The sequence below is a fragment of the Pajaroellobacter abortibovis genome (assembly GCF_001931505.1).
Taxonomy (GTDB): Bacteria; Myxococcota_A; Polyangia; order Polyangiales; family Polyangiaceae; genus Pajaroellobacter; species Pajaroellobacter abortibovis.
Genome location: NZ_CP016908.1, coordinates 1,165,328 through 1,212,124 on the forward strand (window position 1 = coordinate 1,165,328; position 46,797 = coordinate 1,212,124).

Below are 46,797 nucleotides of genomic sequence, written 5' to 3' on the forward strand. Positions count from 1 at the left end.
AAGAATTGATTGAGAAGTGGAATGAGTTAGACTTTTTTTTGAACAATACATTCAAATTAATAAAGAACCTCTAGAGAGTAAACGATACCAACAACTGTTTAACCTTCTAGTAAAAGCAAGCAATGCTCTGAATACACTCCTTGGGGAATGATCAACTCGCTGTCTCATCCCAACCAAAAATACGAGGGTTGGAAGGTCATTGATCTTCATAATCAGGAAACACCACATGCTATGTATGACCATATAAAAACAATTGTTGATCAACAGCTCGAAGCGACTAGGAAACTGATACAGGCTGATCCTTTCTTGGATTAACTCCGTACCAAAACATGGATTGTTCCATATCGTTATTTGCTCTCCCGCAGTTCCTCTTGCATCGATGGCAACTACTTGGAGGAACAATCTCAGAGTAGCACAATCATGAGTGACACAAGCGGTGAACTCAAGACTTTCATAGATTCTTTGACTGAGATCTTCAATCAACTCCCAAAGAGCAACAACAAAGAATTCTACATCTGTACAAGAGAACAACTAAGCAATCGTCTCAAAAGCGCTCAACAACTACTAGATTTTCCAATTCCTATTCTGCCGAGAGACCCTGATTTTAAGACAATGCCTTTCCGTTCGACATATTCGGAACTCCGAGAGATAATTTCTGCACGTCAGCTGCTGACCAACCTTTTCTACCAGGATAGCTATCAACCTTCTCAAGGCAAAGAGAAATTCTTTAAGACAGCAACGAACAGTTTTGTAGGTAGAGATAAAAAAGCGAAAAACAAAAAGTAAAAGAACAATTCTGTAAGCTTCTCAGCATTGATCCCAACAGCACTGATCAAGAGATTCAACATGCGGCATAAGAGCTCAGAGTTGCACCCCGATAAGCAACAAGCAGACCAGAAACAAAAAGCAGCAAATGAAGAGAAAATGAAACAGCTAATCGCTTTAACGCTTATGAAAATCTATAAAAAAACATGTTTAATGATTCCTCATAAGTATCCACGGCGCCTGGCCCAGGGTTTAAAGAACTACTTTCACACAAAAATTATCGCTTTCTTTATCCAACGATAACTCTTTCTTTCTTAAGGTGCTCTCCCAAATCGATTCACAAGGATACCCAGGGAAGAAATAGCACAAAGACAGCAGCTGCAGTATAGAACTGCATATTGAAGCTGAATCAAAAAAAGCAAATACTCTTGTCTTGCAGCAGACTCGGCGTGGAGTTCTTAATTCTTAATACTTTAGATATGTTTCTCCTCGACATGGTGGAAAGCAATTTTGCATACGAATCAATGAACAAATCATTTCATGCTCCACACCAATTTATCGAAATTTGCATTTCTTTTGTTGCTGCTGAGTCCGGCCGTCATCAATGCTTCAGAAGAAGTTATCCCTAGCGTTGCCTCATCAAGCAAAAAAAACTGTGTCTACAACTGCCAAAGAAGTGGAGGATTCGAGTTTGGTTTTCGAATAGGATACAAAATGCTGACCGGAGAAGGATTGAGAGGGACTCAACTAAACGACTTTATGAAATTCTCCATCCCTTTCATGTTCGATGTTGGATACCGAATCAGCAACCACTTCTATTTTGGAATCCTCATCTATTATGACGCCACTTCAGTATCCATTATCATATTCTACCGCACGCATGGATCGATCCATGGATCAGAGCTGGAACCGGATTCGGCGTCTATGCGGCAAGCATTTACGACTACAGCGTAGCCCCCAGAAGGGCAAGAACCATCATTGGATACGATCTAATCAATTCTCAGGTAGGAACCGATTTGCGGCTCTCGTCCAATATAGGAACAGGATCGTTCTTTGCCCTTTCAGGGATACGAACCAAGGCTTCTCAAACTGACTCAAACTTCAGCTCCATTGGCTCTATTCTGATCCCGCCCTCCGACATAATCTTCATGTTCCCAGACGATTTCATCAAAATCATCATGGGCAGCTGAAAAATAGCTGTTCGATTCGCTCAACACTGCCTTGGCATCCCATCGAGGGAAATGTAGAGCAATTACCGAGATAAAGACAGCTATGCCGCAAAGAAACTAAACCCATCGCTTATAAGAAACAGGGAATAAAACAATCCCCACCCCTAAAGAAAGAAACGCATTGATAAAAAGTATATTACGCTCTCCAAAAACATTCAGCACAATAACCCCTGTGATCAGCAATCCGAGTACGCGATCCCAGTGTGTTGATCGCACAGAGCCGTCCTACTTTATCCCCCACTTGGACTTTGCTCCTTTCAATCTCTTTCAATAGAAGAGGAAAAGTCCATCCCATACATAGACTTGCTGGCAGGATCAGACAAAAGCAGGTAAAGAATCAAATTCAACCAATCCTAATGACTTGACACGAGCTGATCGAAGAAAAAAATAGAGGGATTTGATCCCACAAAGAAGGGGGAGCAGGATACTCACTCCTACCAACTATGGAGAGAGCGCCATTGCCCATTAAGGGGATGGGAATTTACGAAAACATACGTGCACGAGCAACCCTGCAGTCGCCATCCCCAATAGAACTGTAAACAGCATAATGGCATAGGCGTACACGGACATCCTGATACTCAGAGACAAAAGATGACACCAGGTGATCCAATTAGAGAAAAAAAGAAAACCACTTAAGAAAGAGACAGCAACCATCAAGAAGGACACCAGCGCTTTGTCTGGGGGAGTCTGTGCAGAAGAGAGTGAATAAGGGTGGAGATGCTCAGAGGAGGGTTCATTGTCCATCTTCGCTTGTTTTAACCTGCTACCTGAGAAACATCTGCCTGCCATCTCCAAAAGAAAGGTAAGGAGAAAGACAATCCCTTCAAGGACAAAAATAAGGTGCAAACACCCATCCATATGGAAGTAGGGAAAAAGAAAATAGTCCGTAGCAAGTACCCCTACCGCTCCACCTATCACATTGAGAGTATAAAATAGATTCAGTTGATAAGGAAAAGAACATAAACTCCTGCTACAAGCCCGATCCACCATACCAAAGAGGGTGCCATTTATTTTGCTTAGATGCCAGCCATCCATCTAAAACGCTTCCTATAGCCAAGCCAAGTATAAACGTAACGGTGATCGCAGCCGTGGCATAGCCATTCACCCCGAGAAGAAGACGAAAGCACTTGTTGAGAACAGATTGATAAAGAAGCGCAGCCTTCCCGAAAGAAAACTTAGGCTTACGCCTATCCAATGGAAAAGCCAAATCCAACTAATGCTGGTCATCTTGAATATATTCCCAGCTCTTCATAGCAGCCTTCAGATCAATCCCTTTGCTCTCCTGCCTAGATTATTAAAATCCTTAAGGGGAAGAAATTGACCGTCCCGCATCGTAAATAAATCAGGATCTACCATCAAACGAACAACGGCGCCTTTCTGAGGAACGAAAGGCTCATGCAGATTACTCATTAAGTTAACCAGACCGCTGCGAAGAAGATCCATCTCACCATGGATTGTCCTCTGAACATAACCAGCTTGCATAAATACGCAACCATCCGACTGTATTCTTAATTTAATGGTTCCCACAGAGGGAAATCCAAAGAAACCAGGGATAAACAGATACAATGTTTTAATCCACTGTTTTTCATCAAGCTGGATCGACATCCAATTTTCTCCTATCTCCTCAAATGGATTATCCGAACCGAGAAAGATCGTACAAGCCTCTCCCTCTGAAAGTATGTTCAATTAAACCCTCCAATACGATCTGAGTAGAGAACGCTTTGTAAGCTCTTCTCGCAGTATCTGTATGAGCTATGGATCGGGATATCCTCCGTCAAGCGATCTGAAGATACCTTCTGACCAAGGTCGTACATACTTCATCATGGAAGAGCACCTGTGGGCCCCAACCCGCATTACATCTCGTCGTTGATGAACAGCTACTAGAATAGAGATTGATTTAGTCACTTTAGAAAAAACAGAGGATCCTGCACAGGTAGTTCGATCAATAGCAGGGTTACACTCTTGAACCATCGTATAGACCCAATCGATCAAAGATGTTTCTACTTGATAGGCTTTCACAGCTTTGCGATGTAGCCGCATACCAACAGGAATACACAATGCAACAGGGTTCAGTCGACCATTCGCGTTGATCAGAGAGGGATGGAACATTCCCCAATCAGATTTGGATGAGCCAATGTTTCAAAATCAACCCTCTGATTGGTAAAAAATGAAATATCGCTTTTTTGGACAATAGGTGAGGAAAAGAAGCTGTCTGCAACCGAGCCAATGTATGAAAGAGATTTGGCCACCTCGAGGACATTAGAAGTATTCTAAGGAAATTGTTGAACAAACGGCACACAATTGAAGGAAAAAGGTGGATGGGGAGGATGGGGAGCAACAAGGATATGAGTCGTATCAAACCAAAGGAAAAAGAACGCACCAGTATCTGGATGGCGCTGCATCCAATCTTTCACCCTGATGACTGAAATCTTAGGAGAATGCTTGTTGTTCTCGGTCCTTCCCTGTTCAGATATCACATAGAGGGAAAGAAATCCGGAAGGCTGCAGGAGTGTGTGGATCATAAGAGCACCGCTCGTGTACCCAACCACATCGTAGCCCGCACTCAAGAAGGAAAGGAGGAGACCCATAGGCATATTGGGATCGGGCAAACCAATCGAACGGCTATTCCCAAGTATAAAGCGCATACGGTTTAGAACCACCGCGGCATCGAACGTGTTATTTCCGTGTGAATAGACTTGAGTGGAAAAATAGCCCCAGGATGCGAGAAAAATTGGAGGATGCTAGGGACACAGCTTTGCCTAGCCTCGAACCAATCTGCCCCTATTAAATCGGTCTCAAGAGGAATCAATCGATTATCTTTCGAAGGAACAAGTGGGACAGAGCAAATAAGTTGCTTTCCATTTGTTAAAACCATACTGGACCCTTCTAGATACACATCGTTGCCCGCAGTTAGTTTAACAAACGAGTTTATTTGACGAGCGTACAGGAGCTACTTAAGAGGACGCAATTCAATTGATATCCTTCCCCACGCAAAAGGAACGATAAGAAGAATTCACGAACTAATTAGCCAAAAGATTCAAGAGGGAGGCATTATGTTTACGTAAGATATTTTACACTTGTTCAGGCATCTGTTTACGGGTCACTAGATGGGCACCCTTCCGATAGATCACTTTATCTGTGAGGGGATGTACTTCATAATGATTCTCTTCCACGATCCATGAGCAGTGTTTGGCATATTCAACCAGCATTTCGTATTTAGGTTTCAATTCCACATGGTCATTTCGCCCTCGAAGCATTAAAAACTCAAGAAGCTCTGGATAATGAACGCGCTCTTGAGGGATATTTAGGAGTCTCTGCAAGGCAGAGGTCTGTTTGCAAATAAATAATACTGGGATCCAACGAAACCGAAAGTTGATGAGGGACTCGATTTAAAGAGAAACGATGTTTCCCTGCTCCAAAAACGATCCAAGGAGCAGCAATCCCTTCGATTTTCCCAAGCTGATCCCCATGTCCCATAATGTCAAGATGATCGTAAAGAGATTCTCCACGATCACCTGTTACAACGACCATGGGCTGCTCAAGGGAGTAATTTGTCTGAAGAGTTTTTACGATCTGAGCAAATGTCTGATCGGATGCAAGCAGACTCGATTAATAGAGCAGACAAACCCGCTCACGGTCATGATCGTTAGCAGAAAAGGTAATAGGAATTTTTAAGGTATTTGTAGGGTCCCTCACAGGAGGGGAAGTGTAGATAGAAAGGAGAGGTTTGGATATAGGAGAAATGCGATTGATCCGCGAATACGAAAGCAAACACGGGCTCATCTCCGCACTATTTGAGAGCCCTCGCAAATCTAGTCATCAGAGCGTGAGCATCTGAAAAAGAAGGAAGCCCTGCAATTGCATTGGACATCTCACGGTAAGCAAGGAGGTGAATAGGGTACCAACTCAAACTCGCAAGTGTAAAAGGGGCACGCACCAAAACCATCTGTAAGACCACCTCTCGAAAACGAATCATTGGAACATCCACCTTATTAAATCTATAGTCGATTTTAAGCATAAATTCTGCAGGATACTCACCCACAGCCACTGTATAGAAGTCAGCTTGCGCGTATAGAGAAGGAATGGAAAAATTTTGATGATAGGAAGAAGGCCCATTGAACATGGTCTTCACCACATTTTCCTCAGGCAATTTGGCAGTCAGCAGGCTTATCACAATCACAGCTGGTGCTGTGCGAGAGAGGGTAAGACGAATGGGATTACAGTCGCCTCAATCTCTTTTTGAAGAGAGAAAAGAGACGGAAGGCCACTCGAGCTCATTCTATCGGAGCGGAGGGAATTCACTACCAGAAACAATACACTGCCGGCAGGAAGCTTCTCAATATGGGATGGAAGTATCTGTACTTGTTGAAGAACTCCACCGACAACGAGCGAGTAACCCATATCAACGCCGGCTTGGAGTGACCCCACTATCCACCCATATCGGAGGAACACAAAAAGCACCCACAGAACTACCCCTACGATTTTAGGAACGGAACAGACCTAAGACATCATTTGAGACGTAATGGTACGTCCATCCTTGTAATAGATTTCAGCAAATAAAGTCGGAATCCCAATCGCCGCTACACTAAGCAAGCAAGTGCGGATGAATCCATGCCAACAAGAACAACGTACCCAACAATTGATCCAAGAGATAAAAGGTAACGTAAGGCAATCGAGAACGATGACTTCAGTTCCACAAATTCATTTAAGAAAGGAAGAATATCTTCAGAATACCCATTTCACGCTTGATCAACAAGATTGGTATCGGAGACACCTAGATAACAAGAAGATTCTGTTAGAAAGGAGGCGAGCAGGTGCTACCGCTTGAAAAAGCGCGAGCGAGACAGAAAAAAAAGACGATCTATTTTGTTACTGATTTAAAAAAAGAGGCGAGTTGAGCCACTCTAGCCTTCTTCCTTTTATGTTAGCTCTAACAAATGCATCCGTGAGAACTCATTCAACGAAAGCACACTCGAAATACCCAAACAAGACAGGCTTAATGGCTGAAGAACACACGGAAAATGGAATTCAGATCATGGAATAGCAGAACAAATTCTCCGAGATGACGAGAAAGCAGCAGCGAATAGAGAGTTATCTGCAACCAAACCCTCAATGAATTCGTTGGACCCCCATATGAAGTCTTGTTGATTTTTCCACTTGCGTGTCTCTGTCTAACGATTTTCTGCTGTTTCTTTTCTCAAGATATCCTCAAACGCATCAGCCATAGTAAATCCAAAAAGAGCCTCTTCTAGATAGTCGCCCTTTTCATGAGAAGAACATGTCACCGGCTTGTAAATCCAGAAGGGAGGACTGCAGAAGAAGAAACCGGAGAGTATTGAGGAACATTTTTCAGAAGAAGCAAGCATAGCTGATTCCCTTCGTCAGATAGACATTATCAATGAACAAATAATTTATTTAAGGCTTATTTTTAAAATGTAGCTTCCCTTCCAAAAATCGCCGCTTAAAAAACATTTTTTTAAACAGACATGCTCGTCCTTAACTAACTGTAACCAGCAAAAATGAGGAGGTTAATCATCAATATCCCCTTCTTTTTCATCAGAAACCAAACTTAAAAAAGAAAGATGCAGCCCAGCAAGATACATGCTAAAAGCAATACGTGCATGGAATTAGCCACATTGTTGCAACTTTCTTTCCTGCCTACATACCTTCAGTTTCTCTTTCATTGGTTGGCCTCTCGCAATCATGACTGCAAGTGTATTCATAAGCTTACCAGAAACAACACGCGTTGCGCTATTTTGTCACCTAGCTTGTGCAAGCACGTTCTTTAAAGCAAGGTTAGAATGACTGCTGAATCCGCACAGACACCCGTCTCCCCTCCTATCGAACAAGTCTCCCCTCCTATCGAACAAACCGATACGCTCATTGGAACAACCCTCAACGGAAAGTATACCATCCTAAGTCCCATCGCTTCAGGAGGGATGGGAAGAATCTACCGGGCTGAACAGATTCCGTTAGGACGACTAGTTGCTCTGAAGGTTTTGCATACACAGTTTTCTTCTCGACCTGATCACGCTGGCTTTCAGAAGCGTTTTTTACGAGAGGCTAACATCCTCGCTAAGCTTCAGCATCCGAACATTGTCACCGTGTTTGACTACGGGAAAATAGAGAAACCTCATCAAGAAGAAGAGCGTTTCTTTATGGCCATGGAGTTTTTGAAAGGCGAAACGCTTCAAAAGAAACTCCTCACGCGAGGATATCTGTCTGTAGAAGAAACGCTTAATATCGCCCAGGAAATTGGGCGAGGACTGTGCGAAGCGCACTCGCTTGAAGTTGTGCACCGAGATCTCAAGCCATCTAACATCATGCTCTGCCCTGAACGAGATGGTAGAGAACTCATTAAAATTCTCGATTTCGGCATTGGAAAAATGCTCAATGAGGATCCTTTGGAAGCAGATTTAACGCAAGAAGGATTCTTTTTAGGCTCTCCTCACTACATGGCACCCGAACAGATAGGGAATGGGACAATCGACGCCCGAACAGATATTTATTCCTTAGGAATGATCCTCTATCAATGCTTGAGTGGAAAACGCCCCTTCCAAGGGGAAACGTCGGTGCAAATGATTATGTCTCATCTCCATCAACCACCGATCCCTTTGCGGGAGAGAGCCCCCGATCTCAACATTCCCGAATGGCTTGAACTACTGGTGATGCGGTGTCTTGAGAAAGATCCGAACAAGCGATTCGCAAACGCCGAGCGCCTACTCCAAGTGATCGACGAGCAATCGCCAGCGATATCTTCGCTTCGGTTCCCTGCCTTGCATGCCCATTCTAGTGGACACACCACACAAACAGCAACGTCTATCCCGACATTCACCTTTCGTAAACCTGTGCTCACGACTTTTTTTGTAGTAGGAGGGATAAGCCTTTTAGGAGGGGGCATTTTCCTCTTTCTCTTTCGCGCTTTTTTCTTTCGCCCAGCCACTCCTATTGCTGTTTCCGAGCACCATCACCCTCCTCCTCCCCCTCCCATCCCACCTTCACGCTCCTCTTTTTCCTTCGGCGTAGAATCCACCCCCACAGGTGCAGAAGTGATTGAAAATGACAAAGTAATAGGGACCACACCTCTTCAGATCATCTTGGACAATCAAACCATACGCTCGATGCCCATCCGTTTCATTGTCCGCAAGCAGGGTTATGAACCGTATGTGATTGTTCAAGGCCCTTCTGAAGAAAACGTGAGGATTATCGCTCCATTAACCCCCATTTCTGAAAACATTGCACCACCCCCCAAATCGACCTCAAATCCCGTCAACCGAATACCAGTAAAAACAAATTATCCTCTTCAGCAGCCTAATACAAACCATACTCCCCACAACCACCCTTCCAATCCCCCTTCTAATTTAGACATTCGATTAGAACGATAACTCCAGATACTGTTATGGAACACTCATCTCCTGCCTCCTCCTCCCCCAAAAGCATTTCAAAAACAACTTTTCAACGAGGGATATTCCGTAAGTGTGAAAGCTGTTACACGACTCTTCCCAGTGAAACCTTCGAGAAAAACTTTGAAGTGTGCCCCCAATGCAAACACCACCATCCGCTTTCTGCAAAAAGATGGAGAGAACTGCTGCTGGACAAAGGGGCACTAGAAGAATGGGATGCTGATCTAGTTCCACTCGATCCACTCCAATTTCGAGATAGCAAATCGTATCCAGAACGAATTGCTGCAGCTCAGAAAAGTGCGCAGACAAAAGAAGCAATTGAAACAGGACGTAGTACAATTGAAGGAATTCCAATCGCTTATGGCGCTTTTTTATTCTCTTTTATGGGAGGCTCTATGGGCTCAGTCGTAGGGGAGAAGATCGCGCGATTGTTTGAGCGAGCGACTGAAGTCCACCTCCCTGTTGTTCTTTTACAAGCTTCTGGGGGGGCACGGATGCAGGAAGGGATCTTAAGTCTTATGCAGATGGCAAAAACCGTCTCTGCACTTGGGCTACTGCGAGAAGCTAAGCTCCCATTCGTCAGCACTCTTCTCCATCCGACAACAGGTGGAGTAGCTGCCAGTTTTTCCTTTTTAGGAGATATTGTTCTCGCAGAACCAAACGCTCTGATCGGGTTTGCAGGACCTCGTGTCATTGAAAACATTATCCGTCAGAAGCTGCCCCCTAATTTTCAGCGCAGTGAATTCCTTCTCAAGCATGGTATGATCGATCAAGTGGTCAGTCGTCTCCATATGCGGTCCACATTAGCAGGTCTACTCCAAATTCTCATGCAGGCACACTCATCCTCTACATGCCCTCTTTAGAAGCTGTTCTCGATAATCTCTACGCACGCACTTCCCGGAACATCACATTAGGATTAGAGAGGATGGAGCAAGCGTGTACTGAGCTCCTTCACCCTGAACATCAATTTCCTGTCATCCATGTCGCTGGGACCAACGGGAAGGGTTCTGTGTGCGCAATGGTTGAGTCGATTGCACGCATCAAAGGACTCACGACCGGGCTCTACACCTCACCGCACCTCTGTCATTTTAATGAACGCATTCGCATTCAGGGAGAGCCTATTGACTCTCTGGATTTAGCAGATGTTCTCGACATCGCTCTCTCCTTAAAAATACCCCTTTCCTTTTTTGAGTGTGCCACTTTGGCAGCTTTTTTAGCTTTTCAACGCGCTTCTGTAGATATCGCCATTCTCGAGGTCGGATTGGGGGGGAGACTGGATGCAACAAACGTTATTCCACCTCCACTAGCGTGCGCGATCACCCGCATTGCCTATGATCACACGGCGTTACTCGGTTCCACACTCTCCCAAATCGCTCGAGAGAAAGCTGGAATCGCCAAAAAAGGCTCACCGCTTGTATTGGGATCTCTCGTTTCAGAAGCCAAAGATTCCATTGAGCAATACGCTCATGCAGTAGGAGCGACGGTAATGCATGCCGAAGAAGATGAAAAAGCTGCGCGCTTCATCGAGAGCCATCCATCCACCGGACTCCCCGGCAGGTATCAACTCGAGAATGCAAAAATAGCTTATGTATTGGGGAGCATCATCGGGGCTACCCCTCAAGAGAGAGCAAAGGGGATCGCTTCTGCGCAATGGCCCGCAAGATTAGAAACCGTACAAATAAGTGGTCACTCCTATCTGTTTGACGCAGCTCATAATCCTGATGGCGCACGTGTACTAGCAGAAGAACTGCAACACCTCTCCCCTTCTTTCCCTACTATGATTCTGCTTTTTGGAGCGCTTGCTGATAAAAACTGGCGTGAGATGCTGGATACCCTTGCTCCTCTCTTTCAGCACCGAATTTATGTTGAGCCTCCTCTGCGGACTAAAGAAGGGGAATTTCACCGAGCGCCTGCCCCCGCTGAAATCCTCTCAAGAGCGTATCCGGGGCAATGTGCCAATTCCATACCAAAGGCGCTTGAACTGATTCTCACGTTCTCCTCCTCTTCTCAACATACGCCTTTAATTGTAGTATGTGGGTCTATTTATTTAGTCGGTTATGTTCGCGCGCTTCTTTTGAATCTCGATTGCGATCCTCTCATACCACTTTAATTCATCGGAAAGATAACCATGCCCAGCTTTGACACTGTTTCCAAAATCCAATGGAATGAAGTCGACAATACTCTACAGCAAGCACAAAAGGAAATTGCTCAGCGGTTTGATTTCAAGAATACAGAGACTTCATTGGAAAAAAAAGAAGAGTTGATCGTGCTTTCCTCCGCAACAGAAGAGCGATGTCGCGCTGTCTTTCAAGTGCTTCAAGAGAAACTAACCAAAAGAAAAGTGAGTCTTAAATTCCTCTATCCTCAAAAACCAGAACCTGCAGGAAAATGTGGCACTCGGATGAGCATCAAAATCAAAGAAAGGATCGATGGGAAGAAAGGAAAAACATTGGTTCACACTATCAAGGAAAGCAGACGGGAAGTGCAAGCCTACATTCAAAAAAGTCAAGTGTGTGTAACAGGCAAGAACAAAGATGACCTGCAAACGATCATTTAGCTCGCACGCGATCTTGGCCTTAGCATTGAGTTGCAGTTCACCAATTTTCGAGATTGATAGCGCTTATTGTTAAAAGGGAAGATTTCTTGAAAAAACACATGGCAGGCCAGTGCGAGTGGTTTGGTACAGACGGCATGCGTGGAGTAGCGAATGAATATCCCATCACTCCAGAGGCCGCTTTAAAGCTTGGGCGCGCTATCACTTGGATTGCAGGACGCAGGAAGCCCCACACCCCCCGTATCTTGATTGGAAAAGATACCCGTTTAAGTGGATACATGTTGGAGACGGCCATCGCATCAGGGGTCTGCTCGATGGGAGGGCGTGTTATTCTCTGTGGTCCTCTCCCTACTCCCGCCATTGCTCATCTAACAGTAAGCATGCGGGCCGATACAGGGGTCGTGATCAGCGCAAGTCATAACCCTTACTCAGACAACGGCATCAAATTATTTGGAGAAGATGGATTTAAACTCCCCAAAGCAACCGAATTAGAAATCGAGCATCTCCTCAACAGTGATCAACTGCGAAGTAACCCGAAAACAGGGCCTGGGATTGGCCGCGCTGAAAAATTAGAGGACGCAAGAGGTCGCTATGTTGTATTTGTTAAAACCACTTTTCCTCGCGAACTTTCCCTAGAGAATATCCGGATTGCTATCGATTGCGCTCATGGAAGTGCCTATAAAGCAGCTCCTCTTGTGTTCCAAGAGCTTGGCGCCACGGTAACTACGCTGGGGGCGAGACCCAATGGAGTCAACATTAATAAAGATTGCGGAGCCCTTCATCCCACCCATATACGAGCAGAGGTCGTTAAGAAAAAAGCTGATCTAGGGATTGCACTCGACGGAGATGCCGATCGCGTTCTCCTGATTGATGAAAATGGCCAACTCGTAGATGGCGACAGGGTGATGGCCATGTGTGCTGATCGCATGTGGATGGAAGGGAAACTACAAAAAAATACAGTTGTTGCCACAGTCATGAGTAATCTTGGACTCGAACGAGCTCTCGCTCGACGTCAGACGAAATTAATTCGAACTCCTGTTGGAGATCGCAACGTCGTCGAAGCGATGCGCAAAAAAGGATGCAACCTCGGTGGAGAACAGTCAGGTCATTTAATTTTTTCTGATTATATTTCTACAGGGGATGGAATTATCGCTGCTTTGCAAGTTCTCGCCATTATGGTCCGTACAGGCAAGCCTCTCTCCTTGCTAGCTCAATCGGCTATGGATCGAGTTCCTCAAGTTCTCGAAAGCATCCTTTTCTCATGCAAAAAACCGCTATCCAAAATGATCCATCTTCAGACAGAAGTAGCCAAAGTCAGTAAAGCTCTAGGCAAAGAAGGGCGCGTGTTAATCCGTTGGAGCGGGACTGAACCTAAACTCCGAATCATGGTAGAGGGTCCTCAGGAGGACACCCTCCACGAATGGGTGAAGGAATTGATAGCCGCTGCCCATCAAGACATCCTTCAACCGATTTAGAAACTCAATCTGTTCTCTCTCTACCTCTTTCTACTTTTTCTGTCCACTGCTAGTGTACGATTTGCATGATTCATCACCAGGATCACGGACCACGTCCTGTTGATATGATCCTTCTGGATTCTAGGCTAGAGCAAAGTGTATTTACCACAGAGACACAAGTCGATATCGGAGATACTGTGAGGTATAGCCAGAAGCGGTGGTGGAGTAGCTTAAAAGGGAAGAGGAGCTTATGGCCCCTTACGCATACGTCCAAATTGAATCTCCGGAACTGCACCACTCCGCCGCAACCTAACTGCAAGCCAACCTTGTGCCTTGTGCTGACCCTGCGCAATACACAAAGGAAGAAGTGGTTTCTGCACTTGTTGTAGAAGTGCAGACCCACCGAGATCGAGCAAAGCAGAGGAGTTGGCTGCTTTACCTTACCATGCTGGCCCATCTTTTCAGTGTTCCACACGCTCGATTCTCGTCACTCTCACCACGTCTCCGCTCCGCTGGGGGATACGCACTGTTACCTCTTCGCTCAAGCGATGGAGGAGGATGTGCGTGGAGTAGTACTAGAAGCTCCACCTTTTGAGATAGAGGTGTGACAGCGGTAGCACGAGTGGAGTGATTGGTGTTGCAGGCGATCTGCACATTACGATAAGGAACAAGGGTTGAGGGATGTGCTGCAAGCGTTGTGAAGAGGGAGATGGAGCGGTTGGCACCAATGAGGGATTGTCATGGTATATCAAAGTGTTATGCTTGATGTTGCAGCCCGTTAGAGAAAAGAACTTGAGGAGCACATGGCAAAAGTATCATGGAGTTCAATGGTGACTACGAACTCTGCAAAGAAGCCGATTGCCCAAGATAAAGCGGAAGAAAGAGTAGAAGGCAAAGCGGAGGGAGAAACCAAGGGGGAAGTGCGTGTGCTATTCAAGGTATTGGAGGCGCATGGGCTTAAAGTTCCACAAGTAGTGCGGCGGAAGGTGCTTGAGTGTCATGACTTCCAACAACTCGATCGATGGGTAGCTCGTACCGCTACTGTCACCGACATCACTACCTTGTTTGGTGAACGATAATTTTCTCTTACCCCACTCATTTGCCAGAACACTCAACTTCTCATGCTTAAGTTTATTTAGTAACGATAATGTTCTGGTTTAAAAGGCCCCTCGGGAGAGATTCCCAAATAAGCAGCCTGCTCCGGAGTAAGACGAGTTAGCTCTACCCCTAATTTATGCAGGTGGAGTTGAGCTACTTTCTCATCTAACTTTTTAGGCAAAACGTAAACCTTCCCTTTTTCATAAGCTTTTCCATTTCGCCAGAGCTCAATTTGGGCCAATGTCTGATTGGAAAAAGAAGAAGACATCACAAAAGAGGGGTGACCGTTGGCGCATCCCAAGTTCACCAATCGTCCGCGAGCTAGCAGCACAATACGCTTGCCCCCTTTGAAAATAAACTGATCCACTTGAGGCTTGATGGATACTTTTCGCACCCCTTCTTCCCGCTCCAAAGCAGCAACGTCAATTTCACAGTCAAAATGGCCGATATTGCAAATGACCGCCTGATCTTTCATAACACGCATATGTTCAATGCGAATGACATGAAGACATCCGGTAGCGGTAATAAAAATGTCTCCCACAGGGGCTGCGCACTCCATCGTAGTCACCTGATATCCCTCCATGGCGGCTTGAAGCGCATTGATTGGATCGATCTCTGTAATCAAAACACGCGCGCCAAGACCTCGAAGGGCCTGAGCACATCCTTTACCGACATCTCCAAAGCCAGCCACAACAGCTACCTTGCCAGCAAACATAACACCTGTTGCTCGCTTGAGACCATCCCCTAAGGATTCTCGACACCCATAGAGATTGTCGAATTTGGATTTCGTAACAGAATCATTGACGTTGATCGCAGGAACACGCAGCTCCCCTTTCTTACCCATTTCATAAAGCCGGTGAACTCCCGTTGTCGTCTCTTCGGAAAGACCCCGAACGGGATCAGCTCCTTCAAAAAGATAGCTGTGCTTCTGATGAACCATCGCAGTCAGATCCCCTCCATCATCAAGAAGCAAATTAGGCCCTTTTCCCCCTTCAAATGCAGTCAACTGGCGTTCAATGCAAGCGGTGTATTCCTCATCTGTCTCCCCTTTCCAAGCAAAAACAGGGACACCGGCTTTCGCAATTGCCGCCGCAGCATGATCTTGAGTAGAGTAAATATTACAGCTAGTCCAGGTTACTTCCGCACCTAATTCAACCAGCGTCTCGATAAGCACGGCAGTTTGTATCGTCATATGGAGACATCCAGCGATGCGCGCTCCCTTAAGAGGCTGACTCATTTTAAATTCAGCCCTGATAGCCATCAATCCAGGCATTTCACTTTCTGCAAGTTGAATTTCCCTCCTCCCCCACTCTGCCAGAGAAAGATCTGCAACTTGATAGCGAGTCTCCTTCGCCGCTGCCTTGAGAGGAAATGGTTCATTTAAAGCTGACTGAGGTAGATTCATAGACTCCCATCCATTCTTACAAAATCAATTTTAGTTATATGAAGAACCAATGATATCACAGGAACATTGAAAAATGCACACAGAAGAAACAAGGAGAAATAACATGCGCGGATTTCTAAAACCACTCATCAAACCGACGCAACGCGAAACGCAACAAATCTTTGCTTCTCTTTCATGACATCAACGCACTCAACTGGCCAGGGCAGCTGGGCTTACCCTATGTAAAGCAGATTAGTGATGAAAAGAATAAGCTATCTACACAGAAAAGAAATCTGTTTTGAAGTTTGAAGGCCAGCGCGCAAACATGGATACAGCAAAACAAGCAACGGCCAGAAGTCTACTTGACAAAATGATAACAACAAAAATTAAAAAAGGCCCCGCTGGATAGCGGGGCCTTCCTTATATCAGACAACAACACGTTTATTTTTTAGACTGTTAGCCTCGTCCTCGACGACGGCGAACTGCCATCCAACCTGCAACCCCTCCAAACAAAGACATCAATCCAGCCAACGAATTTACCCCTACCCCCGCTGATGAACATTTACATCCACCGCTATCTCCTCCACTTGCACTCGTCGTTGTGGACGCATCACCTCCATCCTGTCCCTGTCCTGAGGAAGGATCAACACCACCTCCATCTGCAGGAGGAGGGGGAGGAGGAGTATAGCTTGCACTCTTGCACTGACCCGTATCCACTACACAGGTCGCATCGTTATCACCTAACCACTCCTGGCAATCCTTATCACTCTTACACCCACCACAGCTCCCGCTGGCCAGCTGCTTCTTATCGTCACATTCCGAACCGTCAAAATCAGGAGCTCCAGTGCATGAATTCCCAGCCCCATCCCCACCTGCCGCTGCACCTCGAGCATCTTTATCCGCAACACCACTAGCTCCTCCTTTCGTCTCAGGAGCAGTCACTGGTGCTTGCGAAGAGTGGAGACACACATACCCAGCCCCGCCACCACCTCCAGGACCATGGCTCTTGCCTGTGTTTGCTCCTTTTCCTCCTGTAGCCATCACACCCCCATAGGCCACATTCCCTAAAATGCCAGCAACGATCGTACCACCAGCTCCCCCTCCTCCTCGACCATCATCAGACTTACTTGGACTGAGATCTGCAAGTTCAGGTGCATTATTCCCATTCACCGTGATGGTTCCACCCCCAGTAAGCTCGCGAGCACGAATCAACAATACCCCTCCACCACTGCCCCCAGGACCACCCTGATTATTATTTTGTTGGCCTCCTCCCCCTCCGCTCCCTAGTGTCATCCTCATCCCAAAATCACTATATGCAAGAGATGCGCCCCCTCGGCCCCCTATATCTTGAGATGATGTAGATACGTAATTCCACGTCTTGCCACCTTGTCCCCCTTTACTTTGATTTCCCCCTCCTCCCCCTCCTGCATTCTCACATCCTCCTCCTGCACCCCCTGCTGAGAAAAGACCCCAACCCCCCATGAGCCAATGATCCTCAGGAAGCAAAACTATCGACTTACCTCGTTGACCATATTTCCCATCGCTTTTATATGGCTGGTAGTGCATCTTATCCGAAGAACAGTTATTTACCGTCACGTTATGGGAAGCTTTACCTCCTGGGAACCCAGCTCCTTTAGCAGTAATTGTGCCTTCATTCTTCAATGTTTGCGAAACAAAGAACACCCCTACACCTCCCGTGTGGTCCTGCTCACTCCATGGCAGCACTCCCACCACTTCCCCATTCCCTACCTGCACATCTGTGTACTCAGGCACAAGCACGGCCTGCGTATTCTTCAGCACGTATCTGTTCTGAAGGCCCTGCGTCAACATCAACTTCTTCGTACGATCATCGTCCCCTGCCTGAACTTCCCGGATACGAGCAAATTCATATACCCCCACACTTGTTCCCCCCAATGGAATTTTCTCTTCAAACAACACACCCTTAGGATTCTCCTGAGGTATCTGTTCTGGTGGAGTGTAATCATATCCCACCGCCTGCCATACCATGATCNGCCCCATCTAACCCTCTTCCCAATCCCCACGTATCTTTGCCTAACGCTTCCCCTCCCACTCCAATGCTTGCCAGTACACTAATACAGCCTATATAACCTCGAAGCCAGCATCGACGAAGTCCCTCACGCCTACTCTGAAAACCCTTATATTCATTCATTGTGATTCTCCCATCTTAATCTAAGATACAAGCCTTTCTCTTTTGTCATGTTGTAAATAAAGGATACTAACCATCCGCCAACCATTATGCATATGTGGACAGGTAGATATCCTCAATAAACAATGATGAGCAATAGAATCGAAAGGCGTAGTGCAATTGTTGTAAGAAAGTGCAAATCAATGGTTCTTATTAGCTGCCACTAGATCACAATTTCAACCACAGTGTCAACCGCTTTTATGTGTTCACCTGGTATAAGCTAAGCAATCAACGAGCTATCATCCATCTCACGCCACTAGCGTATCAAAATTCCAAACAATAAAAAAAGCCCCCTATTCAGCAAGGGCCAAGGTTGCCTTTTCAAGAGATGGATAGGGCACCCAGTTAACCTATAGGAGGCTCTGGTAGCAATGCAGAGGGTACGTAAGCTTAGTAGGATTCCCCAGTTACTTTTTGAGTCATATACGTTCCAACTCTTCGATTCATGCACTACCTTCTTTTAATGCATGCGCATATTAAGAAAAAATAACCTATTATCTTTTCTTACTCATGGAATATAAATTCATCTGCCTCAAGCCTTACAATTACAAACAAAAAAGTAGAACTATAGAAACATGCTGAGCACAAATTTTAGTCCTGCTACCCAGGCTCTCATTGTGCACCACAGCGTATCGAAACCCTCCACCAAACAACAAAAAAGCCCTGCCATTCAGCGAAGCTTTTTAGACACAAAACAGCAGTACATTCAATGTTTAATAACTGGCTGTCTTTCCCTCGATGGCAGCGAACCCTCATCCAGCCTGCAAACCCTCCAAACAGCGACATCAAGCCAGTCAACGGATCAGTACCCACCTCACTCGAGACGTATTTATATCCATCTCTTCCTAAAGAAAGATCAATACTTCCTTCGTTCGAAAGAAGATGCGTGGGGTCAAAACCTGGAACTTTGCAACTTGCCGTCTCCGTCACACAGATCGCCGCGGCATTGCCTACCCACTCTGCACATTGTTTATTTTACGACATCCACCCTAGCTTCCGTCCGTAAGTTTCTCCTTATCGCCGCATTCTGCACCTGTAAAGCCAGGGGCTCCGCTACATGAGTTCCCAACTCCATCCCCATCTTTTTCCTCCATTGGAGTATTGTTATCATCATCAAACGGAATGCAGCTACAACATTCGTCTTCCCAATCTGCACATCCGTCACTTAGGAAACAAGATTACCTGCTCATTCCCAACCGCGTACTTGCTTTGCAGTCCCTGCGGCAACACAATCTTCTTTGTGCGCTCATTCTACCCTGCTTGAGCCTCTTGGATCACCGCATATTCGTATACCCTTTTACTTTTCCCATCTAACGGAATTTTTTGCTGATACAAGTCATCAGCAGGCTTATCTGCAAGGGCTTTATCGGGTGGAGTGTAATCATATCCCGCCGCCTGCCATACCATGATCATTCGACCTGCCTCAAAATCAACCGCATCCGGAGAATTGTCAGATCGAAGAACTACAGTTAGCGTCTTCGAATCCGGAATCTCCGTCACCTGTGCATATCGGTTCACTATCTTAGGCTTACTCTCCGTACCCCCACCCAACGTCACAGCCCCATCTAACCCTCTTCCCATCCCCACGTATCTTTGCCTAACGCTTCCCCTCTCACTCCAATGCCTGCTAGCACACTAATACAGCCTACAGACCTCCGGAATCGACTTGATCGAGACCACACCAATTGGTTATGCCCACCCTCACACCATATATGACCACGCATAATATCCTTTCTCCTTTTTATAACAAGTGATTTGCTTGAATTTAAAAAGTCCAAACGAGCGAAATCAATTCTACTTTTCAATTCATCCAACGGATCCTCTTGATAGTATCCCTCTTCTTGAAGAAATTGAAACACATTGATAAGCATATCCGGCTCTAATTATATCACAAGACAGATTCTGTTCGTTCTGGACTAACGCGTTTAAAAGACGATGGTTTAAATCGGTTTAAACAAACGGCCACCGAAAATACGCCTTTATTGGACCACTTGCATGCGATGACGATCTAGCTAGAATCGGTTTGCATCTGTTTAATAAGCTCAGGAGATATCAGTGCAACAACCCCACTCTATCCTCTTGCTCCTGCGATTCAGATATCTATATTTCCCCTTCTTCATTAATAGGATAAACTTAATGCAACAGCGGTGGCGCTCTCATAAGTGCAATCGGCTCATCCATTATTCTCTGCAAACCACCCCATGAACTCACTCAGTGTTCGAGCCCATTCTACTGGAATCGCGTTATACAGGGAGACCCGTATTCCTCCCACACGACTATGCCCCCGAAGCCCAACCATCCCATGTACCTTAGCTTCCACCAAAAATGCAGATTCAAGCGCAGCGGTCGGAAGATAAAAAACCACATTCATAATACTCCGACTTGTGCGCTCCACAGAAGATCGATAGAGCTCTGGATAGCGATCTATCTGTTGATAGATCAAAGAGGATTTCTCACGATTCCAAGCAGCAATTTGCTCGATCCCTCCAACGCTCTTTTTCCATAGAAGAACCTGTCTCATCATATAAATAGCAAAGGTTGGAGGCGTATGGTACAGGGAGCCCGCCTGCGCTTGTATTCGATACTGCAGAATTTTAGGCAGATCCAGTCTCCCCTTCTCCATCCATTCATTCCTGACAATAACTACCCCAACCCCACTAGGTCCAATATTCTTCTGAGCGCTCGCATAGATTAAATCAAAGCGGGTATAATCAAACGGCCGACTTAAAAAATCACTCGACATATCGCAAGCAATGGGAACCCCTGGACAAACAGGAAAAGGATGTTCAGGGTCAACTTCAAATTGAAGTCCATGGACTGTCTCGTTGCTTGTTAAGTGTAAGAAAGCAGAAGACGGATGAATATTTGTCTCTTTTGGGAGGGGGACCCTTGTATAAGCAAATTTACCGTCCTGCTCAATGCCTGTGTGAGCAGCTAGATGAATATGAGCCCCTCGTGCAGCAGCCACTATCCTCGCTTCGGCAAGGGCTTTTTCCCCCCAAAGACCATGAGTTAAATAAGAAGCTGTTTCCCCCTCCCCCAAAAAATTGAGAGGGACTTGAGCAAACTGAAGGGAAGCACCCCCTTGAAGCAGAAGAACCGTATAATCTTGAGGCAATTTGCACAACTCTCGAATGAGGGCCAACGTTTCTTGGCAAATCGCTTCAAAGACCGGCCCCCGATGGCTTTGCTCCATCACCGACATGCCGGTATCAGAAAAGTTGAGGAGCTCTTCTCGAGCAGTTTGTAATACAGAAAGAGGTAACGCGGAAGGGCCAGGACTAAAATTAATACAGCGAGAATTCATTATTGCTAGTTTTTTTAAGAAGAGGCTTCTCAAATAAGAATAACCTTATCTGTATTCAGAGAAACGTTAGACTGTCAAGAGATGGATCGAGAAAGCTGAGCTGTTAACCGATATGCAAGCTCGAAAGCCTGCGAGATACAGTCAGGCATACTCACAACACTCCCTCCGAGAAGATGAATCGGCCCCTCACTTTCTATTTCCTTTTTCAGAATTTCCATATGTTTGAGATGCGCTAAAGGAGGCTGAAGGGAAGTTTTTAAAAACCGAAACACGCGCACCCAACTAGGCTCTCCATCGATGGATAGTTGGTATTTTACTTCCTCCCTTGCCAATTGAACGAGAACTCGATCTTCCGCACTGACAATCTCCTCACGCCCACTCCCTCCGAAGAAAATGCGCAAAAGAGCGGTAGACGGAGGAGCACGATGAGCCCACTTACTTGAAATCCAGGTAGCTGCCAGAACTTTCCGGCCAGATTCACGCGGGATAAGAACACCAGCCGCATCCAGTGGATGCGCGATCCGATCCTTTGGATAGGCCAGAAATACAGTCGCCACGGATGTATAGGGGATGGTATCCAGCTCTTGAGCGCACTCGGGATAGATCTCACGCAAAAGAGAAGCTGCCGCATGGGTCGGAATTGCCAGAACCACCCTGTCAGCAAGGAAAGGAGAATCCCCTGCCCGGTACACTCGAAAGGGAGGACCAGAAGAAGAAGCACAACGTTCAATCCGTTCAATAGGGGCACTAAGATGAAAGTGCACCCCTCCTTTTTCCAAAGACGATACAAGCCGCTCCACAAGAGAACCCATCCCTCGCTTAAGAGATAGAAAAGGTCCATGCCCTTTGGACAAAGGATGCGACCGTAGCCTCTTCCTTTCCGCACGTATCGCTTTTACAAGAGAACCTGCATGCATTTCCGCTTCAATCAATTGAGGAAACGTTGCACGAAGGGAAATCTTAAAAATATCCCCAGCGAAAATCCCCCCCAAAAGGGGAGCAGCCATGCGATAGGTCATCTCTTCCCCGAAACGGCGCATAAAGAAGTCTCCTATCGACTCATCGCCCTGCCTCTCCCAGGACTTAGACGGAACGAAAGGCTCGCAGGCGATCCGAAGCTTCCCTTTCCAAGAGAAAAGGGGGGTTTGCCACAACGCAGACCAACTGGCAGGGATTCCAAGCATAAATCCCTCAGGCATAGGCTGTAATCGGGGAGAGTCCCCCACCCGGTACACCCGCCGCGCACTGGGCTCAACTTCAATCAGTTCATCTTCTAATCCAATGGAACGAATCAACTCCAAGACAGAGGACTTGCGAGCCACCCAGGAGTCAGGCCCCGCATCCAACGTACACCCATCGAAATATTCTGTCACAATATTTCCTCCCCATCTTTCTTTTTTTTCAAAGACATGAACAGTCATTGGATCAAAAGATGCTTCTGAACGATAAGAAAGCGCGTGAGCCAAAGAGAGGCCAGAAATTCCACCTCCGATAATTGCTATTTTTGTCACTTCTTTTTTTGCTCTCCAGAATCGAGAAAGGGATAGACAATATTTTCTAATGCTTGCAAGAGAAGCTCTGAGGCATTGAGTGAGGCTGTCCGAGACAGAGAAAGGCCAAGGGAATGAGCAATGTTTCTCGCTTCGTGATCGATATCATATAAGATTTCGACGTGGTCAGAAAGGAACCCGATCGGAGCAATCAGGACATGACGGCTTCCACGTTGAGCAGACGCCTGAATCACCGATTCAAGAGATGGGCCTAGCCAACGGACAGGCTGCTCGGATTCATCTTGAAATCCCTGACTCTGAAAGGCAAGCTCCCAAGGAGGACATCGCTCCCCCAGACTAGCTGCAACTCGGACTGCAGTAGACCTAACTTGATCAGCATAGGGGTCTCCATCTCTCAGAACATGGAGAGGCAGCGAATGAGCTGTCATAATAACAGTGGTTTGACGTCGTATGCTTTTCTCCAGCTCATTTAAGGCCAGCGTGAGAGATCGGGCGAAAGCATGAATCAGTGCAGGTTCATCCCCCCAATTGGTCACTCCGTCCACGTGTATCTTCCCATCTCCTCTCGACGCAATCAATTCCGCCACCCGTTTGACTTCTTGGCTATATAGTACAGCTGAATAAGGAGCCAGTGGCAATACGACCACATGTCGGTATCCATCCTTCTTCATATGGATCAGCTGCTCTTCAGAATGAGGTGGAACAAATCGGAAGGCAACACGGACAGGCAAGTGTAAACGGCTTTCAAGCTTTTGACCTATTTGACGAGTAATGGCATTCAATGGGGACTGCCCACCAACTAGTTCATAACGGCGCTTGACTTCTTCAAATAAGGAAGCTGGAACACCCCTTTCTCGACGGATCTTCGACAGAAAGTCAGGCAGGTCTCCCAGCGATTCCACACCTCCATGCGAAACCAAAAGAAGAGCAGTCCGAGAAATTTCCATTATGATCCCTATTGACCTAGAGAAAGCTTAACTGTTTGCTGCAGTTGATACGGGGAATGACTTATTCACAAAATAAAGAGATCGAGGCTAACAATAGCTACCTACTCCCCTTATTTCTACAAACAAAATACTTTTCGCCTTAAAAAAGCTTTTTCAACCGATTCAACTGATCACTGACAAAGAAGAGCTCTTCATTTTCACAAACTCAATCAGCTCCTGGACTATCTCTACAGGGGTCTGTGGGAATACACCATGCCCTAAATTAAAAATATGCCCTGGACGACCAGCCACATCATATAAAATTCTAGCCGCATGTGCTTTAACCACAGAAACTGGAGCAAGCAACACCGCCGGATCCAAGTTTCCCTGAATAGCCACATCTTCGCCCACCAGACGCCACCCTTCCACGAGAGGCACCCTCCAATCCAAGCCAATGACCGTCCCCCCAGCTTTCTTCTGAAGAGGTAGCAAGGAGTGTGTCCCCGTCCCAAAATGGATCACTGGAACCCCCATTTTCACCACATCCCCAAGAATAGATGTTGTATAAGGAAAAACATACGTCTCATAGTCTAAAGGAGAAAGCTGTCCAACCCAAGAATCAAAAAGCTGAACCGCATCTGCCCCTGCTTCTACCTGTGCACGGAGATAATCCCGGATTACCTCAGCTAACTTCATCATCAAGGAATGCCAGACCAGAGGATTGCTGTACATCAACCGCTTGGTTTTAAGAAACTGTCTTGTTTTCCCCCCTTCAATCAAGTAACTCGCTAATGTAAATGGGGCCCCTGCAAATGTAATCAGAGGCAATTTGCCTGCGAGTTCTCGCTTGATTAACCGGACAGCCTCCAGAACATATCCAAGTTCTTGGCGAGGCTCAAAAATGGATAGACGTTCAACATCTTCAGAAGAAGAAATGGAGCGTTCCAGGACAGGGCCTTCACCCTGTTCAAAATAGAAGTGAATCCCCATTGGCTCAAGGGGCAATAAAATATCGGCAAAAAGAATACAGGCATCTACCCCTAACCGAACTGGCTGCAGTGTTACCTGTAAAGCCAATTCCGGATGCTTGCAAATTTCAAGAAGGGAATACCGCTCGCGCAAGGCACGATATTCAGGCATATACCGCCCCGCCTGCCTCATCAACCAGATAGGGGTGCGTGATGTAGGCTCCCGTCGACACGCTTTTAAGAAAAGATCATTCATGATACCCTCTTATGTTGCACTATAATTGGCATTTTCCAGGAAAATGATATTGGTCTTCGATCGGCTCTCCCCCACACTAGTTACGTATACCGCTGGCTGGTCATTGACTGGACAGATCTTCTCACACGCACAGCAGTCAATACATAAATTCGGATCGACGTGAGGACGTTGCAATTTAACCGTCTTCATAGCTGGCTGTTCCCACGCTAGATCTGGTGTGGATTCTCGAACAGGGACTTCCACTTCCTTCACCCAAATCGCTTTCGGTGAAATCGGACAGAACTCTTCACATACAATGCAGGGAGCTTGCATGCTCCATGGAAAGCACCTTCCATGGTCATAAAGAGCAGTCCCTACCTTCACAGGAGGAACTCCCATCCCTAACTTTTCTTTCTCCGCGATCTTTTGAATCGCCCCTGTAGGACACACTTGACCACAAAGAACACACGAATACTCATAGTAACCAATACGATGGATTAAAATAGGGGTCCAGATCCTTTCTACTCCAGCTTGGAAGAAAGCAGGATGGAGCGCATTATTAGGATAGACTTTCACGCACTCCGCGCAGCGAATACAGCGCTCAAGAAAAGCACGTTCCTCCACTGAGCCAGGAGGACGAATGATCTTAGAGTGGTAGTTCACATCGAGGACATTCGCAATCCGAGTGGCAGGAAGAAAGACAACCCCTGCAGCTGTGGTTCTACGTTCTAGGTCAGGTTCTGTCCGAACGCTCAACCGATTGGGAAAAAATCGAAATTTAATGACATCTTCTGGACAAGATGCTTCGCAATTCATGCACATATGACACTCGTCCTGACGCCACTTGACACCCCCTTGAGGACTATCTGCCCTCTGACAATGAACAAGACATAAGTTGCAATCCGTACATTCGGCGTGGTCTTTTTCCATCCTAAACAAGGAAAAACGAGCAAAAACTCCTAAAAAAGAACCTAAAGGACAGAGGACTCGACACCAAAACCAGGGAATAAGAAGACGGTTCGCAAACAGGACTGTCATAAACAAAAACACAATGAGCCACGTCTGGGGGAAATAAGCCTGCTTAGGTTGCCATAAAGTTTGAGCAAGAAAACCCTGCATATCATCCGACCCTTGTTGAATGGAGCGAGCAGAGACATGATCAAGAGTGGCGAACCCCCTAGTCGCAAAATACTGGATAGCAGGGATCACACCCAATCCAACAGAACGAACTGCAATGCAAAGAGGGTCAAGCAGACCACTGATTGCACTTCCTGCTATCGCAGCAAACAAAAAAGTGTACAAAAGATAATACTTCACACGTTGGTAAGTGTGGGTCCGATTAGCCCCAACCCTAGCAGCCCCCCTCCCATGACGTGAGGAGAGTAACCATCCAAAAAGATGGTGCAGCGTTCCAAAAGGACATATCCACCCGCAAAATACGCGACCGAAGAGAAGAGTTAGCACTAGCATCCCCAAACTCCAGAGCAAACCCCGATAGATCGTATGGGTGGAGAGAAGAGTCACCCCCCCCACCCATGGATCAGCAAGCAAAAAGAATTCTACCAGCAATAGAAGACGAATGGGGGCTTCTGCACTGGCGGAAAAACTGCAACGAAAAGAGGTTTGACAGAGAAAATAAAGAAAAATTCCCAAGAAAAATGTTTGAGAAAAACGACGGAGCCAAACCAAAACACGAACGATCAGACGAGCGGGGATGCCCGATCCAGAACGCTTAGTTTTTTTGACAGAGACCTTGGACTGACAGGATAGGTTGGCGTTAAACGAAGGAACGGGAGATACAGAAAAGCCACTCTCTATGACCTGATCGCGTACCATGGGAAGAGACAAACGAATGGCTGATGTCATCTGATCCAGAGCAGAGACCACCCCTTTCTTTCTTGTCTTCCACGGAATAGGCTCCACGTCAGTTTGCTGATGTGATTTAGAAAAGGGCGGATCGAGCAATGCCACCTCTTTCTCTCTCTTGTGAACAGAGGACGTGAGTCCAAAGCCATGACAAGAGGTTGCCATCTAGACTTCCCTGACGTGATAGCGATTCCCAAAACATGGTCACGAGCCCACGCTCGTGCCCTATCTCAAGATAAGGGATATGATCTCGGCGTTGACTGATCAAAGTGCATCCGAATGCACCGCCTGCAATCTGATCAACAGAAGCCAAAATGGTATGCATCACCTGAGTATTATCAATGCTTCCACCCTGCGGACCATTGCGGACCAACACCCTGATCGCATCCACAACGACCAAGGAAGGGTGCATAAATGCAGCGAGATCAGCAATCGATGTATCGATGTTCTGATGAAGGCGATTGCGCCGTCCTCCAAGAAGGCCATACCAACTTTTCATAACCGTAGTATATTTGGCCAGGTTGTGATGTTCTGCGACAGGCACATTGATCACTTTATCCGCTTGGATCAGGGTAGTAAAAACTGGCCATTCATCTAGAACATCCCCCTTCAAGCGCATGGTCCAGAAACGATGCTCTGCAGGAAGTAATATCTCATCCATTAACTCACAGGATGCTCGCCAGATCCCTGACCGTTGGAAACAGCGCCGGGGGTCGTTGCAAGAACCGTCCGCTACCACAATTTTCTTCGCCTCCGCATCATAAGCAAGTTTAATGACGGAACTGACTACTTCAGGATGCGTATTCGCTGCATGAATAGGCACTCAATCTCATCCTATATTCGGTTTGATAACAACAATATCTCCCCGAGAGACGAACTGATGCATACCACCCAGCGCGTCTATTGCCCTTTGGACAAGATCTTCTATGGAAACCGGCAAACCAATCCCTCTACGAGCAATCGCCAATTGGACAGGTTTTTGCTGTGGGCTTTTAACTCGATAATCCCTTACTCGTCGTTCTAGGGAAGGCTTCACTCCTTTCCCCCCTTTTTCCATCAAACGCCCGATAAGCGTACCTCCTGCCACCATTCCAGCTGTTTTTCCGAGACGAAGTAGAACCTCATGCCTGGAGGGAAACCGTCTTGTCGAATCCGTTTTCGATTCTACAGAAGGGGCCACTCGTTTAGAGGGAATTCGAGACACTCGTTTCACTTACTGTCCATGTCCTGGGCCAAGAACACGAAGCTTTTTCATGTCTACATCAAATTCATGCACATGAGGTGGGTGATGACAGTCAATGCATAAAGCCGGATCATATAAAACTGTATCTTCTTTACGTTGGGTCTGAACATGAATCGAACCAGGACCATGACATGACTCGCACTGGACATTTTGCAGACCTGTATTCCATGTCACCGTACTCCCCCCAGGCCTCTCATAACCCGTCACATGACATCCAACACAGTCTAAGTTAAATTCTTTCGCTTGATTAGCGAGAGTTGCATAAGCACGGGCATGAGGCGTTTTTTCCCAAAACAAGTGAGCACTTAGATGGCAATCTTTGCATTTCTCCCCTCCCACATAGTAGGCCTGACCAGGACTTGGAGCAGGGGGCTTTTTATTTGCATAGATAATTCGGTTGTGTTCATTCACGCTCCGATAATACTGCTCCAAATCCGCTGAAACATCAGGATCCTTCCTCATGCTGTCCCGAATCTCTTGGACTCGATAACGAAAGTAGCTCTTTCCTGAGGAGGGAAGTTGTCTCATAAGGGAAATACGGTCTGCCTGAAGTTGCTTCAACTCTGACTGAAGAACATCTATCTGTTGTTGAGACGCTCTATCCTGCTGAGCAATAGCAAGACGAACATTTAAATCTCGAATTTTTCCTCCAAGCTGTTCGTCCTTGGCTGCGAGCTTCAGACCACTCTCATCTACAAAGAAAAGATCCCCACGGACATGAAAGTCAAGGACACCAATTCCTTGTAAATGGTTAGGGAGCTGAACAATCAACGCACCCACTTTCTCCTGTTTTTGATCCTCTTCTTCAGGCCATACTTTTTCCAGAGAAACAAAATCTGTATTCACCTCCTCGGAAGTTACCCTAGAGCCAATCAAAATTACTGTAATTCCAGGAACTTTATCTGCAATTCGCTTCGCTTCTCCGGGATTGAGAGACCCAAGCAAAAAGATCATTTGTACTTTTTGATCCTTAAGGGATCGGACCATCTCGTGCACCACATCTGCTAGACTTCGGTCCTGCAGCTTCGGACTCGAAGAAAAAATGCTGTGCTGATCATCCTTCTCCATCACCCCAATCAGACCTATTTTAATGCCGCTAACTTCTTTGATGATCTGGTTTGTAAAAATAGGAGAACCCGCTTCCGTCTCATCCGCAGCATTGGAAAGGAGAGCACAAGCTTGACTCCTTTGCACCAACGCACGCAATTGATCCATCCCTTCTCCGAAATCATTGAGACCTGGAGAAAAAGCGACTAGCCCCATTCTGCTAAAGGAATTAGCTAGAAGCCGAGCAGAAGCAATCTCCTGCCATTTTTTGTCATCTGAAAGATTAACTTCCTTAAAAAAGAGAGGACCTGCCCCTATCAAAACAGAATCGGGTACTTCTAATTGCCCTGATTTTAAGAAAGAGGCAGCCTGCGCAATGCCTCCCATTTGATCTTTAACGCAGCCACATGGCTCAATCACTCCACCCACATCAGAAATGAGATAAAAGCGGAGATTTGTATCTGTAGGGCCGTCAGAAGATGCAGATATGTTGGTTCGCGAATGACACCCCTCACCCAAGAGAGAAACCAACAAAAAAATAGAAAAGAGGTGGATATTTACCTTCGCTTGCCCCAACGGAAAAAAGAATAGCCGATACTGACGCATAAGAAGCCCTACAGAAACTATCCACTTTTAAACCAAGAAGCGCAAGACGTTTGATGTTGCCGAGCAAGGAACTCGCCCTTTCTTACACCGCAGGGGGAAGAGGGGTCGCATCCAATAATGCGTCTGCTTCTGTTCGTTTCTTCTCAAACTCTGCTCCTCGTCCAGGCGGGAGCATACGAATTCGATTAAACCCGAGAGAGAGCGGGTTAATAAAAGTAGAACCACGTTTGATCGCAAAGTGCAAGTGATCGCCTGTTGCCGACCCGGTGTGGCCTACATTGCCAATGACTTCCCCTGCCTTCACTTGCTGACCTTCACGAAGGCGAGGGGCAAAAGCAGAAAGATGGCAATAAGCACTGGTTATCCCCCTAGGATGTTCAATTTGAACCATGTTACCACACGGTCCACCCTTTCCTATAGTCCTCACTACTCCTGCAGCAGCTGCCCGAACAGGAGTCCCCATCGGAGCAGCGTAATCGACACCGGTGTGTGGGATCACCACGCGATGGATTGGATGTTTCCGTCGCGGGCTAAAGGAGGAACTCACCCTGCCCGTAGGAAGAGGAGCTGACCAACCTGTGTAGATAATCTGCTTCCCTTTTGCATCATAAAAAGAATAGCGGCGATCTCCCTCCATATTGCTATCCGCCCCTCCTAATCGATAAATACGAACTGATTTATCCCCTTGAGGCGATAAATATTCGACAGCCTCCACATTTCGATATCCTGTAAAAACACCTTCAATGCGTTCTTCCGAAATCACAAACCGGAGAAATCCTCTCGATTGGGTCATGGACAGATCAAGATAACCTCGCAGAGCTGTTTGTAATTTCTCAGACAACTCCTGACCAAATCCTGCCTCTTTAAACGATTCATAGAGACCCGTACGGACAAGAACCGCTTTGGTTGTATGGAGATACTCGACACGCAAAGCGAGTTTCCGAGCTTCGAGAGTTCCATTTTCCCTTTCCCGCACCTGCCAGATACGTTGGGGAGAGGCTTCATATTCAAGGCCTAGGACTCGCCCTGTAGCATGTACTTTAGCCACCGTAAAAGAATCATGAGACTTCTTGAGGTGTTTCTGAAAACTCGGCACTTTACTCAACGGATAAAGCACACGGTAAGCTTCTCTTTTGGAAACTCCCACTCCTCGGAGAGAAGCAAAAAGCGTCTTTTTCTTTACAGTCCCTTTGATTATTTGTATTCTAGGTCCAGCTAGTTGCTGAAGCCGCCAAACTGGAGGAATGGACTCCACTTTCTTATCATTGATTTCAGGAAGAGGCAAAGGGGCAGCTGTAACGATCGATTCAGACAAGAAAGCGTTTAAAGAAGATTTTTTTCGTTGACGAACGTAGAAAAAAAGAGAGAGCGCAACCATCAAAAACCCAAAGAGGCTAACCGCTCGAAGCAATGCAAAACGCCTCCTCAAAAAGAGCGACTCCGCTTGCTCTTGAAATTCTTCAGGAAATTCCATCACAACCCAACTTCAGCTTCCTCAGAAGGGAGCACGTGTTGATAAAGCGCTTGTGTCTCCAAAACATCAGCATAACGGACTGGAGCTTCAAAGACCTGCTCAAAGCAAGGGAGAGAGATTTCAGCGAGACATTCAAGAGAAGGGGTAGATATTCCTACATTGGCCAATGAGGTCACATCCAAATTGCTGATTCCACAGGGTACAATCCAATCAAAAGCCTGCAGATCGGGAGCAACATTAAAAGAAAAACCATGCATCGTAATCCAATGAGATAAACGAATTCCAATAGATCCAAGTTTAGCTAATCGATGTTCATACGCCTGCATTTGTCCCCATTCGAAGGGAGAATTGCGATCTATCCATACCCCAATTCTTTTTGGTTCTTGGAGCGATTTTGCACAAATTCCATAGTGGCCTGCAAGAAGGACCATCACTTTCGCTAAATTTTGTACATACTGCCGTACATCGCAATGGTTCGGTTTGAGATCGAAAATAGGATAGGCAATCAATTGTCCCGGACCGTGATAAGTTACCCCCCCCCCTCGACCAGTTTCATACCGCTCGACTCCTAGACAGGCTCGCATCTCATCAGAGATTCGAACATGAGCAGGATCAGCACCTCGTCCTAACGTGATGACAGGCTCATGCTCAAGCAAAAGCAAGGTATTTTCAATTAATCCTTGTTTTCTCGCATTTACCAGAGCGAGTTGCAGAGAATGAGCTTTTTGATAGGGCATTCGCCCAAGCCAATGAGCATCGATTGAACGCATACAACGCGCTCACGCATCATAATCGATGATAATTGGGGGCCTCTTCCGTAATCATCACATCATGCACATGACTTTCATGCAATCCTGCCCCTGTAATCCGAATAAACTCTGCCTTCTGATGGAGCTCTTGAATGGTGCGAGCACCTGTATAGCCCATCCCCGATCGAAGTCCTCCAGCAAGCTGAAAAAGAATCGGTGCAAGGGCTCCTCGGTACGGGACTCGACCCTCGACCCCCTCTGGCACCAATTTTTCATCAGCCGTTCCCCCTTGTCCATACCGATCTTTGGAGCCTTTTTTCATCGCTCCCAGCGAGCCCATCCCGCGATAGGCCTTATAACTCCTCCCCTGGTAGAGGATCAGATCCCCAGGAGATTCATCTGTTCCAGCAAAGAGTGAACCTATCATGATCGCCTGAGCCCCTGCTGCAATCCCTTTTGTAATATCCCCCGAATGCCGAATACCCCCATCGGCAATCATCGGAATGCCATGGGAAGCAGCAACACGTACACAATCCTGAATTGCAGTCATCTGAGGAACTCCTATGCCTGCCACGACACGGGTCGTACAGATGCTTCCAGGGCCAATTCCGACTTTAACTGCATCCACCCCAGCTTTAATAAGAGCTTCTGCCCCTGCTGCTGTGGCCACATTTCCTCCAATCACCTCAAGATCAGAAAAATCTTTCTTGATGGTACGGATCATATCAAGCACCCCTTTAGAATGAGCATGAGCGGTATCTACCACCAGCACATCGACCCCTGCTTCGCTCAAAAGCCCTACGCGCTCACGCCAATCATGACCTGGACCGACAGCAGCACCAACTCGAAGACGCCCCATCTCATCCTTGACAGCTTGAGGATAACGATCTGCCTGCAAAATGTCTTTGATCGTAATGAGACCCACAAGGCGACCTTCGTCGACGACAAGAAGCTTTTCAATACGGTGTTCATGAAGAAGCTTCTTAGCATGCTCCGTAGACACGCGAGGTGGAACAGTGATTAGTGTCTTCGTCATGAGAGCATGAACGGGATGATCTAAATTTTCCTCGAATCGTATATCGCGAGCCGTCAAAATACCTACAGGTTTATCCCCTTCCGTGACGGGAACACCTGAGATGTCATGAACTCGCATCACCTTTAAAACAGAGCGCAGCGACTGTGTAGGGCTCACCGTAATTGGGTTCAACACCATGCCACTTTCCACCCGCTTGACTTTTTCAACTTCAAAAGCCTGTTCAGCCGGAGAAAAGTTTTTGTGAATAATTCCTATGCCTCCATATCGAGCCATCGTGATAGCCATTCGAGCTTCTGTGATAGAGTCCATCGCAGCACTCAACAAAGGGAGATGCAAGCTAATCTTAGAAGTTAACTGAGTTCGCAAATCGACGTCCTTAGGGAGGACTTCGCTATAAGCTGGAACCAAAAGAACATCATCAAAGGTAAGACACTCGCGTAGTTGTTCCTCAAGCATGCTATACGCTGTACACTGACCAATTTCAAAAGCAAGTGAAAGAGAGCTTCCAGCAATTAGGAAGTACTCAAATGAAGGGAATGCTAAGGAAAACAAGAGATTACTGAAGAAAAAAGAAAATCAATTTTTTTTTCCTATCGTTGCTCCGATTGATCTCTTAATTTGCAACCCTTGTTTATTTGCGTTGGGAGCAAGTTCTTTATTATTGTACAAACTCAGTAAAAAACTCTCTTTTCTTCCTTTGACCTACTTATCCTTTTAGGATATAAAAGCATTGATAAGTGGTTTTTATGTGTGCTAGTTTACACAAAATGTCGTTATTGGCATCACAACTTCAAATCACAGGGCATGTTCCTTGTTACAATTGCTAACATGGTTTGAAAGCTTGTGGTTGATGGATAATGAGTGTATAAGCTAAGTTCAATGTGTCATCACTCATATCGCTCTTATTACACCGACAAGTTCAAAGAATTCAGAATTTGAAATAACAAGTGATTGTCAAGAGAGTAGACTATAACGTTGAGAAACGGGCTTTGACTAGGACTGTTTCTCCTATCCCCACAAAGGGGGCTGGGTAAAATATCATGACATTTACTGAAGCTGCCACGCAGGTTTTGCGGCTGATAGGCAAGCCCTTGCACTATAAAGAAATTACTGATCTCGCGATAGAAAAGAATTTGTTATCCCATGTCGGGAAGAGTCCAGAAATTACAATGGGTTCTAGACTTGCCGCTCTTTTAAAAAAAGATGACAAGTCAAATCCAATCGTACGCATTAAACCAGGAGTATTTGGTCTGCGCGAGTGGGATGAAAGATCCGCTAAAGGCGATTTTTCAGAACTATCTGACTCATTCGAAAGCAATGTCGAATTAGATATTTCTAATGATGTCAATGCATTGGAGGTAGAGGCTGCTGAGCAACAACAAGTGCTCACTTCACGCAGAAACACGGAAGTTAATTCATCTCCCCATCCTTCCCCCTTCTCTGATTCAGAACAGGAAAAAAACAATAATAATGAGGTCTACCCTACCCTTTCCAGCGAAGATGCTCTCCGCGCTAACCTTGCAGCTTCTGCAACAGCTCTCTTCGATGATGAAGAAGATGACGACCAGCCGATTCTACTCTCGCAAGGGACATCTGAAGATCCAAATGCTCTATTGGAAGGTGGCCTAGGGGACGGAACACGGAGAAGAAGACGCAGAAGAAGGCGTGGGCGTGGGGGAGGACCAAACGAATTTGCTTCCAATGCTCATGGTCTTCGAAACAATAGTGCAACACCTTCCCTTTCAGGAGAAGAAGAGCGTATTAGCTCCACCCTTCGAGAATCACGAAATTCAGGCGGGCGGTTTGGTTTGCGTGATCGTTCCGCTTCGCATCCCGTATCCTCTGCTAGCAGTCATGCAGCGCTAGGAGTAACAGGGGGATCAGGTCCTCTCGATGGAGAGGAAAAAGTAGGTCGTGAGTTGGCAGATATTGTATGGGCTACTCTTTCCACTTTTGATTGGAATTCTGGCCCCATTTCCCTCCACTTTCTGACAGAAATGCTGCTAAGAAAAGGACGAATATCCAATGGAGATCTGAATTCTGCTATCATGCAAGTTGCAGCTTCTCTGCGCATCGATAATCTCCGTCGCACAAGTCAAGGAAAGCGGCCTCGTTTTCGTTTTAGTGCCGACGGTGGAGTAGCCCCAACCGATTGGCTGTTGGGTCACGACTTTATCCGTCTAGAACAGGAAGTGATCGCTGCAACTGAGCGATATCGAGAAGCATCCCGCCACGTTCTCCTCAAGCGGCTCCAGGAGCTCCCCCCACAGGCATTTGTAGAGCTTGTGCTCCTTGTTCTTGGAAAAGCAGGAATGACCAATATCAAGCTGGTCAGGCGCTCTGGACTATCCTCGAATGAAATGCATTTCATGGGGATCTACCGGATGGGAGGAAACGATATCAAAGCCGCTTTGGCAATCCGAAAGGATGGACGAGAGATTGGGCGAGAACGGGTTATTGATTTGCGGGGCTCACTGCATCACTATGGACCTGCTTCAGCCGGCTGGCTCGTTTCTCTAGGACCTGCTCTTTCAGGAGCACAGGAAGAGGCATCTCTCTTCTTAGCGCCAACGATTTCTGTTTATGATGGACTCTCGTTCTGTAAACTACTTGAAGAAAACAACATAGGCGTAGTACAAACCTCTTATCCGACATCGATTCCCGACATGGAATTCTTCGAGACGCTGTGCAATTCCAATTAGAGGCAGAACCAAAGTAGACCATAAAACAATGGATGCCTTGCGGTTCTAGGTGAACAATCCAGCAATGAGGTTCTTTTTAAAAGTTAGAACAGAAAGCAATGCATGATTTTGTAATCTCTTTGCACGATCTCGATGCGGGAGGCAGAGAGTTCACTTTTCCCCTCCACGTTGACTGGGTTCAACAAAGCTTGGAAGGATATCAAGTGATTCCTACCCCAACAGAGGGCGAAGCGTGTGTGCGTGCTTCGAAAAGCGGGCAAGATATCGTAATTCACGGCTCTTTACACGCTCAGGTAGTTGTTCCCTGCGCACGTTGTCTTCAAGATACAACGATCGCCCTCGAGCCTACCATTACAGCTTTGTTTGTCCCCGCATCAGGTTCTAGGCATGCCTACAAAGACCAAGAGGAATATGAATTTCTCCAAGAAGAAGCAGATCTGATCTCCTATGAAGGGGAAACAATTGTCCTCAATCAGCTCATTCGAGATGAGCTTATTCTCTCTCTCCCCATGATTCCCTTGTGTTCTGAAGCATGCCCAGGTATTATCTCTACAGACTTTATTAACGAAAGTGTACAAGAATACCTGGATCCCGTAGATCCACGATTGCTGCCTCTTCTCAAATTAAAAGAAATCATTTCTCATAACCCTCCTAAGGAATAAACCATATGGCTGTCCCTAAACGAAGAACGAGCCCCTCCAAGAGAAATATGCGCCGCGCCAATCATGACCGCGTTGTTGCTCCCAACCTATCTTCCTGCCAACGCTGTCAGGAGCCACTTTTATCCCATCAGATATGCCCTACATGCGGATATTACAAAGGGCGAGCAATGATAAACAAAAGGACTTCTTCTTAATTTTTTAGTATCCTCCCTCATCGATTGTTGCAGCAGCCATGCATGTGTTTTTTTTGTTCAGAATGGGTTGGAGTAACGTTCTTCTTATCCCTATTTTGAATAAAAAGTAGGATCTTGGCAATACCATTTTGGTGTAGTACTGGTCATGTAAGGTCGAGGATGTTCAATCATATGCGCTCTCGTGTTGTTGGTACAGGCCATTACCTGCCTCCTAAGATTCTCACAAACGCTCACTTGGAAAAGACACTTGATACCACAGATGCTTGGATCACAGAGCGGACAGGCATTAAGCAGCGCCATATTGCTGAACAATCGATGACAACCAGTGAAATGGCTTCCTCCGCTGCAAAATCAGCCTTGGCTGCAGCTGGTCTTCAAGCCACTGACCTCGATATGATCATTGTCGGAACAGTGACTCCCGACTATCCTATGCCCGCGACTGCGGTATTCGTGCAGCAGCAAATCGGAGCTAAATTTTGCCCGGCTTTTGATATCAGTGCAGCATGCGCAGGATTCATTTTCGGTCTCTCTATAGCCGATCAGTTCATTCGCAGTGGAGCGATGAAATACATTCTCGTTATAGGGGTTGAGCTCCTTTCTAAGGTGGTGAATTGGCAAGACCGAAGCACCTGTGTACTTTTTGGAGATGGGGCAGGAGCTGTTATTCTAGGAGCACATGCACATCAAGAAGAGAAATATCCCACAGGAATCCTCTCGCACCATATGTCAACGGACGGATCCTTGGCTTCCCTATTGATGATTCCTGCAGGGGGGACCGCGTTTCCCATCACAGAACAGCATCTTAATGAGCAGAAGCATAAAGTGTTTATGCAGGGGCAAGATATTTTCAAAGTTGCCATCAAAAATCTGCACTCCGCAACTCTCAAGGTGATTGAGAAAGCGGGGATATCTCTATCTGATGTCGATTGGATCTGCGCACACCAAGCCAATATACGGATCCTCAATCTTTTGCTCAGTCGTCTCTCCTTGCCCGCACATAAGGTACTGATGAATATCGATCGAGTAGGCAACACTTCCAGCGCTTCAATTCCCATACTATTGGATGAGAACCTACGCAACGAAACGATTAAAAAAGGGGACCTCGTATTAATGTGTGGGCTGGGGGCAGGAATCTCATGGGGGAGCATTTTATTAAGAATATAAGTAGGAGCATCCATCATAATGAGCATTGCGTGGCTTTTTCCAGGGCAAGGTTCTCAATTCCCAGGAATGGGACGAGATCTCTTCGAGGCCTCTCATGCTGCCAGAGAAATTTTTAAAAGAGCTGATGAAGCTCTCAAACAACCTTTGTCTGAGCTTATTTTCAATGGTCCTGAGGAAGAACTGATGCTCACTTCCAATGCACAACCCGCCATTGTCACAATGAGTGCGGCTGTGCTTGCTGCTCTTCTTGAGCGATATCACCATCCCCCTCTGCCCTCTGTTGCTGCTGGCCATTCCTTAGGAGAGTACTCTGCCCTATTCGCTGCCCAATCCGTCTCTTTTGAAGATGCAGTTCGACTCGTCCGCATTCGAGGGGAAGCTATGCAAAAGGCTGTTCCTGTCGGCGTGGGCTCTATGATCGCCGCCTTAGGATTGGCAAACGATCTTTTAATCGAGCTCTGCAAGCAAGCAAGTGAAGGGAATGAAACCGTAAGTCCAGCCAACTTTAACGCACCAGGACAAGTTGTGTTAGCAGGGTATCTCCCCGCTCTCGAGCGAGTTCAAAAATTAATCCAAGCAGCTGGAGGAAAGGTCACTCCGCTGAAGGTAAGTGCCCCTTTTCACTGCCCCCTGATGACTCCTGCGGCAGTGAAACTTAAACGAGCGCTCGCTGAAGTTCCCTTCCAAAAGCCAAGTTTCCCTGTGATCGCGAACGTGGACGTGCAACCGCACGAGGAACATGACTCGATTCAAGCACGCCTGATCAGGCAAATCGATCATCCTGTTCAATGGGAAGAGACTATACGACTCATAGAATCCAAAGGGATCCAAATTGCATTGGAAATAGGTCCAGGCAAAGTGCTCGCAGGACTTGTCAAACGGATCTCCCCCTCCATCTCTACATTTAGCTTAGGAGATCTCCAATCCTTTAAAAAAGTAGATACTTTAATGGAAAAATATAGGGTAGAATACAACCCTCACGAAAAGCTTTCTTCTTAAGTCTAAGGAAGGGAAGGGGCACAAGATGTTTGAGCTCAAAGGAAAAGTTGCACTAGTGACAGGTGGCTCTCGCGGAATCGGACGCGCCTGCGTACAGGCTATGGCCAAACAGGGGGCAAAGGTTATCTTCAATTATGTCAAAAGCCAAGAAGCCGCAGAACAGCTCGTCTCACAATTAACCCAAAAAGGGCTGCAAGTGGATGCAGTTCAATTTGATGTCTCCCATCCAGAAGAAACCGAACAAGCGATCGATGCTTTAATCAAAAAAGATGGAAAGCTCGATATTCTTGTCGCGAATGCAGGAATTGCAATCGATGGTCTTTTGCTCCGGCTCACTGAACAAGTCCTCAATCAGATGTTCGACATCAATGTCAAAGGTGCTCTCTTGTGTGCCAAGGCGGCTGCAAAGCACATGATCCGCAATCACTTTGGGCGTCTCATTTTTCTTTCAAGCGTTATTGGAGAAACCGGAGGGGTGGGACAAGTCGGTTACGCCGCCAGTAAAGCAGCGCTGATCGGAGGGGCAAAATCGATCGCACGCGAGCTTGGCTCTCGACAGGTGACAGCAAATATTATAACACCTGGTTTTATAGAAACCGATATGACTTCTACAATTAGTCAAGCCAGAAAAGAACAGTTGCTTCAATCAATCCCTCTCAACAGAATAGGAACGGGAGATGACATAGCAGCCGCTGTCGTTTACTTAGCGAGCGAAGAAGCAGGATATGTAACAGGACAAATCTTACGCATTAATGGGGGAATCTACATTTAAAAAAGTAGAGCATCTGAAAGCGCACTGTCTTGACACCAATCCTTAAGAGCTGCATTCAAGAGACAATTAGTATTTTTATCTCTTAGTGCTCCCCGCTATAAAACAAGCATGCTACGAGATAAAAACATCATTTTCCAACTAGAATATTCTTATATTTATTAGCAATGAGGTATAATAACATGGTAGAAAAGGCTGTAAACGAAGCGAACTCTGAAAGCAAAGGGACACGAGATGTCGCCTCTGAAGTCAAGCGGATTATCAAGGATCAGCTTGATGTGGATGATAAAGATATTAAACCAGGGTCTTCCTTTATCGATGATCTCGGTGCTGACTCACTGGGTCTGGTAGAAGTCGTGCTCGCACTCGAAGAAGCGTTCGAAATCGATATTCCCGATGAAGACACGGTGAAAATTAGCACAGTCCAAGACGCTATCGATTATATCGAAGAACATACCAAGAAGCGTCTAACGTAAGCGCATCAACGCTTCGAAAAACTGTTTAGACGATCGATCGAATTTCTTTATGATAAAGGGGTACCTGCATGCAAGGCCGCCTGATCGAAAAAGTCAACACGCTTTAAAACGATAACGCTTGTCTTTTTATTGTTTCATCAATGAAAATAGAAATATCGGATAGGCCTATGGAACGCGTTGTCATCACTGGTATTGGTCTTGTGACTCCTTTAGGGATTGGTACCCGTCCAAGCTGGGAAGCAATTGTAGAAGGAAAAAGTGGAATTGGACCGATTACCTTGTTTGATGCTTCCCCTTTTCGAGCCCGCATTGCAGGAGAAATCAAAGGATGGGATCCCACCCTCTTCATTGAAAAGAAGAAGATCAAAGAAATGGATCGATTTGCAGAATTTGCAATGGCCGCTGCAATTTCTGCTTTCAATGATGCAGAGTTGACCCTAACCGATGAGGAGAAAAACAAGGCAGGGTGTTTTATTGGAGTAGGTCTAGGGGGGCTCCACACTCTTGAACGCACCAAGGTTACCTTAATTGAAAAAGGACCTTCTAAAATCAGTCCTTATTCCATACCAGGAATTATTGCTAACTTAGCAGCTGGACAGGTTTCTATGCTGTATGGATTGCGAGGGCCAAGCTATTGCACAACAAGTGCCTGTTCCAGTGGGGCACATGCTTTGGGAGAAGCTGTTTCCTGGATACAGCGAGGTCATGCTTCAATTATGATCGCAGGAGGTGCAGAAGCAACGATCACCCCAGTTGGGATCGGAAGTTTCGAAGCGATGATGGCTCTCTCCAAGCAAAATGAAAACCCTCAAGCTGCAAGCCGTCCTTTTGATCGCAATAGAGATGGGTTTGTCTGTGGAGAAGGCGCTGGTGTGCTTGTTTTGGAGTCACTCTCGCGAGCCAAAAAGCGCGGTGCTCGGATTTACGCTGAAATAAAAGGATATGGTGCAACCAGTGATGCCTATCATCTGACTCAACCTGCCCCCAACGGTGAAGGGGCTCAACGAGCGATGCAGATGGCTCTCGCGGAAGGCAGGCTCTCGCCTCAAGATATCGATTATATCAACGCCCACGGAACATCTACTCCTGCTGGCGATATTGCCGAATCGAGAGCAATCGCACAGGTATTCGGATCCCATGCATTTGATAAAAAATTGTGGGTCAGTTCTACCAAATCCATGACAGGGCATCTATTGGGTGCTGCAGGCGCACTTGAAAGCGCCATTTGTGCACTTGCGATTAAAGAAGAATGTGTTCCACCCACCATTAACCTTGATCATCCTGATCCTGAATGTACCCTCGATTACGTACCTCACACGGCACGCATGCGAGCGATTCGACATGCTCTTAACAATTCCTTTGGATTTGGTGGGACGAACTGTTCCCTTCTCCTTTCTTATTTTTCAGAGTAGACAGAGGTAGGCGTGAAATGCCCGTTCTGCTCGCATCTCGAGAGCAAAGTCATCGATTCAAGAGTATCAGCCACAGGTGACAGCACGCGCCGCCGTCGAGAATGTGAAGACTGTGCCCGACGCTTCACAACCTACGAGCGCATTGAAGAAATTTTACCCTATGTAATCAAAAAAGATGGGAGGCGGGAGACATTTGATCGCCAAAAAGTTATGGTCGGACTGAAAAAAGCTTGTGATAAACGAGCGATTTCGCTCGAACGGCTTGAAGTGATCGCAGATCAAATTGAGCGAGAGCTGATCGATACAGGAGATAAGGAAATCAGCGCACAATTAATAGGGGAAAAAGTGATGGCTCATCTCCATGAAATGGATGAGGTTGCATATATTCGCTTTGCAAGTGTTTACCGACACTTTCGGGACATTAACGAATTCATGGAAGAGCTAAAAAAAATGGTTAACACCGGTCATATTGAGGCAAGGTGAGTATTAACCCATACTATTCCGAACAAGACAAAAAATGGATGCAGCGTGCCCTTGAGGTAGGGCGCAGAGGCTGTCCATCCCCCAATCCTCATGTTGGAGCGTGTATCGTCAAAGATGGTCAGCTTGTTGGAGAAGCACATCACGATCGCGCTGGAGAAGAGCATGCCGAAATTGCAGCTCTGCGTCTTGCTGGAGAAAAGGCAAAAGGGGCCACTATCTATGTCACTCTCGAGCCCTGCAATCACGTAGGAAGAACTCCTCCATGCACAGACGCTCTGCTCCAAGCAGGTATCTCACGGGCAGTCATCGGATGCCATGATCCCAATCCGCATGTAACGGGAGGGGGAGCGTCGCGGCTTGCGGCAGAAGGGCTTCAAGTGACCGTTGGAGTCGAAGAAAAAAAAGCGATGGTGCTGATTGCCCCCTGGGCTAAGGCAGTGACCACAGGTCTTCCCTATCTCTCTCTCAAATTAGCGTTATCTATGGACGGCAGAATTGCCACACGCACAGGGCAAGCAAAATGGGTAACAGGACCTCTCGCCCGGCAGCGAGTGCACGCTATACGTGCAAAACAAGATGCGATAGCTGTGGGAATTGCTACTGTTCTATCCGATAATCCCCAACTGACCGTGCGTGAAGCACCCAAGGGGAATAATCCGATTCGCATCGTGTTCGACACCCATCTGCGACTTCCTCTTAGTTCTTTTCTGGTCAAAACAGCTCATGAAATTCCCACTTGGGTCCTCTGTGGGGAGCAGGCATCCCCTACTCTTGAACAAGAGCTGGCTGAACAAAACATTACAATGATTCGAGTTAAAAGTTCAGCAGAAGGGCGTATCCACATCGCGTCTGCCCTGCGCATGTTAGCCTCTTACGGTATTGTAAATCTCCTTGTAGAAGGGGGCGCTGCGCTTGCGGGCAGCATGCTCGCTAGCCAATTCGTAGACCAGCTTCACCTTTTTATAAGCCCCATTCTGTTAGGCCCTAGGGGGATACCTGGAGCCATCGACTGGGGAGGCCCGCGCTCACTAGAAGAGGCACCAAGAATCTCGGAGCCGATCTGGGAACAGTGTGGTAATGATATTTATGTACGTGGCTCCCTTATTTTTCCACCAGGAAAGGATTGAAGGGCAATTAATAACTGTGATATTTTAATGATGATGGATTTGATTCGCTTTTGCTGATCCATTATTTTTAAAGGGAACTTTCTGTTATGGCAATTCACACTATTCTTCAATATCCTGATCAACGGCTACGTCAAGAAGCAGCACCTATTGAAACAATCACTCCCGAGATTCACCAACTGATCGACGATATGGCAGAGACGATGTATTCAGCCTCAGGCGCAGGACTGGCAGCGACTCAGATTGGAAAGCCGCTGCAACTCTTTTTGGTAGATACCGCTGAGGAACATCAAAAAAGTGATTTGCGGACTTTTATCAACCCAGTCATTCTTTCAAAAGAAGGAGTCATTAATTCTACAGAAGGATGCCTTAGCTTTCCAGGCGCAAGAGTTAATATCGATCGTGCTGCTTCTATAGTGGTGCAAGCTCAAGATAGACAAGGAAACGCTTTTGAACTAACTGCCTCAGGTTTCTTGGCTATAGCGATTCAACACGAGTACGACCACCTCACCGGAACATTGATCATCGATCGCGTAGGCCCCTTGCAAAAGCGGATGCTACATCGAAAAATGATAACTCGAAGCGTTAATCATTCCACAAACCAGTATCCTAACCATGTGGTTGGGATTTCACGGGCCTTCATGTAGAACCTATTGTTACACTTTACGCGCTTTCACTTCCTTGGTTACCACACCGAGGAGTTCCCCAGCCAGTGCGATAACATGTTGTTCCTCATATCCGCTGGCACGCAATTCGCGGTATATAGACTTGGCAAGGATTGGGAGTGATTTCTCCCCTTGTTTATGCTCGGACGAATCTAACAAACATTCCATGATATTTTTCCTATCTATTTCTTTCCTCTATAAGAAGAGCAAGACAATTGCTTTTGATCGATTTTGCTTTCTCACCCTTTCTCTCCATTCAAATGTTATGCCACTTTAAATTGTTGATTTATGTCTATATTTTTTCCTAACAAAGAAAAAAAATGCGTAACTACTTCTCCATTTTCCGTTCAAACGCGTATTTCTTTTCGCACTTTCGTCTCCCGCTTCTGCTGTTGTTACTCTACTCGATCACAACAACTATTTTTGCCCTGATTGCTGGCCCTGCAAGGTTAGAAGAGCACACGAACTCAAATCACTATGCACTACTCGCGGAAGCATGGCTTCAAGGGCGACAAGATCTACCAGAAGGTCCCCCTTACTATACTTTCAACAACGATTTCGCTTCTTATAAAGGGAAAACGTATATTTCATTCCCCCCTTTTCCTGCCATGCTGATGCTCCCATTTGTAAAAATTGCAGGAGATGCTGAATCCTTTAAGGACGGGCAATTGATCATCTGGCTCGCTGGTCTAAGTACCCCTCTTCTCTTTTTAGTCCTAGAAAAACTCAGCACTATGGGACATTCTTTACGAAGCCAAAAAGAAAACATTTTTTTATGCCTGCTCTTTGCATTCGGCACAGTTTTCTTTTTCACAGCTGTTCAAGGAACCGTATGGTTTGCAGCCCATGTAGTAAGTATTCTTTTAGGCGCTGCTTATATTCTGTGCTCTTTAGGAGCTCAAAGACCTTTTCTGGCAGGGCTTTTTCTTGCATGCGGATGGATGACCCGACCGACAATGCTCCTCACCGCACCTCTTTTTTTGGTAGAAGCGATGCGAGCCTCTACTCTTCCCCTCTCCGCTTCTGTCTCCTCTTCAGACACACCAGAAAAAACTAAATCTTTTCTCTCTATTCCTTGGAATCAAATTCAGATTAAAAAACTAGTTGCAGTCTATTTTTCTTTTAGTATTCCACTTCTCTTCTCTTTTGTCGTATGCGGATGGATGAACTACACTCGCTTCGGCACGTTAAGCCCATTCGCATTTGGACATGAATATCTAAACGTGTTATGGCGCACGCGCATCGAACAGTGGGGACTTTTCAGTTATCACTATCTTGCAAAAAACCTAGGGGTAATGCTTTCTTCTTTACCTTGGATCCCAGCGCGCTCTTCCTCATCGAGCCCTCCCTTCCAGATCAATGAGCATGGCCTAGCCCTGTGGTTTACGACACCTTTTTACCTGTGGATTTTATGGCCTCGAACGCGCAGTCCCCTTTATGTCACCGTCCTTTTCTGTGCATGCCTCTGCATTGGTATGGACCTGCTCTATCAGAACACAGGATGGCGGCAATTTGGATACCGATTCTCCAATGACTACGCCCTCTTATTATTGATTCTGCTCGCGATAGGAGGTCAGCCGTTCGGTTTTCTCTTTCGACTGGCAGCAATATGGTCAATCGGATGGAATCTCTTCGGAGCCCTGACATTCAACCGAGGAGGCAAATGGGATGCTTATTACTACCGCGAGAGAACGCAATCTATCCTCTATCAACCGGATTGAAAAGCAGCTCCTCTTTATCACGTTGCTCGATCAGGAAAAGCCAAAACTAAAAGATTAGATTATGAAGAAGAGCGAGGAGTTCCTCTTGTGATCACTATTTTCTCGATTTTAACAGGAGTTATAGGGCTACTTCCTTTAACGGGTGTAGTCGCAATTCGATCGAGGGCTTGCAGACTCTCTTTATCAACACACTCTCCAAAAATCGTGTATCCACCATCAAGGTGCGTAGCAGCCTTGTGCGTAATAAAAAACTGAGCTCCATTTGTATTAGGCCCGCGATTAGCCATACACAGTAATCCAGGCCGATCGTGTTTTGCACCCGGCCAAATTTCATCATCAATAACGTAACCTGGATCGCCAGTTCCATCTCCCTTTGGATCACCCCCTTGCACCATGAAGTCTTTGATCACGCGATGGAAAGTGGTACCATCATAGGCAGGTTTTTTAACCCACTGTTTAGAAACAGGATCTCTCCATAGACGGATTCCTCGTGCGAGACCTACGAAATTTGCCACAGCATTACTGGCCTTATCTTCATACAGCTGGCATTCCATCGTACCTAATGAGGTATGCAGTGTGGCGAGCAGCTTCCCTTTCCCCTCTATGCCTTGAAGAGCCTCCGCTAATGTCCATGCTTCTTTCTTATCGTTCACAGCCCTACCCTCTTGCCCTTCCTTCCCACCTTCTTGTGCTTGTGTCTCTGAAGAGGAAGTGGGACTTTCCTGTTTGGGTGGAAGAGGTTCAGGAGGCACCTTCTTACACGACACCTCTTGTAACACACTGAGCAAAATCCAACCTACCATTCTGTTGAATTGCATTTTTGAGATCCTCCTTCATGGACGCACGGTTTAAAAAGAACCCTCTGACCTAACTGAACCCCGTGTTGAACTGCCCATCCTGCATTGACTTCAAGCACAGAGAGGGAAATCGCTCCAACCCCTTGAAGCGTATCCGTCAAGATTGGTGCTCTTTTAACAAGATGAGTCACTCGCCCCTCCCTATTCAGAAAAATCATATCTAATGAAATGCAAGTGTTGTGCATCCAGAAAAGGTGTTCCTTCTCTTCTTGAAATCGAAAAAGCATCCCCTCTCTTTCTCCTAAAAACAAGCGATACATCAACCCCCGTTCAATCTCAGATGGCTGCTGAGCTAATTCGGCATGAACAATAGGCTGACCAGGGGCATCCATGAAAATCACGTCTTCCCGTGAAAGAGAAGACATCGCAGTAGGTGCAGCAGGACAAAAAGACACATGTGATGATAAAGTAGAGGTAGATCGATTCCCCTCAGCCGTATCTTCCAAACGCGCTCGATAACAACCCAACAATAAAAATAAAAAAGGCACTGCATAGAGGCTCGGGGGGG

General features: G+C 46.4%; 46 protein-coding genes. 20 read left to right on the forward strand and 26 right to left on the reverse strand.

Going from position 1 to position 46,797, the window contains the following annotated elements; translation table 11 throughout:
- The first annotated feature begins 420 nt into the window (after positions 1–420).
- Together BCY86_RS05820 and BCY86_RS09785 are read left to right on the forward strand one after the other, a co-directional pair.
- Positions 421–786 carry a hypothetical protein gene (locus BCY86_RS05820; protein WP_075276893.1) on the forward strand — a complete coding sequence of 122 codons (366 nt, stop codon included), beginning with the start codon at positions 421–423 and terminating at the stop codon, positions 784–786.
- A gap of 693 nt (positions 787–1,479) precedes the next feature.
- A complete protein-coding gene (locus BCY86_RS09785) occupies positions 1,480–1,719 on the forward strand; it encodes a hypothetical protein (protein WP_156865104.1) in 240 nt (79 codons plus the stop codon).
- Between the two features lie 332 nt (positions 1,720–2,051).
- Here the strand turns inward: BCY86_RS09785 and BCY86_RS09790 are convergent, their stop codons facing one another.
- The 9 genes from BCY86_RS09790 to BCY86_RS09795 form a co-directional block, all read right to left on the reverse strand.
- A complete protein-coding gene (locus tag BCY86_RS09790; protein ID WP_156865105.1) occupies positions 2,052–2,210 on the reverse strand; it encodes a hypothetical protein in 159 nt (52 codons plus the stop codon).
- A 249-nt stretch (positions 2,211–2,459) separates the two neighbouring features.
- Complete coding sequence (locus tag BCY86_RS05835; protein WP_156865106.1) at positions 2,460–3,029, reverse strand: hypothetical protein; 570 nt, start codon at positions 3,027–3,029, stop codon at positions 2,460–2,462.
- A 225-nt stretch (positions 3,030–3,254) separates the two neighbouring features.
- Positions 3,255–3,680: a hypothetical protein gene (locus BCY86_RS05845; protein WP_075276898.1), complete on the reverse strand. Its 426-nt coding sequence runs from the start codon at positions 3,678–3,680 to the stop codon at positions 3,255–3,257.
- 66 nt (positions 3,681–3,746) lie between these two features.
- Positions 3,747–4,103 (reverse strand): hypothetical protein, encoded by a 357-nt coding sequence (locus tag BCY86_RS05850; protein ID WP_075276899.1) that lies wholly within the window; start codon positions 4,101–4,103, stop codon positions 3,747–3,749.
- 161 nt (positions 4,104–4,264) lie between these two features.
- On the reverse strand, positions 4,265–4,654 hold the full coding sequence (locus BCY86_RS05855) for a hypothetical protein (RefSeq protein WP_156865107.1): 390 nt from the start codon (positions 4,652–4,654) through the stop codon (positions 4,265–4,267).
- 411 nt (positions 4,655–5,065) lie between these two features.
- The gene (locus BCY86_RS05865; RefSeq protein ID WP_216636004.1) at positions 5,066–5,203 is read right to left on the reverse strand and encodes a hypothetical protein; all 138 of its coding nucleotides are present in this window, start codon (positions 5,201–5,203) and stop codon (positions 5,066–5,068) included.
- A gap of 55 nt (positions 5,204–5,258) precedes the next feature.
- Positions 5,259–5,525, reverse strand: coding sequence for an alkaline phosphatase family protein (locus BCY86_RS05870; RefSeq protein WP_075276903.1), 267 nt, complete (start codon positions 5,523–5,525; stop codon positions 5,259–5,261).
- Between the two features lie 259 nt (positions 5,526–5,784).
- Entirely contained in the window at positions 5,785–6,174 is a 390-nt protein-coding gene (locus tag BCY86_RS05875) for a hypothetical protein (protein WP_216636005.1), read from the reverse strand.
- Positions 6,171–6,455, reverse strand: coding sequence for a hypothetical protein (locus BCY86_RS09795; RefSeq protein ID WP_156865109.1), 285 nt, complete (start codon positions 6,453–6,455; stop codon positions 6,171–6,173). Before BCY86_RS09795 ends, BCY86_RS05875 begins: the two co-directional genes overlap by 4 nt.
- Positions 6,456–7,795: 1,340 nt before the next feature.
- Here BCY86_RS09795 and BCY86_RS05895 point away from each other — a divergent pair.
- From BCY86_RS05895 to BCY86_RS05920, 6 genes are all read left to right on the forward strand, one after another.
- Positions 7,796–9,379 carry a serine/threonine protein kinase gene (locus tag BCY86_RS05895; protein ID WP_075276908.1) on the forward strand — a complete coding sequence of 528 codons (1,584 nt, stop codon included), beginning with the start codon at positions 7,796–7,798 and terminating at the stop codon, positions 9,377–9,379.
- 14 nt (positions 9,380–9,393) lie between these two features.
- Positions 9,394–10,260 carry an acetyl-CoA carboxylase, carboxyltransferase subunit beta gene (gene accD / locus BCY86_RS05900; protein WP_075276909.1) on the forward strand — a complete coding sequence of 289 codons (867 nt, stop codon included), beginning with the start codon at positions 9,394–9,396 and terminating at the stop codon, positions 10,258–10,260.
- Positions 10,248–11,507, forward strand: coding sequence for a bifunctional folylpolyglutamate synthase/dihydrofolate synthase (locus BCY86_RS05905; RefSeq protein ID WP_075276910.1), 1,260 nt, complete (start codon positions 10,248–10,250; stop codon positions 11,505–11,507). The genes accD and BCY86_RS05905 overlap by 13 nt, the downstream gene beginning before the upstream one ends.
- Before the next feature lie 18 nt (positions 11,508–11,525).
- Entirely contained in the window at positions 11,526–11,954 is a 429-nt protein-coding gene (locus tag BCY86_RS05910) for a nucleotide-binding YajQ family protein (protein WP_075276911.1), read from the forward strand.
- 98 nt (positions 11,955–12,052) lie between these two features.
- Positions 12,053–13,426, forward strand: coding sequence for a phosphoglucosamine mutase (gene glmM / locus BCY86_RS05915; protein ID WP_075276912.1), 1,374 nt, complete (start codon positions 12,053–12,055; stop codon positions 13,424–13,426).
- Between the two features lie 782 nt (positions 13,427–14,208).
- Positions 14,209–14,484 carry a hypothetical protein gene (locus BCY86_RS05920; protein WP_156865110.1) on the forward strand — a complete coding sequence of 92 codons (276 nt, stop codon included), beginning with the start codon at positions 14,209–14,211 and terminating at the stop codon, positions 14,482–14,484.
- A 56-nt stretch (positions 14,485–14,540) separates the two neighbouring features.
- On the opposite strand, the gene ahcY is transcribed toward BCY86_RS05920, so the two are convergent.
- From ahcY to guaB, 14 genes are all read right to left on the reverse strand, one after another.
- Positions 14,541–15,908, reverse strand: coding sequence for an adenosylhomocysteinase (gene ahcY / locus BCY86_RS05925; RefSeq protein ID WP_075276914.1), 1,368 nt, complete (start codon positions 15,906–15,908; stop codon positions 14,541–14,543).
- A gap of 3,436 nt (positions 15,909–19,344) precedes the next feature.
- Positions 19,345–19,674 carry a hypothetical protein gene (locus tag BCY86_RS05940; protein WP_075276917.1) on the reverse strand — a complete coding sequence of 110 codons (330 nt, stop codon included), beginning with the start codon at positions 19,672–19,674 and terminating at the stop codon, positions 19,345–19,347.
- Positions 19,659–19,817, reverse strand: a complete 159-nt coding sequence (locus BCY86_RS10075; RefSeq protein ID WP_172824818.1) for a hypothetical protein — start codon at positions 19,815–19,817, stop codon at positions 19,659–19,661. The genes BCY86_RS05940 and BCY86_RS10075 overlap by 16 nt, the downstream gene beginning before the upstream one ends.
- A gap of 449 nt (positions 19,818–20,266) precedes the next feature.
- Positions 20,267–21,400 carry a 3-phosphoserine/phosphohydroxythreonine transaminase gene (gene serC, locus BCY86_RS05950; protein WP_075276919.1) on the reverse strand — a complete coding sequence of 378 codons (1,134 nt, stop codon included), beginning with the start codon at positions 21,398–21,400 and terminating at the stop codon, positions 20,267–20,269.
- A 74-nt stretch (positions 21,401–21,474) separates the two neighbouring features.
- Positions 21,475–22,911, reverse strand: coding sequence for a protoporphyrinogen oxidase (hemG, locus tag BCY86_RS05955; protein WP_075276920.1), 1,437 nt, complete (start codon positions 22,909–22,911; stop codon positions 21,475–21,477).
- Positions 22,908–23,858 (reverse strand): ferrochelatase, encoded by a 951-nt coding sequence (hemH, locus tag BCY86_RS05960; RefSeq protein ID WP_075276921.1) that lies wholly within the window; start codon positions 23,856–23,858, stop codon positions 22,908–22,910. Before hemH ends, hemG begins: the two co-directional genes overlap by 4 nt.
- 162 nt (positions 23,859–24,020) lie before the next feature.
- Positions 24,021–25,061, reverse strand: a complete 1,041-nt coding sequence (hemE, locus tag BCY86_RS05965; protein ID WP_075276922.1) for a uroporphyrinogen decarboxylase — start codon at positions 25,059–25,061, stop codon at positions 24,021–24,023.
- Between the two features lie 9 nt (positions 25,062–25,070).
- Positions 25,071–27,071, reverse strand: coding sequence for a 4Fe-4S binding protein (locus tag BCY86_RS05970; RefSeq protein WP_245776208.1), 2,001 nt, complete (start codon positions 27,069–27,071; stop codon positions 25,071–25,073).
- A complete protein-coding gene (locus BCY86_RS05975) occupies positions 26,983–27,729 on the reverse strand; it encodes a DUF362 domain-containing protein (protein ID WP_075276923.1) in 747 nt (248 codons plus the stop codon). The genes BCY86_RS05970 and BCY86_RS05975 overlap by 89 nt, the downstream gene beginning before the upstream one ends.
- Before the next feature lie 6 nt (positions 27,730–27,735).
- On the reverse strand, positions 27,736–28,119 hold the full coding sequence (locus BCY86_RS10355) for a hypothetical protein (protein ID WP_075276924.1): 384 nt from the start codon (positions 28,117–28,119) through the stop codon (positions 27,736–27,738).
- Positions 28,120–29,802: a multiheme c-type cytochrome gene (locus BCY86_RS05985; RefSeq protein WP_075276925.1), complete on the reverse strand. Its 1,683-nt coding sequence runs from the start codon at positions 29,800–29,802 to the stop codon at positions 28,120–28,122. It lies immediately after the preceding gene.
- Positions 29,803–29,884: 82 nt separating this feature from the next.
- Positions 29,885–31,276 carry a M23 family metallopeptidase gene (locus tag BCY86_RS05990; protein WP_075276926.1) on the reverse strand — a complete coding sequence of 464 codons (1,392 nt, stop codon included), beginning with the start codon at positions 31,274–31,276 and terminating at the stop codon, positions 29,885–29,887.
- Positions 31,276–32,046: a lipoyl(octanoyl) transferase LipB gene (gene lipB / locus BCY86_RS05995; RefSeq protein WP_075276927.1), complete on the reverse strand. Its 771-nt coding sequence runs from the start codon at positions 32,044–32,046 to the stop codon at positions 31,276–31,278. Before lipB ends, BCY86_RS05990 begins: the two co-directional genes overlap by 1 nt.
- Before the next feature lie 16 nt (positions 32,047–32,062).
- Complete coding sequence (guaB, locus tag BCY86_RS06000; protein WP_075277612.1) at positions 32,063–33,517, reverse strand: IMP dehydrogenase; 1,455 nt, start codon at positions 33,515–33,517, stop codon at positions 32,063–32,065.
- Positions 33,518–34,101: 584 nt separating this feature from the next.
- On the opposite strand from guaB, the gene BCY86_RS10080 reads away from it, so the two are divergent.
- From BCY86_RS10080 to def, 11 genes are all read left to right on the forward strand, one after another.
- Positions 34,102–35,763, forward strand: coding sequence for an HTH domain-containing protein (locus BCY86_RS10080; RefSeq protein ID WP_075276928.1), 1,662 nt, complete (start codon positions 34,102–34,104; stop codon positions 35,761–35,763).
- Positions 35,764–35,861: 98 nt separating this feature from the next.
- Entirely contained in the window at positions 35,862–36,425 is a 564-nt protein-coding gene (locus tag BCY86_RS06010; protein WP_075276929.1) for a YceD family protein, read from the forward strand.
- A 5-nt stretch (positions 36,426–36,430) separates the two neighbouring features.
- Positions 36,431–36,619, forward strand: coding sequence for a 50S ribosomal protein L32 (gene rpmF, locus BCY86_RS06015; RefSeq protein WP_075276930.1), 189 nt, complete (start codon positions 36,431–36,433; stop codon positions 36,617–36,619).
- A 171-nt stretch (positions 36,620–36,790) separates the two neighbouring features.
- Positions 36,791–37,783: a beta-ketoacyl-ACP synthase III gene (locus BCY86_RS06020; protein WP_075276931.1), complete on the forward strand. Its 993-nt coding sequence runs from the start codon at positions 36,791–36,793 to the stop codon at positions 37,781–37,783.
- 18 nt (positions 37,784–37,801) lie between these two features.
- Positions 37,802–38,782, forward strand: coding sequence for an ACP S-malonyltransferase (gene fabD, locus BCY86_RS06025; RefSeq protein WP_075276932.1), 981 nt, complete (start codon positions 37,802–37,804; stop codon positions 38,780–38,782).
- 25 nt (positions 38,783–38,807) lie between these two features.
- On the forward strand, positions 38,808–39,554 hold the full coding sequence (locus BCY86_RS06030) for a 3-oxoacyl-ACP reductase family protein (RefSeq protein ID WP_075276933.1): 747 nt from the start codon (positions 38,808–38,810) through the stop codon (positions 39,552–39,554).
- Positions 39,555–39,733: 179 nt separating this feature from the next.
- On the forward strand, positions 39,734–40,027 hold the full coding sequence (acpP, locus tag BCY86_RS06035) for an acyl carrier protein (RefSeq protein WP_075276934.1): 294 nt from the start codon (positions 39,734–39,736) through the stop codon (positions 40,025–40,027).
- A gap of 167 nt (positions 40,028–40,194) precedes the next feature.
- Positions 40,195–41,439: a beta-ketoacyl-ACP synthase II gene (fabF, locus tag BCY86_RS06040; RefSeq protein ID WP_075276935.1), complete on the forward strand. Its 1,245-nt coding sequence runs from the start codon at positions 40,195–40,197 to the stop codon at positions 41,437–41,439.
- A gap of 12 nt (positions 41,440–41,451) precedes the next feature.
- The gene (gene nrdR, locus BCY86_RS06045; RefSeq protein WP_075276936.1) at positions 41,452–41,922 is read left to right on the forward strand and encodes a transcriptional regulator NrdR; all 471 of its coding nucleotides are present in this window, start codon (positions 41,452–41,454) and stop codon (positions 41,920–41,922) included.
- Complete coding sequence (gene ribD, locus BCY86_RS06050) at positions 41,919–43,049, forward strand: bifunctional diaminohydroxyphosphoribosylaminopyrimidine deaminase/5-amino-6-(5-phosphoribosylamino)uracil reductase RibD (protein WP_245776209.1); 1,131 nt, start codon at positions 41,919–41,921, stop codon at positions 43,047–43,049. The genes nrdR and ribD overlap by 4 nt, the downstream gene beginning before the upstream one ends.
- Positions 43,050–43,135: 86 nt before the next feature.
- Positions 43,136–43,693, forward strand: coding sequence for a peptide deformylase (gene def / locus BCY86_RS06055; RefSeq protein WP_075276938.1), 558 nt, complete (start codon positions 43,136–43,138; stop codon positions 43,691–43,693).
- A gap of 9 nt (positions 43,694–43,702) precedes the next feature.
- Here def and BCY86_RS09800 read toward each other — a convergent pair whose 3' ends face one another.
- Positions 43,703–43,879, reverse strand: a complete 177-nt coding sequence (locus tag BCY86_RS09800) for a hypothetical protein (RefSeq protein WP_156865111.1) — start codon at positions 43,877–43,879, stop codon at positions 43,703–43,705.
- Positions 43,880–44,031: 152 nt separating this feature from the next.
- On the opposite strand from BCY86_RS09800, the gene BCY86_RS06060 reads away from it, so the two are divergent.
- Positions 44,032–45,432: a hypothetical protein gene (locus BCY86_RS06060; RefSeq protein ID WP_075276939.1), complete on the forward strand. Its 1,401-nt coding sequence runs from the start codon at positions 44,032–44,034 to the stop codon at positions 45,430–45,432.
- 59 nt (positions 45,433–45,491) lie between these two features.
- On the opposite strand, the gene BCY86_RS06065 is transcribed toward BCY86_RS06060, so the two are convergent.
- Together BCY86_RS06065 and BCY86_RS06070 are read right to left on the reverse strand one after the other, a co-directional pair.
- Positions 45,492–46,250: a peptidylprolyl isomerase gene (locus BCY86_RS06065; protein ID WP_216636006.1), complete on the reverse strand. Its 759-nt coding sequence runs from the start codon at positions 46,248–46,250 to the stop codon at positions 45,492–45,494.
- Positions 46,229–46,797, reverse strand: a 569-nt coding sequence (locus BCY86_RS06070) for a DUF192 domain-containing protein (protein ID WP_216636007.1), incomplete at its 5' end; no start/stop codon positions are given. The genes BCY86_RS06070 and BCY86_RS06065, both read right to left, overlap by 22 nt.

Excerpts from the sequence above, each read along its gene's own strand:
- BCY86_RS05820 (WP_075276893.1), top strand. The coding sequence starts at position 421 with ATGAGTGACACAAGCGGTGAACTCAAGACTTTCATAGATTCTTTGACT.
- BCY86_RS09785 (WP_156865104.1), top strand. The coding sequence starts at position 1,480 with ATGCTGACCGGAGAAGGATTGAGAGGGACTCAACTAAACGACTTTATG.
- BCY86_RS05835 (WP_156865106.1), bottom strand. The coding sequence starts at position 3,029 with ATGGATGGCTGGCATCTAAGCAAAATAAATGGCACCCTCTTTGGTATG.
- BCY86_RS05850 (WP_075276899.1), bottom strand. The coding sequence starts at position 4,103 with ATGTTCCATCCCTCTCTGATCAACGCGAATGGTCGACTGAACCCTGTT.
- BCY86_RS05865 (WP_216636004.1), bottom strand. The coding sequence starts at position 5,203 with ATGCTGGTTGAATATGCCAAACACTGCTCATGGATCGTGGAAGAGAAT.
- BCY86_RS05870 (WP_075276903.1), bottom strand. The coding sequence starts at position 5,525 with ATGGTCGTTGTAACAGGTGATCGTGGAGAATCTCTTTACGATCATCTT.
- BCY86_RS05895 (WP_075276908.1), top strand. The coding sequence starts at position 7,796 with ATGACTGCTGAATCCGCACAGACACCCGTCTCCCCTCCTATCGAACAA.
- accD (WP_075276909.1), top strand. The coding sequence starts at position 9,394 with ATGGAACACTCATCTCCTGCCTCCTCCTCCCCCAAAAGCATTTCAAAA.
- BCY86_RS05905 (WP_075276910.1), top strand. The coding sequence starts at position 10,248 with ATGCCCTCTTTAGAAGCTGTTCTCGATAATCTCTACGCACGCACTTCC.
- BCY86_RS05910 (WP_075276911.1), top strand. The coding sequence starts at position 11,526 with ATGCCCAGCTTTGACACTGTTTCCAAAATCCAATGGAATGAAGTCGAC.
- glmM (WP_075276912.1), top strand. The coding sequence starts at position 12,053 with ATGGCAGGCCAGTGCGAGTGGTTTGGTACAGACGGCATGCGTGGAGTA.
- BCY86_RS05920 (WP_156865110.1), top strand. The coding sequence starts at position 14,209 with ATGGCAAAAGTATCATGGAGTTCAATGGTGACTACGAACTCTGCAAAG.
- ahcY (WP_075276914.1), bottom strand. The coding sequence starts at position 15,908 with ATGAATCTACCTCAGTCAGCTTTAAATGAACCATTTCCTCTCAAGGCA.
- BCY86_RS05940 (WP_075276917.1), bottom strand. The coding sequence starts at position 19,674 with ATGGGAAGAGGGTTAGATGGGGCTGTGACGTTGGGTGGGGGTACGGAG.
- BCY86_RS10075 (WP_172824818.1), bottom strand. The coding sequence starts at position 19,817 with ATGCGTGGTCATATATGGTGTGAGGGTGGGCATAACCAATTGGTGTGG.
- serC (WP_075276919.1), bottom strand. The coding sequence starts at position 21,400 with ATGAATTCTCGCTGTATTAATTTTAGTCCTGGCCCTTCCGCGTTACCT.
- hemH (WP_075276921.1), bottom strand. The coding sequence starts at position 23,858 with ATGGAAATTTCTCGGACTGCTCTTCTTTTGGTTTCGCATGGAGGTGTG.
- hemE (WP_075276922.1), bottom strand. The coding sequence starts at position 25,061 with ATGAATGATCTTTTCTTAAAAGCGTGTCGACGGGAGCCTACATCACGC.
- BCY86_RS05970 (WP_245776208.1), bottom strand. The coding sequence starts at position 27,071 with ATGGCAACCTCTTGTCATGGCTTTGGACTCACGTCCTCTGTTCACAAG.
- BCY86_RS05985 (WP_075276925.1), bottom strand. The coding sequence starts at position 29,802 with ATGCGTCAGTATCGGCTATTCTTTTTTCCGTTGGGGCAAGCGAAGGTA.
- BCY86_RS05990 (WP_075276926.1), bottom strand. The coding sequence starts at position 31,276 with ATGGAATTTCCTGAAGAATTTCAAGAGCAAGCGGAGTCGCTCTTTTTG.
- lipB (WP_075276927.1), bottom strand. The coding sequence starts at position 32,046 with ATGCGTTCAATCGATGCTCATTGGCTTGGGCGAATGCCCTATCAAAAA.
- guaB (WP_075277612.1), bottom strand. The coding sequence starts at position 33,517 with ATGCTTGAGGAACAACTACGCGAGTGTCTTACCTTTGATGATGTTCTT.
- BCY86_RS10080 (WP_075276928.1), top strand. The coding sequence starts at position 34,102 with ATGACATTTACTGAAGCTGCCACGCAGGTTTTGCGGCTGATAGGCAAG.
- BCY86_RS06010 (WP_075276929.1), top strand. The coding sequence starts at position 35,862 with ATGCATGATTTTGTAATCTCTTTGCACGATCTCGATGCGGGAGGCAGA.
- rpmF (WP_075276930.1), top strand. The coding sequence starts at position 36,431 with ATGGCTGTCCCTAAACGAAGAACGAGCCCCTCCAAGAGAAATATGCGC.
- BCY86_RS06020 (WP_075276931.1), top strand. The coding sequence starts at position 36,791 with ATGCGCTCTCGTGTTGTTGGTACAGGCCATTACCTGCCTCCTAAGATT.
- fabD (WP_075276932.1), top strand. The coding sequence starts at position 37,802 with ATGAGCATTGCGTGGCTTTTTCCAGGGCAAGGTTCTCAATTCCCAGGA.
- BCY86_RS06030 (WP_075276933.1), top strand. The coding sequence starts at position 38,808 with ATGTTTGAGCTCAAAGGAAAAGTTGCACTAGTGACAGGTGGCTCTCGC.
- acpP (WP_075276934.1), top strand. The coding sequence starts at position 39,734 with ATGGTAGAAAAGGCTGTAAACGAAGCGAACTCTGAAAGCAAAGGGACA.
- fabF (WP_075276935.1), top strand. The coding sequence starts at position 40,195 with ATGGAACGCGTTGTCATCACTGGTATTGGTCTTGTGACTCCTTTAGGG.
- def (WP_075276938.1), top strand. The coding sequence starts at position 43,136 with ATGGCAATTCACACTATTCTTCAATATCCTGATCAACGGCTACGTCAA.
- BCY86_RS09800 (WP_156865111.1), bottom strand. The coding sequence starts at position 43,879 with ATGGAATGTTTGTTAGATTCGTCCGAGCATAAACAAGGGGAGAAATCA.
- BCY86_RS06060 (WP_075276939.1), top strand. The coding sequence starts at position 44,032 with ATGCGTAACTACTTCTCCATTTTCCGTTCAAACGCGTATTTCTTTTCG.
- BCY86_RS06065 (WP_216636006.1), bottom strand. The coding sequence starts at position 46,250 with ATGCAATTCAACAGAATGGTAGGTTGGATTTTGCTCAGTGTGTTACAA.